52 protein-coding genes and 1 pseudogene (2 of these 53 running past the window's edge) are annotated in these 57,671 nt (G+C 43.5%); 29 read left to right on the top strand and 24 right to left on the bottom strand.

The features are described 5' to 3' along the window. The 6 genes from ACQKC9_RS10775 to ACQKC9_RS10750 form a co-directional block, all read left to right on the top strand. A protein-coding gene (locus ACQKC9_RS10775; protein ID WP_427621780.1) for a hypothetical protein crosses the window boundary here: on the top strand, positions 1-623 show its 3' end. 835 nt of this gene lie to the left of the window's left edge; 623 of the gene's 1,458 nt are visible here — the last part of the coding sequence; its start codon lies off the left edge, out of view; the stop codon is at positions 621-623. Between the two features lie 186 nt (positions 624-809). Next, positions 810-1,046 carry a PA3496 family putative envelope integrity protein gene (locus ACQKC9_RS10770; protein ID WP_057761656.1) on the top strand — a complete coding sequence of 79 codons (237 nt, stop codon included), beginning with the start codon at positions 810-812 and terminating at the stop codon, positions 1,044-1,046. 298 nt (positions 1,047-1,344) lie between these two features. Further along, positions 1,345-1,902: a YecA family protein gene (locus ACQKC9_RS10765; protein ID WP_057761653.1), complete on the top strand. Its 558-nt coding sequence runs from the start codon at positions 1,345-1,347 to the stop codon at positions 1,900-1,902. Positions 1,903-2,015: 113 nt separating this feature from the next. After that, on the top strand, positions 2,016-2,456 hold the full coding sequence (locus ACQKC9_RS10760) for a YbjQ family protein (protein WP_057761652.1): 441 nt from the start codon (positions 2,016-2,018) through the stop codon (positions 2,454-2,456). A gap of 78 nt (positions 2,457-2,534) precedes the next feature. After that, positions 2,535-3,041 carry a YbjQ family protein gene (locus tag ACQKC9_RS10755; protein WP_238052779.1) on the top strand — a complete coding sequence of 169 codons (507 nt, stop codon included), beginning with the start codon at positions 2,535-2,537 and terminating at the stop codon, positions 3,039-3,041. Positions 3,042-3,347: 306 nt separating this feature from the next. Further along, positions 3,348-4,271: a bile acid:sodium symporter family protein gene (locus ACQKC9_RS10750; RefSeq protein ID WP_101206055.1), complete on the top strand. Its 924-nt coding sequence runs from the start codon at positions 3,348-3,350 to the stop codon at positions 4,269-4,271. Positions 4,272-4,460: 189 nt separating this feature from the next. Here the strand turns inward: ACQKC9_RS10750 and ACQKC9_RS10745 are convergent, their stop codons facing one another. Then, positions 4,461-5,603 carry a formate/nitrite transporter family protein gene (locus ACQKC9_RS10745; RefSeq protein ID WP_427621779.1) on the bottom strand — a complete coding sequence of 381 codons (1,143 nt, stop codon included), beginning with the start codon at positions 5,601-5,603 and terminating at the stop codon, positions 4,461-4,463. 260 nt (positions 5,604-5,863) lie between these two features. Here ACQKC9_RS10745 and ACQKC9_RS10740 point away from each other — a divergent pair, with 260 nt between their 5' ends. The 5 genes from ACQKC9_RS10740 (at position 5,864) to ACQKC9_RS10720 (ending at position 12,026) form a co-directional block, all read left to right on the top strand. Further along, entirely contained in the window at positions 5,864-8,833 is a 2,970-nt protein-coding gene (locus ACQKC9_RS10740; RefSeq protein WP_427621777.1) for a valine--tRNA ligase, read from the top strand. 151 nt (positions 8,834-8,984) lie between these two features. Continuing rightward, positions 8,985-9,647 carry a hypothetical protein gene (locus ACQKC9_RS10735; protein WP_427621775.1) on the top strand — a complete coding sequence of 221 codons (663 nt, stop codon included), beginning with the start codon at positions 8,985-8,987 and terminating at the stop codon, positions 9,645-9,647. 182 nt (positions 9,648-9,829) lie between these two features. Continuing rightward, complete coding sequence (locus ACQKC9_RS10730) at positions 9,830-9,979, top strand: TerD family protein (RefSeq protein ID WP_427621824.1); 150 nt, start codon at positions 9,830-9,832, stop codon at positions 9,977-9,979. A gap of 62 nt (positions 9,980-10,041) precedes the next feature. Continuing rightward, a complete protein-coding gene (locus tag ACQKC9_RS10725; protein ID WP_427621774.1) occupies positions 10,042-10,512 on the top strand; it encodes a hypothetical protein in 471 nt (156 codons plus the stop codon). Positions 10,513-10,727: 215 nt separating this feature from the next. After that, positions 10,728-12,026 carry a VWA domain-containing protein gene (locus ACQKC9_RS10720; protein ID WP_427621773.1) on the top strand — a complete coding sequence of 433 codons (1,299 nt, stop codon included), beginning with the start codon at positions 10,728-10,730 and terminating at the stop codon, positions 12,024-12,026. Positions 12,027-12,248: 222 nt separating this feature from the next. Here the strand turns inward: ACQKC9_RS10720 and ACQKC9_RS10715 are convergent, their stop codons facing one another. Next, positions 12,249-13,145, bottom strand: a complete 897-nt coding sequence (locus tag ACQKC9_RS10715) for an ABC transporter substrate-binding protein (RefSeq protein ID WP_427621771.1) — start codon at positions 13,143-13,145, stop codon at positions 12,249-12,251. A 251-nt stretch (positions 13,146-13,396) separates the two neighbouring features. Here ACQKC9_RS10715 and ACQKC9_RS10710 point away from each other — a divergent pair, with 251 nt between their 5' ends. From ACQKC9_RS10710 to ACQKC9_RS10700, 3 genes are all read left to right on the top strand, one after another. Next, complete coding sequence (locus ACQKC9_RS10710; RefSeq protein WP_427621769.1) at positions 13,397-13,564, top strand: hypothetical protein; 168 nt, start codon at positions 13,397-13,399, stop codon at positions 13,562-13,564. Between the two features lie 292 nt (positions 13,565-13,856). Further along, a complete protein-coding gene (locus ACQKC9_RS10705; RefSeq protein ID WP_114701612.1) occupies positions 13,857-14,279 on the top strand; it encodes a YbaN family protein in 423 nt (140 codons plus the stop codon). A gap of 243 nt (positions 14,280-14,522) precedes the next feature. Further along, complete coding sequence (locus tag ACQKC9_RS10700) at positions 14,523-14,732, top strand: cold-shock protein (RefSeq protein WP_045453470.1); 210 nt, start codon at positions 14,523-14,525, stop codon at positions 14,730-14,732. A 233-nt stretch (positions 14,733-14,965) separates the two neighbouring features. Here the strand turns inward: ACQKC9_RS10700 and ACQKC9_RS10695 are convergent, their stop codons facing one another. Beyond that, positions 14,966-16,090: a YeiH family protein gene (locus ACQKC9_RS10695; protein WP_427621767.1), complete on the bottom strand. Its 1,125-nt coding sequence runs from the start codon at positions 16,088-16,090 to the stop codon at positions 14,966-14,968. A gap of 227 nt (positions 16,091-16,317) precedes the next feature. On the opposite strand from ACQKC9_RS10695, the gene ACQKC9_RS10690 reads away from it, so the two are divergent. Beyond that, positions 16,318-17,253, top strand: coding sequence for a LysR substrate-binding domain-containing protein (locus ACQKC9_RS10690; RefSeq protein WP_427621766.1), 936 nt, complete (start codon positions 16,318-16,320; stop codon positions 17,251-17,253). Between the two features lie 117 nt (positions 17,254-17,370). Here the strand turns inward: ACQKC9_RS10690 and ACQKC9_RS10685 are convergent, their stop codons facing one another. After that, entirely contained in the window at positions 17,371-17,832 is a 462-nt protein-coding gene (locus ACQKC9_RS10685; RefSeq protein ID WP_057761630.1) for a universal stress protein, read from the bottom strand. Positions 17,833-17,931: 99 nt separating this feature from the next. After that, positions 17,932-18,393 (bottom strand): universal stress protein, encoded by a 462-nt coding sequence (locus ACQKC9_RS10680; protein ID WP_427621765.1) that lies wholly within the window; start codon positions 18,391-18,393, stop codon positions 17,932-17,934. Positions 18,394-18,690: 297 nt separating this feature from the next. On the opposite strand from ACQKC9_RS10680, the gene ACQKC9_RS10675 reads away from it, so the two are divergent. Then, complete coding sequence (locus ACQKC9_RS10675) at positions 18,691-21,771, top strand: insulinase family protein (RefSeq protein WP_427621763.1); 3,081 nt, start codon at positions 18,691-18,693, stop codon at positions 21,769-21,771. Between the two features lie 82 nt (positions 21,772-21,853). Here the strand turns inward: ACQKC9_RS10675 and ACQKC9_RS10670 are convergent, their stop codons facing one another. From ACQKC9_RS10670 to ACQKC9_RS10660, 3 genes are all read right to left on the bottom strand, one after another. Further along, entirely contained in the window at positions 21,854-22,417 is a 564-nt protein-coding gene (locus ACQKC9_RS10670) for an NUDIX hydrolase (protein WP_427621762.1), read from the bottom strand. 259 nt (positions 22,418-22,676) lie between these two features. Continuing rightward, a complete protein-coding gene (locus tag ACQKC9_RS10665) occupies positions 22,677-23,957 on the bottom strand; it encodes an AGE family epimerase/isomerase (protein WP_427621761.1) in 1,281 nt (426 codons plus the stop codon). Positions 23,958-23,961: 4 nt separating this feature from the next. After that, the gene (locus ACQKC9_RS10660) at positions 23,962-24,777 is read right to left on the bottom strand and encodes an SDR family oxidoreductase (protein WP_347162847.1); all 816 of its coding nucleotides are present in this window, start codon (positions 24,775-24,777) and stop codon (positions 23,962-23,964) included. A 619-nt stretch (positions 24,778-25,396) separates the two neighbouring features. Here ACQKC9_RS10660 and ACQKC9_RS10655 point away from each other — a divergent pair. Next, the gene (locus ACQKC9_RS10655) at positions 25,397-26,131 is read left to right on the top strand and encodes an NUDIX hydrolase (RefSeq protein WP_057761619.1); all 735 of its coding nucleotides are present in this window, start codon (positions 25,397-25,399) and stop codon (positions 26,129-26,131) included. 10 nt (positions 26,132-26,141) lie between these two features. Here ACQKC9_RS10655 and ACQKC9_RS10650 read toward each other — a convergent pair whose 3' ends face one another. The 3 genes from ACQKC9_RS10650 to nhaA all read right to left on the bottom strand — a co-directional run bounded on the left by ACQKC9_RS10650 (position 26,142) and on the right by nhaA (position 29,613). Beyond that, entirely contained in the window at positions 26,142-27,530 is a 1,389-nt protein-coding gene (locus tag ACQKC9_RS10650; RefSeq protein WP_427621759.1) for an oxygenase MpaB family protein, read from the bottom strand. 77 nt (positions 27,531-27,607) lie between these two features. Beyond that, a complete protein-coding gene (locus ACQKC9_RS10645) occupies positions 27,608-28,210 on the bottom strand; it encodes a DUF2799 domain-containing protein (protein ID WP_427621757.1) in 603 nt (200 codons plus the stop codon). Positions 28,211-28,410: 200 nt separating this feature from the next. Further along, positions 28,411-29,613 carry a Na+/H+ antiporter NhaA gene (gene nhaA, locus ACQKC9_RS10640; protein WP_179799353.1) on the bottom strand — a complete coding sequence of 401 codons (1,203 nt, stop codon included), beginning with the start codon at positions 29,611-29,613 and terminating at the stop codon, positions 28,411-28,413. Positions 29,614-30,077: 464 nt separating this feature from the next. Between nhaA and ACQKC9_RS10635 the strand changes: the two genes are divergently transcribed. Next, entirely contained in the window at positions 30,078-30,833 is a 756-nt protein-coding gene (locus ACQKC9_RS10635) for a TSUP family transporter (protein ID WP_057761611.1), read from the top strand. A 118-nt stretch (positions 30,834-30,951) separates the two neighbouring features. Here the strand turns inward: ACQKC9_RS10635 and ACQKC9_RS10630 are convergent, their stop codons facing one another. The 3 genes from ACQKC9_RS10630 to radC form a co-directional block, all read right to left on the bottom strand. Beyond that, entirely contained in the window at positions 30,952-32,328 is a 1,377-nt protein-coding gene (locus ACQKC9_RS10630) for a dicarboxylate/amino acid:cation symporter (RefSeq protein ID WP_057761609.1), read from the bottom strand. A gap of 524 nt (positions 32,329-32,852) precedes the next feature. Then, positions 32,853-35,783 (bottom strand): acyl-CoA dehydrogenase, encoded by a 2,931-nt coding sequence (locus ACQKC9_RS10625; RefSeq protein ID WP_427621756.1) that lies wholly within the window; start codon positions 35,781-35,783, stop codon positions 32,853-32,855. A 349-nt stretch (positions 35,784-36,132) separates the two neighbouring features. Further along, positions 36,133-36,816, bottom strand: a complete 684-nt coding sequence (radC, locus tag ACQKC9_RS10620) for a RadC family protein (RefSeq protein WP_427621755.1) — start codon at positions 36,814-36,816, stop codon at positions 36,133-36,135. A 128-nt stretch (positions 36,817-36,944) separates the two neighbouring features. Here radC and coaBC point away from each other — a divergent pair, with 128 nt between their 5' ends. Further along, positions 36,945-38,354 (top strand): bifunctional phosphopantothenoylcysteine decarboxylase/phosphopantothenate--cysteine ligase CoaBC, encoded by a 1,410-nt coding sequence (gene coaBC / locus ACQKC9_RS10615; protein WP_427621753.1) that lies wholly within the window; start codon positions 36,945-36,947, stop codon positions 38,352-38,354. A gap of 80 nt (positions 38,355-38,434) precedes the next feature. After that, positions 38,435-39,217 carry a TSUP family transporter gene (locus tag ACQKC9_RS10610; protein WP_427621752.1) on the top strand — a complete coding sequence of 261 codons (783 nt, stop codon included), beginning with the start codon at positions 38,435-38,437 and terminating at the stop codon, positions 39,215-39,217. Between the two features lie 32 nt (positions 39,218-39,249). Here ACQKC9_RS10610 and ACQKC9_RS10605 read toward each other — a convergent pair whose 3' ends face one another. The 3 genes from ACQKC9_RS10605 to ACQKC9_RS10595 all read right to left on the bottom strand — a co-directional run bounded on the left by ACQKC9_RS10605 (position 39,250) and on the right by ACQKC9_RS10595 (position 42,261). Beyond that, positions 39,250-40,164, bottom strand: a complete 915-nt coding sequence (locus ACQKC9_RS10605; protein WP_427621751.1) for a histone deacetylase family protein — start codon at positions 40,162-40,164, stop codon at positions 39,250-39,252. Between the two features lie 144 nt (positions 40,165-40,308). Further along, the gene (locus ACQKC9_RS10600; protein WP_427621749.1) at positions 40,309-41,121 is read right to left on the bottom strand and encodes a hypothetical protein; all 813 of its coding nucleotides are present in this window, start codon (positions 41,119-41,121) and stop codon (positions 40,309-40,311) included. 30 nt (positions 41,122-41,151) lie between these two features. After that, complete coding sequence (locus ACQKC9_RS10595) at positions 41,152-42,261, bottom strand: hypothetical protein (protein WP_427621747.1); 1,110 nt, start codon at positions 42,259-42,261, stop codon at positions 41,152-41,154. Positions 42,262-42,423: 162 nt separating this feature from the next. Between ACQKC9_RS10595 and ccmA the strand changes: the two genes are divergently transcribed. From ccmA to ccmE, 5 genes are all read left to right on the top strand, one after another. Further along, entirely contained in the window at positions 42,424-43,053 is a 630-nt protein-coding gene (gene ccmA / locus ACQKC9_RS10590) for a heme ABC exporter ATP-binding protein CcmA (protein ID WP_347162858.1), read from the top strand. An 84-nt stretch (positions 43,054-43,137) separates the two neighbouring features. Further along, positions 43,138-43,845, top strand: coding sequence for a heme exporter protein CcmB (locus tag ACQKC9_RS10585; RefSeq protein WP_427621823.1), 708 nt, complete (start codon positions 43,138-43,140; stop codon positions 43,843-43,845). A gap of 272 nt (positions 43,846-44,117) precedes the next feature. Continuing rightward, the gene (gene ccmC / locus ACQKC9_RS10580; protein ID WP_290175925.1) at positions 44,118-44,906 is read left to right on the top strand and encodes a heme ABC transporter permease CcmC; all 789 of its coding nucleotides are present in this window, start codon (positions 44,118-44,120) and stop codon (positions 44,904-44,906) included. A 16-nt stretch (positions 44,907-44,922) separates the two neighbouring features. Further along, positions 44,923-45,144 carry a heme exporter protein CcmD gene (gene ccmD, locus ACQKC9_RS10575; protein WP_427621746.1) on the top strand — a complete coding sequence of 74 codons (222 nt, stop codon included), beginning with the start codon at positions 44,923-44,925 and terminating at the stop codon, positions 45,142-45,144. A gap of 243 nt (positions 45,145-45,387) precedes the next feature. After that, a complete protein-coding gene (ccmE, locus tag ACQKC9_RS10570) occupies positions 45,388-45,888 on the top strand; it encodes a cytochrome c maturation protein CcmE (protein ID WP_427621744.1) in 501 nt (166 codons plus the stop codon). A gap of 100 nt (positions 45,889-45,988) precedes the next feature. Here the strand turns inward: ccmE and ACQKC9_RS10565 are convergent, their stop codons facing one another. The 7 genes from ACQKC9_RS10565 to ACQKC9_RS10535 form a co-directional block, all read right to left on the bottom strand. Continuing rightward, on the bottom strand, positions 45,989-46,837 hold the full coding sequence (locus ACQKC9_RS10565) for an aldo/keto reductase (protein ID WP_427621743.1): 849 nt from the start codon (positions 46,835-46,837) through the stop codon (positions 45,989-45,991). A gap of 328 nt (positions 46,838-47,165) precedes the next feature. After that, on the bottom strand, positions 47,166-48,134 hold the full coding sequence (locus ACQKC9_RS10560) for a MetQ/NlpA family ABC transporter substrate-binding protein (protein ID WP_427621742.1): 969 nt from the start codon (positions 48,132-48,134) through the stop codon (positions 47,166-47,168). 170 nt (positions 48,135-48,304) lie between these two features. Then, entirely contained in the window at positions 48,305-48,991 is a 687-nt protein-coding gene (locus ACQKC9_RS10555) for a methionine ABC transporter permease (protein ID WP_057761583.1), read from the bottom strand. Positions 48,992-49,010: 19 nt separating this feature from the next. After that, a complete protein-coding gene (locus tag ACQKC9_RS10550) occupies positions 49,011-49,781 on the bottom strand; it encodes a methionine ABC transporter ATP-binding protein (protein WP_427621740.1) in 771 nt (256 codons plus the stop codon). A 256-nt stretch (positions 49,782-50,037) separates the two neighbouring features. Beyond that, on the bottom strand, positions 50,038-52,167 hold the full coding sequence (locus ACQKC9_RS10545) for an ATP-binding protein (protein ID WP_427621738.1): 2,130 nt from the start codon (positions 52,165-52,167) through the stop codon (positions 50,038-50,040). 85 nt (positions 52,168-52,252) lie between these two features. Then, positions 52,253-52,975, bottom strand: a complete 723-nt coding sequence (locus tag ACQKC9_RS10540) for a response regulator transcription factor (RefSeq protein WP_057761578.1) — start codon at positions 52,973-52,975, stop codon at positions 52,253-52,255. A gap of 260 nt (positions 52,976-53,235) precedes the next feature. Then, positions 53,236-54,462, bottom strand: coding sequence for an efflux RND transporter periplasmic adaptor subunit (locus ACQKC9_RS10535; protein WP_427621737.1), 1,227 nt, complete (start codon positions 54,460-54,462; stop codon positions 53,236-53,238). A gap of 688 nt (positions 54,463-55,150) precedes the next feature. Between ACQKC9_RS10535 and pilG the strand changes: the two genes are divergently transcribed. From pilG to ACQKC9_RS10515, 4 genes and pseudogenes are all read left to right on the top strand, one after another. Next, positions 55,151-55,528: a twitching motility response regulator PilG gene (gene pilG, locus ACQKC9_RS10530; protein WP_057761576.1), complete on the top strand. Its 378-nt coding sequence runs from the start codon at positions 55,151-55,153 to the stop codon at positions 55,526-55,528. A gap of 179 nt (positions 55,529-55,707) precedes the next feature. After that, entirely contained in the window at positions 55,708-56,070 is a 363-nt protein-coding gene (locus ACQKC9_RS10525) for a response regulator (RefSeq protein ID WP_057761573.1), read from the top strand. Between the two features lie 3 nt (positions 56,071-56,073). Continuing rightward, on the top strand, positions 56,074-56,604 hold the full coding sequence (locus ACQKC9_RS10520) for a chemotaxis protein CheW (RefSeq protein ID WP_160022438.1): 531 nt from the start codon (positions 56,074-56,076) through the stop codon (positions 56,602-56,604). A 303-nt stretch (positions 56,605-56,907) separates the two neighbouring features. Continuing rightward, positions 56,908-57,671 (top strand): annotated as a pseudogene (locus ACQKC9_RS10515) (methyl-accepting chemotaxis protein); its annotated part runs 523 nt beyond the window's last position; the annotation flags it as partial.

Below are 57,671 nucleotides of genomic sequence, written 5' to 3'. Positions count from 1 at the left end.
AACTGTCTGCCACCCGATCCGTTGATAGCGTCAAAGTCCAAGTCGTATTCCATGATGAGTTCAATATGCTTGAACGCCTTGCACCTGCGCAGCGTCTTCCGTATTTAGCACTCTGCACTCAGCTGCTCAATCAAGCCGTGACTGAGCTACTAAGACAGCCATTGCTGTTGGGTGTGAGTGCGATGAATGAAGCGCACTTTGAAGATAATGGCGCAAGTGTGGTACTAAAGGCTGATAATAGCCACGCAAAAGTAGCGCTCGCAGGCGTGATGCTTGCCAAGCTATATTTAATGCTCAACAAAATTATCCACGATAAGCATATTGAGCTATCACGTTTTGCCTTACCAGCAAAAGCGGGCGTGAGTGATGACGCGCAATCAGAGCCAATGACCCATTTGCTCCAGAGTATCGGCAAAAAAGAGCAGCTATTGATACTATTGCCAAATGCCGGTCTCAAGCAAATCAGCAATCATGTACAAGTACATAACATCATGCGTCCAACTACCGTCTATGAGCGTGAGTGTGCAATATTTGATGGGGCTAACGACTCATTGATTCAGCGTTTGGCCGATGTGCGCAATGCGGTTCTAATGATTGAAGATGAGGACGATCTGCACATTTAATGCCGACTGTATTTGGTCATTTATATTACAATTGTCTGTTATATAGCCTACTGAACTATCTTAATCGTAGAGTTGAAATGTACCATATTGCGAAAAAGGATTGACAACATTCAATAGAGACTTTATAAGGCATATATATATTGATGTATTCTTAATACCCTTGCCTAAAAATGATAGGAGTTTGTCATGAGTGACGCTGATATTGACGACGATTTTGATGATGATTTTGTCGACGATGATGATGCAAAGATGGTTGAAGAAGCTGAGACGAGCGTACGTACACGTTTAAGTAGTCTTGAAAAACGTCGGCTAATCGATAATTTGCTAGAAGAAAAGCGTTTGGCTAAAGAGTTAAAAGACGATCTAGACGACATAGACAACTTCGATGAAGACGGCGATGATTGGGATGATGACGATTTTTAATTTGTCGGCATCAGTCGTTTCAGTGGACTAAAGTGCTTTAGTGGCTACTTTAATGACAGTGACTATTTTAGTGACTAAAATTACTCATTCCATCAAATTGGTTGCCTGCTATTTGCTACTTTTCTAATTTTCTAGGGTTGCTCGCAATCCGTTCATCTCGATAATACTTACCTGATAGAGGTTGCTTGAGTTTGATTAATTAAGCAGCCTTTAGTCTCTACTTAAGTACTCGTCCTCTTTTATTTAACCGATCGCCCACTGCGATTGATGACATCTATCTGCTAAGGAAAACCAAATTATGAGTAACCAACTAAGTTTTGATGAATTACTAGACTATTTGGACAATCAAGAAAGCCAGTTCGTGCTAGATAGTGTCGCAGCGCATGGTTTTTTGACAGCGACGGTCATCGGTCGTCCATTGCCTAACTGGATGGATGCCCTGTTCGAAGGTCACGTGAGTGAGATTCCAGAAAATGTCATCGACGGTATCAAACGCTGGCGCGATTCGATCATGGCTGAGCTAAAAAACGAGACGCCTATTGAATTACCATTTGGTGAAGATGCTGGTAACGAAGAAGTGGCGGTTGATTTCTCTGACGAGTCAGACATCGTTGCTTGGTCAATTGGTTTTGTCGACGCCATGTATGGTGATGAAGCAAGCGATTGGTTTGAAGATCAAGAAACGGCAGAAGACGTCGCAGTATTGACCTTGCCAATGATCGTACTAAGCGGTATCGATGATGAAGATCCAGAGCTGTCTGAGATGCGTAAAGACGAAGATAAAATGGTACAGATGGCCAATAGCATCGAAGGTAATTTGACTGAGCTGTTCTTATTGTTCCATACCAACGATTAATAAGGCTAAGAAACAGCGCTACTAGCAGTGCTGTTTCTGTCTTGCATTATCTATGCTGTATTACAGTGCTTTGGTTTACCATGTATTTTATAAGTCACCGATAAGGTCATCCTATGACTGTGCAACTCTCTAATCTTGAACACTTACCTAACTATCAAATCACTGAACGCCTAGACGTTGTGTACGGTAGTACCGTGCGTTCAAAGCACGTGGGCAAGGATCTGTTCGCTGGGTTAAAAAACATCGTTGGCGGCGAGCTGACGGCTTATACCGAGCTATTAGAAGAGTCACGCCAAGAAGCAATCGATCGCATGATTGTCAAAGCAGAGGCGCTAGGTGCTGATGCGGTGGTCGGCCTACGTTTTTCGACGTCTAGCATCGCCCAAGGTGCGTCAGAGCTGTTTGTTTATGGTACGGCGGTCAAGGTCGCGCCGATATCACAGCAGCAATATCAAAACCCACCAAGCGATGGTTACAACCATTCTAGTCAAAATACGAATACTCAGACCCAAGTCGCACCCGATGATTTACCGCGTTTCAATCCTTTTGGTTAATCCTATAATACTAAAAGCTACAATGCTAAAAACTATAATGTTAAAAGCACCGATGCTTTTTATGATGAGAAACGTGCTATGAATGATTCACTCACGCAAGTGCTCATCAACTATGGGCCGTTTGTCTTCTTATTCGCGGCTGGCTGGTTCTTTGGATCGCGCCATGAGCGTCAGCATTTGGCACAGCTAACAGTAGCAGAGCAAGCATTGGGCGATATTACTGTCTCAAGCGAACGTCTATACCGTCCCAAGTTAGCAGCGGGTAGTGAAGGTGAGCTGGTACTTGGTAGTGTCGTCATCGCTCAAGATTACTTCAAAATGATCATCGCTCGCGTACTAAGCGTCTTTGGCAAAAATTTAACCACCTATGAGACTTTGCTAGATCGTGCCCGCCGCGAGGCCATCGTTCGTATGCGGACTGAGGCAAAAGCCAAAGGCTACACGCATATCTACGGGTTACGTCTTGAGGTAACCAATGTCAACCAATTAGGCAGTATGGTCGAAGCCATCGCCTACGGTACAGCTGTTATCAGTATCGACCATATTCACTCTACATCTGCTGTAAATCACAAAATCCCCGCTTAAATCATTTCTACTTTTTTATCAAGTGTAAAAACCTATAATTGACTGACGAGTAGTCAGAAAAATCAAAACCATACACTTTTACAACGATATACTGAATTTTACCGTTCCGTTATTATTTCGGTTCGTAGTAACCAGTTTTATCAAAAATTGTCGGTTTAAAGAACACGACTGTATGGAAAAGTGTCATATAAAGAGCTGACAACGTCGGTAGCTTTTACCCAAGATATCAGCAGGATTGGCTGATTGAGCATGACGAGGTTGTCATAAACCTGCCCGTGTAAGGGCTCTATCTACAAGGATGTAGTTATGGAAGGTGTTGAGTTAGTCACGTTTATAAATGCAAAAGTCATTCCCATTAGTATCTTTTTGATTATGATGGGAATGGGATTGTCCTTAGTTACCAATGATTTTAAGAGAGTCGTCAAATACCCTAAAGCAGTCGCCATAGGCTTGACCAATCAGCTAATATTTTTACCGCTCGTAGGTTTTGCTTTGGCAACCTCCATGTCTCTCGAGCCAGAGTATGCCGTTGGGGTTATGTTGCTAGTACTGTGTCCTGGTGGCACGACATCGAATCTATTTACCTATTTAGCCAAAGGTGACGTCGCACTTTCGGTCACCATGACCGCTATTGCCAGTGTCATTACCGTATTTACCATTCCTATCGTCCTCAGCTTTTCGCTCGTATACTTTATGGGTGCGGGTAGTGAGTTTCAGTTGCCAGTGGTCAAGACCATGATCAGCCTAATTGCTCTGACTATCTTACCCGTCAGTATTGGTATGTTGATCAAACGCTATGCGCCTAACGCGGCAGACAAGGGACAGGTGATGGTATCTCGTTTCGGCGTGATATTTTTGAGCTTCTTGGTGCTTTTCTTGAGCTATGTGCAACGAGACATTATCGTTGAAGCATTAATCGCTACTGGCCCTGTGGCATTGATACTGAACGTATCGACGATGGCGCTTGGTTATTACACCAGTAAATGGTTCGGTCTAAATCCTGCGCAAAGACGCTCGATTACTATGGAAGTCGGCCTACAAAACAGTACGCTTTCAATGTTTATGGCACTGACGCTGTTGGCCAACTATAAGATGTCGATGACGCCAGCCATTTATACGCTAATCATGTTCTTGACCGCTGGTATCATGGTCAGAGTATTTACTGCCCAGCACAATAAAGCCAAAAGAACCGAGATAGAAAACAGTGTATTGGCTGCACGTAGAATGTAAGAGTTTTAAGATAACCGTAGTAACGCATTGTTGCGCCAGTTGAGACAGTACTTGGTAAAAAATCAACAGTGTATGGTGCAATAAAAAAAGCCCATAATCCGCTTTGTATAATGAAGCAGGTTATGGGCTTTTGCGTTTAGTGCTCGTTTTAACCCAAATCAGTCTAGCTCAAACCAGTTTAGCTCAAACTTAGAATCTTCGTCTGTCCATTTTCGCTCTTGCCTCGGCGGCTTGCTCTTTTACTTTTTCAATTTCAAATAAGAATGTGCGGTTTTTAAGCACCGCGACGAATACCACACCGCCCACTGTATTGCCCACCAATACCACGACTAAAAATACCAAATAGCGCCAGAGACTGACGGTATTGCCATACAGCAACGCTGAAAATACCTCGATATTACCCACGATACTATGATGCAAACCTAAAAACCCAATACTACCTGTAATCAGCGTAACCAGTACGATACGGCTAAGCGTATCTCGTGCAGAGGTTACTAGCCATGCGGCCACGCCCATCATCCAGCCTGCCAGCACTGCGCTGCCAAAGATAACCCACCATTCAAAACCTAAGATATGCTCGGCATAGACATCGATAGCATGGTCTGTAAACAGATGCATATGCAGCCCCAGACCAATCATTAATGCTGCAAAGATACAGCCGCCAACGATATTACCAGCGATGACGATGCCCCATAGCCGTAACAGCTTATGTAGCGGTTCAATTTTGTTTAAGACAGGCAAGCTCAAGAGGGAAGTCTGCTCTGTAAATAATAACGACTGACCAATCACCACGATAATAAAGCCGATCGGATACAGCAGTGACGACAGCACCATAGCATAGCGACTTGGTATCACGTCATTGAGTAGAGCAAACGCTGATAAAATCATAAAAAAGCTAATACCAATCTCTAGCCCAGCCGTAAAAGCACTGGTAAATAGCGAGCCAAGTGAACGCTCAAAGGTTTCTTTTGCGTGGATAACTTGCTCGACTAAGATGCTGGCGTAGCTTTTCGCTTGGCTTAGATTGTCGTCACTAGCGACCTTTTTGATGGTTTCTTTGTCTTCGTCGCTGATTTCTTCTGGCAGGTCGTCATTTTCTAAGTCTTCGGTGGCTTTAATAGGTTCGTCTGCGTCACTATCTGAAATTTCGTTTGCATGACTGTCTGTAGTGTCGTCTGCGTCCTTATTTACCTCATCGTCTTTAGAATAGTTGCTACTTTCTTCTAGCGTATGATTATCTTTAGGCACAGGAGGGGTAGTGCTCGCGTTTACACGCTCATCGTCTGGTAGATTAGCCTGAGAATCATGGTCATGTTCGGTATCTTGGGGCACGGTTGGCTCGCTAGTTATAGGCTAATGATTTTGCTGCATAAGTAATCTCTATTATATTTCCCATTCTTCTGATTGCTGTTGTTAATTGATTAACAATTTGAGTAATAAATCACCTTCAGGCTTTATAAATTGCCTTACCATCTAACAAAATCTGCCTATCTGCGTTAAAATCACTCTATCAACTATTTTTCCTGTTTTTATAGCGTTTTACGCTATCTCATTTTGACCACATTCATTATCAACAATAAGATCACCCTATTATGAGCAATCCTAATACCGATACCAGCATTGATAGCAATGCGAAAACCAATCTGACCCAGTCGATCCAAGCGGCGCTAAGCCAATTAGAGAGCGCCTATAACCCTGCGGAAGTCGAAGCAGGTATGTATCAAGGCTGGGAAGAAAGCGGCTATTTTCAGCCGACTTTTGACAAAGACGAATCGTTTTCTATTGCGCTACCACCGCCAAACGTCACGGGCTCGCTACACATGGGTCACGGTTTTAACAACGCTATTATGGATGCGCTCACCCGTTATCACCGTATGGATGGCGACAATACGTTGTGGCAACCAGGTACGGATCATGCGGGTATCGCCACTCAGATGGTCGTTGAGCGTCGTCTGGAAGCGCAAGGTATCAAGCGCCGTGATATGACGCGTGCAGATTTCATCGATAAAGTATGGGAATGGAAAGAAGAGTCAGGTGGCAATATCACCAGCCAGATTCGCCGTTTGGGCAGCTCGGTTGACTGGTCGCGTGAGCGCTTTACCATGGATGATGGTCTGTCCAATGCAGTAAAAGAAGTGTTCGTACGCCTGTTTGACGATGGTTTGATCTATCGTGGTAAGCGCTTGGTCAACTGGGATCCAAAGTTCCAAACCGCATTATCTGATTTAGAAGTAGAAAACCACGACGAAAAAGGTAGCCTGTGGCATTTCCGCTATCATTTCACAGATACAGAGCTACTAACTCAAGATGGTAAAAACTATCTGGTCGTCGCCACCACGCGTCCTGAGACATTGCTGGGTGATACCGCCGTCGCAGTCAATCCTAGCGATGAGCGTTATGCGCATTTAGTCGGCAAAACCATTACCTTACCGATTACGGGTCGTGTCGTGCCTATCGTCGCTGATGATTATGTCGAAAAAGACTTCGGTACGGGTTGTGTCAAAATCACCCCAGCGCATGATTTTAATGATTATGAATTGGGTCGTCGCCATAGCTTGCCGCTGATCAACATCCTCGATGAGCGCGCCAATATCCTACCAGCGATGGAAGTCTATCCTGACTTGCAAACGCGTGAGCCAGAGTTAGAGACCACGCCTAGCGAGTATGCAGGACTTGAGCGTTTTGCCGCGCGTAAATTCCTCGTAGAGCAAGCAGGCGAGCAGGGCTGGCTAGAAGATATCGAAGACTACGCACTTAAAGCTCCGCGTGCTGAGCGTGGCGGTACAATCGTTGAGCCGTGGTTGACCGATCAGTGGTATGTCGCGGTCAAAGAGCTTGCCAAGCCTGCGATTGACGCAGTAGAAGACGGCAGCATTGAGTTCGTCCCTGCGCAGTATAAAAACATGTATATGGCGTGGATGACCGATCTACAAGATTGGTGCATCAGCCGTCAGTTGTGGTGGGGACATCGTATCCCTGCATGGTATGACGATGCGACAGGTGAGATCTATGTCGCCCGTGACGAAGCTGAAGTACGCACTAAGTACAACTTAAGCGACGACGTAAAACTGCGCCAAGATGATGATGTGCTCGATACGTGGTTCAGCTCTGGTCTATGGACATTCAGTACGCTTGACTGGGCAGACGTTAACGCCGATCCACGCGTGATGGACACTTTTCACCCAACCAGCGTGCTCGTGACAGGTTTTGATATTATTTTCTTTTGGGTGGCGCGCATGATCATGATGACCATGCACTTCGTGAAAAATGAAGATGGCACGCCACAAGTACCGTTTAAGACCGTCTATGTGCATGGTCTGGTACGTGATGGCAATGGTCAAAAAATGTCAAAATCAAAAGGTAATGTCTTAGATCCGATCGATCTAATCGACGGTATTGAGCTAGAAGCGTTGGTCGAAAAACGCACCAGCAATATGATGAACCCAAAAGACGCGGCCAAAATTGAAAAGCAAACGCGTAAAGAGTTCCCAGAAGGCATCCCAGCTTATGGCACCGATGCACTACGCTTTACCTTTACGTCATTGGCCAGTACTGGTCGCGATATCAACTTTGATCTAAAGCGTGTCGAGGGCTATCGTAACTTCTGTAATAAAATCTGGAACGCCAGCCGTTTTGTACTCATGAACTGTGTTGATGGTGACAGCAATGCCAAGCCTATCGATCAAACGGCAAACCCTGACGTATGGGAATTACCAGAAAAATGGATCATGAGTCGTCTGAACTCTAGCATCAAAGACATTCATCAGCATTTCGCTCAGTATCGTCTCGATATGGTCAGCCAAGATATCTATGAGTTCATCTGGAATGAATACTGTGATTGGTACGTTGAGCTTGCCAAAGCCAGCCTAAATGATGACTCGGTATCGGATACGCGTAAAGCGCAAATCCGCTATGTACTACTGCACGTACTAGAGACGGCGCTACGCTTTACTCATCCAATCATGCCGTATCTGACTGAGCAAATCTGGCAGACCATCGCGCCGCTACTAGGTCGCCAAAACACCGACAGTATCGTGGTCGCTGACTATCCACAAACTGATGCCAGCCAGATCAGTGAGCAGACTGAAGCGGATATGGCGTGGCTACAGGAGCTAATCGCGAGCGTCCGTAACATCCGTGGTGAGATGAAACTGGGCAATGCGGTACGTCTGCCAGTGCTACTACAAAACGTCTCTGCCGATGAAGATGCGCGTCTCTCACGTATCAAAAACCAGTTCAAAGCGCTTGCCAAAGTCGAGAGCTTAGAGATCGTCAAAGAAGGCGATGAAGTACCACTGTCATCATCAAGTATGGTCGGTCAGCTACGGGTACTCGTACCGATGAAAGGGCTAATCGATCCTACGGCTGAGCTGGCACGTTTAGGTAAGTCATATGATAAGTTGAAAGGGCAAGCCGACGGTATCGCGCGTAAGCTAGGTAACGAAGGCTTTGTCAGTAAAGCACCTGCGGCAGTAGTCGATGCTGAGAAAGCAAAACTGGCTGAGCTAGAAGGTCAGTTGACCGCGATGACGGCGCAGATGGAGCAGCTGAAAGCGTTGTAATAACTGGATTCTCGAATGATAAGAAAAGAGACGCTATATAGTGTCTCTTTTTTTATGGAAATTTAGCCAACTATATTTGACTATACTTTTAAAATTGTTACTATATTAATTCTAATGTAAATGATATGTAATAAAACCTAAGTGAGAGCCCATGTATTTTTTTGATAAATCTTCTATAGTCAAGATGATAAGTCTCGTTATTTTATCAACTACAGCACATTCGGCTTTAGCTAAGCCGCCTTTAAAAGAAAAGTATGATGTATTAAAGCAAGCCAGTAGCTATGCTCGATCTAGTGCTTGTATGACTACTTTTGATGACGATGCCGAAGATAATATGACTACTATTAGAGATGTCCACTTAATAGATTCTGAAACGGGCTTCGATGAAGAAGGTGAAATAGGTACTAAATACATTGTATATTGGGGCGGTGATGTTGGTTGCTCTGGAGGAAGTGGAACATACAGTAATTACTTAACTTCCTTTTCAAGATATAGTGAGTCACGTCCCTTTCTAGTCGATAGAATGAATATTTTAGATGATATCAATGAAGAATCTTATAAGATAAATGAAAGGTTTATCGAGGATGTTGAGTTCTATAATGGTGTTTTACTTATTACTTCTTCAGATTATAGTGAAGATGGTACTGATGGCGGTAATAACTTCCCGAGATATAAATATCGTTATACAGTTGTTTATAATGAAAATAAAGACCAATGGATTTTAGCGAATAAAGAGCTAATAAAAGATAAGTACCCGAATGCTAAAAATGGTGATTTTGATGAAGTTGTCGTGTTTGAAGAGCCTTATTTATAACAAAATTTCTTTCACTCTCTAAGTCAAGTTAGTTGTATTTGGAAAACCGCTTCCGCACTGGCTTTAGCGGTTTTTTAATGTCAGTAATTAGTCTATTATCTTTAAAGGAATAACACGCTAACGTAAGGAACATCATGAACCATCTCACCGTCGGATAACGCGCGCCTCTAAGCAACCTTGCTATTGACGACAGCGCGCCAATCACGCTCAAATTCATATGTCAGAGCCCAATAGAGATGGACATCAGCTGCTTTGCGTTAGATGCAGCGGGCAAATTGACCAATGATGATTACATGGTGTTTTATAATCAGCCGACCTTACAATATAATTAGTTGACGAAAAATGAATGAGCGTTAATATTAACTAGGTAGCTGTGTAAGCAGTAGAGCTAATTATGAAAACTGATGACATCATAAAGTTTATAAAAAATAAGACATTTGATGATAAAGTACTTATTCCTAGTGAAATAAATGCTTATGAAATAATGAATATTTCAGATATGAGTATTCTAAAAGAGATAGCAAAACATATTGATAAATTTGAGGTTCTCAAAAAGACTGAAACGTGGCCAAAAGACAGTTCAAGGCAATACATCTTAGGTTCAATAGATAAGCTTAATACTTTTCTAAATGATATTGCTGAAGGTGTTTGTCGATGTTCAAAATATCGATATGTTAAACCTACACCAGAAGGGCAAGAAAGTCTGGGACTGATAGAGATATTACAGAAAGTCCAGCATGTTTCTTATCCTGAAACTAACTATGAATGTCGATGTACGCTATGCCAGACTGTTTATATCTGTCATGCTCATGAAGTTAGGTTTGGAATAGGTTATTATTGGATGAAAAAGAAACAGTCGGGCTAATTAGTTATTTAATGTGGGAATAAAGTATTGTGCAAATTCGCATAGTATCTGTAAAGTATCTTTGATTAGCTGGTAATCCATTCTTAATAGATAACATTAAGTTTTCAGCTTAGCTAAAATAAAAAACCGCTCCAGCTCGTGCTGTTAGCGGTTTTTTAATATCAGTAATTAGTCTATTATCTTTAAAGGAATAACAAGCTAACGTAAGGAACACCATGAACCATCTCACCGTCGGACAACGCGCACCTTTAAGCAATCTTGCTATTGACGACAGCGCACCTATCACGCTCAAATTCACACGCCAAAGCCCAATAGAGATGGACATCAGCTGCTTTGCCTTAGACGCAGCGGGCAAACTGATCAATGATGATTACATGGTGTTTTATAATCAGCCAACCTCCCCATGCGGGCAAATCAAGCTTACCCATTACGAGTCGCAGCCAACCTCCTCTAGCAGTATCCAAGCCGAGTTTGAAGTGAATTTATCCAAACTGGCGACTAATATAGACAGCTTGTTTTTTGTATTATCAGCCGGCACGCCGCTGAATCAAATTCAATCGTTAGAGATTGGCATTTGGCAGCAATCGCAAAAAGCGCAGGCAGAATATCAAGCAGCAGACTTTGCCCAGCAGCAAGCCAGTATGTTGATGCAGCTTTACCGTAAGGGTGGCGTTTGGCGAGTATCCAACGTCGCGCAAGGCTTTAATGGTGGACTTGCCGCCATCGTGCAGCATTTCGGTGGTGACGTAGAAGAGAGTAGCCCGCAAGTACTCGAGCCGACCGCAACGCCAATGCAAGCCAAACCGTCGTTAGAGAAGGTCATGCTAGACAAAGCGCCAAAACTGGTCAATCTGGCCAAAAAAGCCACGATATCGCTTGAGAAACGCCAATTGCAGCAACTAACGGCGAAAGTAGCGTTGGTGTTAGATGCTTCAGGCTCAATGAATAGACAGTACAAAAAAGGCCGCGTGCAAGAGGTAGTCAATCGCATATTGCCATTGGCAGTGAACTTTGATGACGACCAAGCGCTAGACTGCTGGGCGTTTGCCCGAGATCCGCAGTATTTGGGTGAAATTGGGCTGAGCAACTATGACGGTTTCATTAACAACGCTCATGGTGGCTGGCGCAAATGGGCACTTGGCCCGCGCATCAATAACGAAGCAGAGGTCATGAAAGCTGTGACGGAGTTTTATCAAAAGGACGGCTTGGATGTGCCTGTCTACGTGCTATTTATCAGTGATGGTGGGGTGAATGACAATCGAGGTATCACCAGAGTCATGACGGAAGCCGCGAAACTACCGATATTTTGGCAGTTTGTGGGCTTGGGTGGTCGTGGTTATGGCATCCTCAAAAAACTAGACGATATGACAGGGCGCGTGATTGATAATTGCGACTTTTTTGAACTAGATGATTTGGATGATATCAGCGAAGAAGCGTTGTATGAAAACATGCTAGAAGAGTTTCCAATGTGGCTTAAAGAAGCCAAGCAACTTGGTATAGTCACTCCACTATAAAAGTATTACTGCGTTAACCTTGCTTGAAGTATTTAATATACGTCTACACTCGGTTGCCTTGTACTACTTTTAAATTGAATCAACTATATCGTGCAGCAATAATTTCATTATTCTATTATCGTTGATTAATTATCACTGGCTAATTATTACTGACGAAAAAACCGCCACAGCAAATACTATGGCGGTTTTTTATTATTCAAAATATCTTAACTTCTAAAATATTTACAGCGCCCAAAGCGACTGATACTGCTCATCGGTTAAGGTCACGATATCGATCTCGGCTAGCATTTCGCGCAGTTCTTCCCATTTACTAGCATCAGGCGTGATTGGCGTGATCAATCTACCTAGCGTATTATCAATAATCGCATCCATCAGCGTATCTGCTTCGGTTTTACTATAGTCGTAATACATACGGTGAGCGGTGGCTGGCTCGTTTTTGCACAGCTCTGTCATCTGGTTGGTCACTTGGATAAAGGTATCTATCGCGTCTTTTTTCGCGCTATAGATCTCATCCGTCGTCAGAATCTCTAACGCTGAAAAGTTAGGATAAGGTGACAGATGCTGATCGATAAATTCAAAGTCCAACCCTTCATGAGTCGCTTCAACGCCTTCAAAGTTATAAAAGCATAACCATGCACCATCTAGGCTTGGGTCTTCTTGCAGATTTTTTATATGATAAAAGTCTTTTTGCACAAAGCTCACATTCTCACGGCTGATAGTAAAGCCGTTTTTCTTGGCATAGCGAGCCAATATCTCAAAGCCAATACGATTGGTTTTTTCCTCAGCAGCAGGGGTACAGATGCGGATAGGCTGATTGTTTTGTAGCTTATCCATACTAGCGCGCTGCATCAATATGCCGCCATCGGTCTCAAAAAAGCAGCCCAGCGCACGTAGATTAGGCGCGTAATGTTCAAACAGATGGATAGGCTCATTGACATGCAAATCGATACTTTGGTTCTGTAGTTCAGCAAAGCCATCATAGTGGTCGTCTGGCTCGCTAATAGTGATATCAAGCCCTGCTTGCTCATATGCGCCCGTGGTCACACCAGCGATAAAGGGCAGATGATCAGGGTTTAAAAACCATTCGAGGGTCAGAGTAAGTTTGGTGGTCGGCTGCATGGTTGTTTCCTTTTTAGGTATGGAAAACAATCAGACTGATACGATTAAGGCAAAACAAGGAAGGCCAAATAAGAAAGGTAAAGCCTCGATGCTAACTGTCAGATGCTCGGCGTTTGATATGGTTATCACTATCAGTACGTCATCTATAGACTGCTCTTATTTATAGACCTCTGAGGGTATGTCACGCTTGTTTCCTACGTCAGTGCTAACTGCTTCAGGTTCACGGGTATATCTCAGCGATGATGTGGGCTGTGTCTACAGCGTCAAATCAAAGCACCCCGACAAGATTGATTGGTATTGCATTATTTTTGGTCAGTACTGCTAATGAATCCGTACTGCTAATGGCTATTATCGATAGCTACTGCGTCATCATAGACGACTTACGAGACGTGATGCAAGCGTATCAAGCACGACAATGACAGGTAATGATTGGTGTTCGTTAACCGCTCTTTATGATAGCTGTTGTCTACCACGGCTACTGATAGTTATTTTTAGCGACGGATTAATAAAAGAGTGCAGCATTTATTATTAGTGCTTACCCAATTACTAACCAAACATACCTATCAATAGCAAAAACCTTATATAAATAGTCTTGTGCCCAGACGAGCGATATTGCATGATTAGCCTTCTATGCCGTTGCTTATCTAATAGGCGCTACTCTAAATAATTGACATTTGGCATAACTGACAACTTACACGACCGACAACTTATATGACCGATAATAAAAAAGCGTTCTATTACCGACCTAAGACTGATCAATCCAACAGCCCAATGCTGCGTTGGACCTTTGTGACGCTTGGTTGGCTGTTTTTTATCTTAGGTATTATCGGTATATTGTTGCCAGTGATGCCTACTGCGCCTTTTATCTTGCTAGCAGCAGGTTGCTGGGCACGTAGTTCTCGACGCTTTCATTTTTGGCTGATTAATCATAAATACTTTGGTAAATTCGTCCGTGATTGGGAGGAGAATCATGCCGTTCCGCTTTATGCCAAGTGTTTAGCGACGATTATGATGGCAGCATCGACAATTATGTTATTTTATCGTTTGCCTGCCGATATGATGTGGATGGCATGGGCGGTAGCCGCTGTCTGTAGTGGGGTAGCGATATATTTGTTCCGTTTACCAAATGCCTAAATCCGTTGCAATTTGCGCCAAAATCGGTCAATAAACGGCTCTGGTTACACGAAACATGAGATAAGACTTGCGATACTGGGATGTACCCCTTATAATACGCCCAAGCTTAAGAGCAGTTCTGCACCAAATCATTACCTCGTAGTATTAGTTATAATCCTTCGTTTTAATATTTATCGTTCAGTAGCTATTTGCAAGCGTTACCGGTCACTAGACCATTAATAAATTTAAAAGTAGGATTATACTATGTCAGACGTTCAAAAAGGTACAGTTAAGTGGTTCAACGAAGCTAAAGGCTTTGGTTTTATCGCTCCAGAAACTGGCGCAGACGTTTTTGCTCATTACAGCGAAATCACTGGTTCAGGTTTCAAAACTTTGGCTGAAGGCCAAGAAGTTGAGTTCACTGTAACTCAAGGCCAAAAAGGCCCACAAGCACATAACATCGTTGCTATCTAATTTGTCTTTATAGACAGATAGATGAATAGATGTAGAAAAGCGAACCTTCGGGTTCGTTTTTTTTCGTCTGGTATTTAAGATATGAGTACTTAAGCGAGTAGAAGTCTTATTTGAAAGGTTTTAACTAATCATATTAGACCGCGACCAATGCAAAAAGGCCTCCGACTATAGATAGTTGGAGGCCTTTTATATTGTGCAATGACATAAGCAGTTAAGAATGGACATTTAGCTTATTATATAAAGCTAATGCCGATATTAATCAGACCACCGCCCAGTATTAACCAACCAAACATAATAGCACCCAAGATAAGCGGTCTAACGCCAGCTTGCTTAATGGCACTTAGATGAGTGGTCAGACCTAGCGCAAACATGGCCATCGTCAGTAACACATCATCTAGCATAACCATACTGCGTACGATACTCTCAGACATCGGCACCCAAGTATGTATCAATACAATGCCGATAAATATAAACGCGAACCATGGTACTTTGACTTGTTTGACGCGGGTCATAAATGACGCTGTCTCGTTTTCACTGCTCTTATCTTCTATAGCGGTATTATCTACAGTGCGATCTTTGGTTAACGCAAAAGATAACACAAGCAGGAAAGGCGCGAGCATCATGACGCGTATCATCTTGGTCACGACTGCGGTATCGCCAATCTCAGTATTAATTGCATTACCTGCGACTACAACTTGTGCTACTTCATGTACGGTTGAGCCAGTATACATGCCGTACTGCTGGGCGCTTAGCCAAGGTTGTAACCAACCAAGATGATATAAAAAAGGATAAAGTAGCATTGCGATAGTACCAAACACCACCACAGTCGCCACGGCAATGGTGACTTTATGAGCTTGCGCATTGACGACTGGCTCTGCGGCAATGACGGCAGCAGCCCCGCAAACACTTGCGCCTGAGCCAATCAAAATAACCGTTTCTTTATCGACTTTTAACCATCTAGTACCCAACCAATAGGTCAGTAAAAAGGTCGACGTCAGTACCAGAGCATCAGTCATAATCGCTGGCATACCGACGCTCGCAACTTGCGTCATGGTCAGCTTAAACCCATAAAACATAATCGCAAGTCGCAAAATTTGACCTTTTGCAAAGCAAACGCCACCGTTTAAACGTTCAGCGAATTTGGGATAAATGGTATTGCCCAAAATCATACCCAGCAAAATCGCTAGCGTTAAAGAGGATAAGCCGACGATACGTCCGTTTGACCATACATCCAAACTGCTGTCCAACCATAAGCAAAACAAACTACCAATCAGAACGACTACCAATCCCGCCAAGTGACGGTGATTAGGGGTATAGTTATGAACGGAGTTGCTGACTGATTGGACGAATGTGTGCATGACGCGGCATCCTATTACTTATATTAAGATAAGCATAAGCATAAGCTTATGAATAGACAGTATATGCCCGCTGCATTTATAATAAAAACAGATTAATAAGATATAAGCTATCGATTTTTTAGGTTAGCATTTATGATAGAAGGCGATGTATCGTGCATGAGCATCGAAAAAAAACACGTATAGCGAATAAGACAGGCTGAAAACTGGCATAAGGCAACATCGATAACATGAAAAAATCTGTGCAGACAGTGCCAAAGATTACGCTTAAGCAACTTGCTGTTTTTGTCAGTATTTATCAGACAGGTAGCACCAGTCGAGCCAGTGAGGAGCTGCACTTATCGCAATCAGCAGTCAGTAGCGCACTGACAGAGCTGGAGTCTAGACTACAGATGCCGCTATTTGAGCGCGTCGGTCGCAGGCTCAATCAACATCCCAATGCCCATCCTATTTATATACAGGCACAGGCTATCTTGGGGCAGTCGCTCACGCTTGAGCATTATCATCAGTATCAAGCAGGACAGATTCACATCGGTGCTAGTACCACCATCGGTAACTACGTGCTGCCATCATTGCTTGGCAAGCTATATGAGGCGTTGCCCGATGCCAATGTCGATATGTATATTGCCAATACGCAAGAGGTAGTGAGCGAGGTTGAGCAACTAAATATCGATATCGCACTGGTAGAAGGAATGCCGCGTCCGGTAGATATGAAAGTTATTGAGCAGCGTGAATGGCGTACCGATACGCTAGTGATATTTGCCAAGCGTGATAGCAAGTGGCTAAAGAATGTGGCTATTTATAGCGAAGATAAGGACTGCTATCAGCTGAGTATTAATCAGTTAGCGCAGTTGCCGCTATTGGTGCGTGAAGCAGGGTCGGGCACACGGCAGATTATCGACGAGCAATTGCTTAAGTATCTACCCAATGCAGAAGTGGTCAAAGCGATACATCAATCCGAGGCCATCAAGCATATGGTGAGTGCAGATATTGGTCTTGGTTGTCTATCGCAGCATGTGATTGAGACGGAACTCGCGAAAGGTGAGCTAGTACAAGTGAACGTGGCGGGAATTGATCTATCAAGGACATGGTGGCTGGTCTGGCATAAAGCCCGTCACCAAAGCCCCATTTGGCAAACCTTTATAGATATTATTCAACAGGGTTAAGCGATGAGTCTGGATGAACCTAAAATCTATTAGCCATAAAAAAGCGCAGCGTCAAAAGTTACGCTGCGCTTTTTTTTTAGAGGTTCTTTAATAATATAAGACAATCAAAGCATATTGTTATGCTGAAACAGGCTTGTCCAGTCTCACTACAAAGCTATCGCAAGGTACATTGGGCAAGATATTATCCGCAGTTGCACCACTGATCCATGCAGCGATACCAGTACGCTTATGACGACCGATGACCAATAGATCGACATCGTGTTTATGACAGTAGCTGACGATACCTTCACTGCTAGAAATAGCAGTTGTAACTTCCGACGTTGCTGCATTTAGCTGATTGCGTTCAAGGAACTGCGCCAGCTTTGCACGTGCTTCTTGGCAGCGTTCATCATCAATTTCATCGTATAGGCTAGAGGCAGGCACCAGCTCATAGCCGAAGCCAACCATGGTGTCTTTGACAATATGCAAAACAGATAGCTTAGAGCCTGGACGGTTTTCGACGATGCGCTTGGCCTTTTGTGCGACTATATCTGCATCAGAGAGTAAGTCGGTAACCAGTAAAATATGTTCGTAACTCATAACGTCTTCCTCATGTCAGATAGTATTTACTATAGCACTACTCTAGGGCGCTGTTAAGTAAAGCTTGTCGTCTTTAGCAGCGGATTGGAGCCATGCCAACTATTCCAAGACAGGCTGATCAAGCTTCACCACTAAGCTATCGCAAGGGACATTTGGCAAGATACTATCGGCAGTGGCTCCTACCAACCAAGCGGCAATACCATGGCGTTCATGGCGTCCAATGATAAGTAAATCGACGTCTTTTTCACGGCAGTAATTAATGATACCTTTACTATTAGAGATGGCAGCGGTGACCTCAGAGTTGATTGCTTCTAGCTCATTACGTGCCAAAAATTGCGCTAATTTCGCCCGTGCTTCTTGCCACTTTTCATTATCGACGTCACCCGAGAGGCTAGAGGACGGCACAAGCTCATAACCGAAGCGCACCATGTCATCCTTGACTATATGCAATACGGACAGTCTGGCTTCAGGAGAGCCTGCGAGAATACGCTTGGCTTTTAGCGCCACTTTGTCCGCATCGGATAGCAAGTCAGTGACCAGTAAAACATGTCGGTAGCTCATAAAGTACTCCACTCCTAGTTAGTCGTTAACTTTATAGTAGCAGCGCAGGCTGTCTTTGTTAAGCGATAAATCCATAATAATATTGTGGATATTGATGAATTTGTAACTGTAAGGCTTTAATAGCTAAAGTTGATAGGAACGTAGATTATGTGGTGGATTATTGCATGACTGCTGCCTTGACTTATCCATGTTGCAGCCCCACTAATAGCGCTAAGCCAACTCTTTTTTAGCCAATTTATTACTCTATTTTCCCTGACAGTCAGGGCACTATACGCATAATAAGCGATAAGGATAACTATGACGGACACGCCATTTACTGCTGATTTAACCTTGCATCCAGCATTTGAGCTGATTGAGCATCGCCATATTGAGGCGCTATCGATGGATGTGCTGATCAGTCAGCATGTAAAAACAGGAGCGATGCATTATCATCTGGCACATCCAAGTGATGAGAATGCGTTTTTGGTCGGTTTTCGCACCCAGCCAATGGATTCAAAAGGCGAGGCGCATATCTTAGAGCACGTGGCATTATGTGGTTCGAACAAGTTCCCAGTACGTGATCCGTTCTTTTCAATGATTAAACGTTCGTTAAATACGTTTATGAATGCGATGACCGCCGCTGATTGGACGGCCTATCCGTATGCGACGCAAAACAAAAATGACTACTTTAACTTGCTTGCTGTCTATCTAGACGCGTCGTTTTTCCCAAATATCCATCCGCTCGATTTTGCCCAAGAAGGCATCCGTGTGGAGCTTGATGAAAATGATAAGCCGCAGTTTAAGGGTATCGTTTTTAATGAAATGAAAGGCGCGATGAGTGGCGAGATTGATCAGCTATATCATACGGTTGCTCATCATCTGTTCCCAACGACGACCTATCATTATAATTCAGGCGGCGATCCTGCCGATATTCCTGACTTGACCCACACTGAGCTGACCGAGTTCCATCAAAGCCATTATCATCCGTCAAACAGTGTCATCATGAGTTTCGGTAATATTCCTGTTGCTGATACGCAAGCGAAAATACACGAAGATGCCTTGATTCAGTTTGAAGCAGGCAAAAAGCATGTATCGCGTCCAGAACAGCGTTTGTCTGCGCCAATCAGTGCGATGGATACTTATACTGCTGACGAAGCCGGCCCAGATCAGACGCATCATGTGGTTGCTTGGTTGCTACCATCGATCACCGATCCTAAGCAGCGCTTAGCATTGCGTCTATTAGAGGGCGTATTGATTGAGCATGCAGGCTCGCCATTGCGTGCTTATCTTGACAGTCATCCACTAGGCAAAGCGCCAAGTCCGCTATTGGGTCTTGATGACAGCCATTATGAGATGGTCTTTTATACGGGTCTGCGCGGCTCTAACCCTGAACATGCCGAAGCGGTCGAGCAGGGCATTATTGACTTACTGACCGAAGTAGCCAATTCACCAGTTGATGATGAGACAATCGAAACCATTCTGCATCAGATTGAAATTGATCAGCGTCACATCGGCGGCGATAGCATTCCTTATGGTCTAAACCTTATGCTAGAGGGCTTTAGTACCGCCATTCATGATGGTAATCCTATCGACGTTTGGGAAGTAGACGAGCATCTACAGTGGCTACGTGAGCAAGTCGTTGATCCGCAATGGCTACCGAACTTGATTAAAACGCATTTATTGGACAATCAGCATCGCGTACGCGTAACGATGACCCCTGATAGTGAAAAAACAGCCTGTTTGGCAGCAGCTGAGCAGACACGTTTAGATACTATCGCGATGGATTTGACTGCTGATGACAAGGCTATCTTGAAGCAACAAGCCTTAGATTTGGCTGCACGTCAAGCTGCGCCAGATGATTTAAGCTTATTACCAAAAGTGGGTCTAGAAGACGTACCAACGGATATCAGCTTTAAAGAAGGCACGCAAAAGCAGGTGCGTTTGAGCGGGCAAGACAGCACGCTATTTGAGTATGAAGCTGGCACCAATGGCATTTATTATTATCAAGTGATTGTCCCGCTCACTGAAGCAATCGGCAATGCGAGCGCAGATGAGCTACCAGTCAATGATGTGATTAATCATCCATTGTTGCCTATTTATTTAAGTCTATTGTCTGAGCTAGGTACTGACTCGCTTAGTGCTCACGAGATGCAAGCTAAGCAAGCAGCGCATTCTTCTGGTGTGACCGCTCGTATTAGTCAACGTACCAACGTCGATGATAGCCAAGCGATTAGCAGCTACTTTGTCGTGGCAACGCGTGCGCTAAATCGTAAGCCTGAAGCGATTGATTTGCTCAAGGAAGTGATGGAGCACAGTATCTTCTCTGAGCATGACCGTATCAAAGAAATCTTGCAGCAGCGTCAAGCAGGTTGGCAGTCAAACTTAGCGGGCTCAGGGCACTCTTATGCGATGCAAACGGCCAGTCGTGGCATGAGTCGCCAAGCGCAGTTGGAATATGTGCGCAGCGGCTTACCAGCATTGAACGCGCTTAAAGATTTCTTAGCACATGCTAGTACAGATGATGCCCAGTGGGATCACCTGGCTACGAGCTTGATGAATTTACATCAACGTCTGATCAACTTGCCTAAGCATGCCGTTATTATCTGTGAAGCAGAGCAAACCGAACGCTTGAGTAACTTAATCGTTGATAGCTGGAAAGACAGCCAAGCGACGACCGCTTCTAATGATTTAACGAACGCAGTAGCAAATATTCCAAGCGAGTTTGCAAACTTGCAATTAGATACAGCGCTGAATGGTGTGACTGATACGGTTAAGGCGTTAGAGAGTGGCGACGATGTTAAAAACGACGTGCTCGAGGTTGCAGATCTAGCATGGCTAGTACCAACCAATGTCTATCATAACGCCAGTGCTTATACCGTACCTGCTGCTGACCATCCTGATACCGCTGCATTAATGGTACTAGCGCCTTACTTACGTAACGGCTATTTGCACAGTGCGATTCGTGAGCGCGGCGGTGCCTACGGTGGCGGTGCTGGTTATGACGCTAATGCTTGTGCGTTTAAGTTCTTTAGCTATCGCGATCCGCAATGCGCTGAGACTTTTGCTCACTTTGATGCCAGTATCGAATGGCTATTAAACGAGCCACAAACCGATGAACAGCTGGAAGAAGCTATCTTAGGTATTATCTCAGGCATGGATAAGCCGGGCTCTCCTGCAGGCGAAGCAATCAAAGCGTGTTTTGCTAACTTGCATCATCGCGGTGTTGACTGGCAGCGTAAAATGCGTGCGTCGATATTGGCCGTCACGGTTGCTGATTTGCAGCGCGTTGCCAAGCAATATCTGCAAGGTAAAAAGCATGTACGTGCCGTGCTAGCGCCTTATGACAAAGAAGAGGCAGTAAAAGGCCTAGGCTTTGAGGTTTGTAGAATTAAGAGCTAAGACAATTAGGTTTGTTTTTGATTAAAAGTTAAGCACAAAAAAGCCAAGCATCATGCTTGGCTTTTTGCGATTAGGTAATTGACTAATATCGCTTGATACTCAAATCTTTGCCAATTTTGTCTTGATGAATCGGAAATTCTGACAATTCGTTATACTGCTTACGATCAGCAAAGTAGCTTTTTAGAGTACGGCGAATGGCTTCAAACGCCAGTGTATCCCATGGGATATCTTCTTCGCTAAACAGTGCACAGTCGAGACTTTCTGAGCCAATACCATACGCGCCATCTTTTAGATCGGCCAGATAGATAGAGTAGATCTGCCCAATATCTGGCAAGTCATAAATGCAGTATAGATGCGGATTCAGTACGATGGCATCAGCTTCTTCGTAGCTCTCGCGTGCTGCGCCTTCAGCCATGGTCTCGCCGTTTTCCATAAAACCTGCAGGTATCGTCCATAGCCCATATTGTGGCTCAATCGCTCGGCGGCAGAGTAGCACTCTTTCTTCATGTACCACCAGCGAGCCACAGATAACTTTTGGGTTTTCGTAGTGGATATAGTGGCAATTAGGGCATACCAAACGCGGCATATTGTCCGTAGGTGGGATTTTTCGTTCTGCTTCATGACCGCATTGGAGACAATAGCTCATACCAACTACCTTTATTAATAAATATTGTGTGTCCACTTATCTTAAATTTTTTTTTGCCGTTCTGATGTTTGCTTTTGTATACAGCAATGATAGTGGAAAATGCTTTTAAGCATATCCTTTAATTTTTCACGAGAAAAGCTATTTTATTTAATTTTTATGATTACAGTGAAAACGCTCTGACAGCGTATTTCAATCGCCATCAAAGCGTTCTTATCTTATCGAGTATATCCTACATAGGAATTAGGTCATAAAAATTAAGTTATAGGAATTGGGTTTTTGTTTCGAGCATCTGTGTGCGTAATCCACCAGCTACCGACGCAGAAATAGGAATCAATGGCGTTACAGTGGCTTGAAAGTCATGATAAAGATCCTCGCGCGTCGGATACACGACCGTACTTAAGTTGCCATCTGCATCTACCTCATGACGCCAACCGCCATGCTCAAGATCAATCAAAGTACTGGCAATATAATCCCAAGCTAAACGGTAGTAATGTTCAAAGCGTGGATCATCCGTACGGCGCGATAGCATCAGCGCGGTATTAGCCATCTCAGCCTGTACCCAGTAAGGACGGTTTGGTATTGAAATCTCATCATCCCAGCCGATGGTATAGACCATGCCAGATTGACCGTCAGGTGCCCAGCCGCGCTCGATAGCGCTATCAAATAATGCGGTAGCATCAGGTAGCAGCCAATCAGGTACGTCATAACCATGCGCAATACAGGCAGACTCAACTTTCAGCAGCAGTCCTGCCCATTCTGCAAAATGACCAGGTGTGAGCCCCCAAGGTCTCAAATCATCAGAAGGTTCATTCGCATCGTAGTCAGGTAACAGATTCCACTTGCTATCAAAATGTTCAGGTAGGCGACCATCGTAATTACTAGGAATATCATGGCCGAAACGCTTGGCTAAGTGTAGCGCACGGTCTAGCCAACGCGTCTCACCCGAGGCATCTGCCAGTGCTAAGCAGGCTTCGGTCGTATGCATGTTGCAATTGGCGCCGCGATAATCTTCAGGATCAGACCAGTCAGCCGCAAAAGAGGGCAGCATCGATTGTTCATTTTCTAACCAGAAGTGCTCATCGATAACGTTTATTGCAGCTTGCATGAGCTCTGAACCACGTGGGCGACCAGCAATGCTAGCAGAAGCGCCAGCAAGCGCGACAAATGCATGTAGATAGGCATTTTTGCGTGATGGGTTTTCCTGAGTTGAAGAAGCATCACTGAACCAACCGCCATGTACTGAGTCGCGTAATGGGCCATCGAGCAACGCATCTAGGCCATGGTCAGCAAGTGTTGCCGATCCCGGTATACCCATTAGTGCCGCTAACGCATAGCAGTGCACCATCCTCGCAGTGATGATGCTCTTTGCTGTGTCATCTACCATGCTCCCATCATGACCCAAAGTAGCAAACCCTGATGGCACGCGTGCTTTGGCATAATGTTCGAGCAGTCGTTGCCCTTCAGCAAGCAACCAGCGGCGATGAGTACTGCTATCTGCCCAACAGACAGATAGCAGGTCAGAGGAGTCAGGAGAATCCATGATATCAGCCATTGGTAATCATGCCTCCGTTTATGTGCAAGGTCTGACCAGTCACGAAGCTACTGTCTTGGCAAGCAAGAAATACATAGGCAGCACCCATTTCACGTGGCTGACCCATACGCCCCATTGGTGAAGACATAGATTCTAAAATATCTTTGTCAAAGTCTTTAAATACCAGTTGAATCTCGCTCACTACAGGGCCTGGTGCCACCTGATTGACGCGAATACCGCGACTAAGTAGTTGTTGCGATAGAGCGCGAGTATAGCCGACGATAGCGCCTTTGGTAGCGGTATACGGCACCAATACATCATTGCCGACATACGCATTCACTGAGGTGGTATTGATGATGCTATCACCTTCTTTCATATGCTCAAGGGCGGCGCGGGTTGCATAAAACATCCCTGCCATATTGACATCGAAATGCTGTTGCCAGTCTTCATCACTGACCTCAGACAAATCATGATACGGCTTTTGCATACCAGCATTGTTGACTAGCACATCAATGCCGCCCCATTTTGCCACGACGGCTTCTACTGCCTCTTTGCAACTACTGCTATCTGCCGTATCACCCTGCAATACCAACGCGTCTGCGCCTTCTGCTTCAATACCTTCACGTGTCTCATTCGCGCTTTCTTCATCAGAGTGATAAAGGATGGCAACTTTGGCACCTTCGCGTGCCATATGAAAAGCCACTGCGCGGCCGATACCGCTGTCTCCGCCAGTGATTAAAACGCGCTTATCAGCCAGTTTTCCTGAGCCTTTATAATTATCATTAATGTATTCAGCAGGTGGCATCATGTTGTCGATTTGGTCTGTCATAATCTGTATCCTTTGTTCTTTTGAGGTGTCATCTATTTTTATTACAGCAAACCTATGACGCTGGCATCGATATTTTTATAATGCTATTTTAGAATGTCTGCCTCATAGCCTTGCTAACGACTATCATAATACTCAGATGCATTTTTTGAAATATTACTCGGTTAATGTTTGGTAATTTAAAAATGCGGTTATGAGACTTATTACCATGAACGAATATCAAGCAAAAAGGATATTGAGAAAGTCTCATTCAATAAATCTATTACCGTCTAAAGTAGACGGGATAAGGTATTGATTAATTTAAAAAGGTGTGAATACACAGCAAAAAACAGTCATTTAGTTGAAAAACTCACCTTAATAGAGGCTCAGTCTACATAACAAAGCCTATACATAAGCGGCAAGCAATTTTATATTTATCATAGTAACCCGATATATGTATAGCAATAAGCCGATACGTTAATGAATCGCATTTTGCCTGAAACAACATCAATATGAGATGCATCTACTAAAGCAAGAATCGGACTAATAAGAAAGGCTGCCATACTAGCAACAGGTTATACTGGTATGCTGGCACAGGTATTTTCATGAATAATATGAAGATGACCACTCATAGGATTTGATAATGACCATACCCGAAAATATTGATTTCTTTAACAAGTTTAGCGTCGCTGTCCCAAGTTTTATTCGTCATCCCACACTCAGAAAACTGGCCGAGCGAGTGCAGCACGAGACATTGAACGCGCTGACGAGTCCAGCGATGTACGAGAGTGGCAACACCTCACAAAGTACGCGTATTTTAGACAGCTTATATCAGACACCCATTGCTGATGCATCAATATTGGTTGCGATTACTCATGAGCGCAGGCCTAAATTATTACTAACACGCCGCGCCGCCCATATGAACAGTCATGCGGGTGAAGTGTCTTGTGTGGGTGGTAAACATGATCGAGGCGATGGCAATAATGTCGTTACCGCATTGCGTGAAGCCTGTGAAGAAACAGCGCTACCGCCCAATAAAGTCCAGTTGCTTGGTCAGCTACCTATCCAAACTTCAAAAAGTGGTATGAGCGTACGTCCAATCGTCGCGCTTATCGCCCCAGGTCTGGTACTCGTACCTGAAGCGGGAGAGATATCACGTATCTTTTGGGCAGATTTAGAGTCGTTAGTCACTCAACCAACAGTAGAGTATGAAATTGAGTATAAGATGCAAGAGCAAATGGCTACCATACTGACGCCGAGCTGGCAGGTCGATGGCGAGACAGTGTGGGGACTAACAGGACGCGTAATTGCTAACCTATTAGAAACAGGGTTTGATCGACAGCTCGAATGGTATTACCGCGTAGAAAACAAACGCTGATAAATGTCATCTACTTATAATAATCATCGTTCTTTTTAAGCCACCAGTTCATATTGTCTTGGCGCTTGGCACGGAATGCTTCTAGCTTATGGGCTACGGACGCATTATGCTGCCGTGCAGTATCGAGCGCAAAAAGAATCGGTACAGAAGATAGCACGCCAAAGCGTATCTTTGATTTTGGTAAGTCCAGACCATCGCCTATATCATCACCAACTAAGGTGCGGGTGACACTCGCGTTGACCATTTCAACAAAACGTCCACGACGATTGTCTTCACCCATCAGCTGACGCGGTAAATCATGCAATGCTTTTGCCAATGGCTGACCCATCTTAAAGTCTAGCTGCTGTATCGATAGATAGGTATAGAGCCATTCCCAACACGCCGCCTCATCTTTTGGTAAACGATCTAAATCAACCCCCATCCAATAACTGGCAAGATTCCATAGATGCAAGATACCTTCGGCTTCTTCTGTACTAATACGTGCGCCCAGTAGTCGTAGACCGCGCATAATCAGTAAGGAGAACTGTAAATGGGTGGCAATCATATCGGTTTGATTGATAGGGATGCCCCAATAGTCAGTATTCCAACTACCGTCAGGGTTATGATGTTGCTCGGCATTTGGTATCACGCCTGTAGCCGCATTGCCTTTCCCTTTGAGTAAGTTTTGCCGTACCAAAGTATGTATCTGACGTACTTGGATCGATTGTCGCCAGCCCTCAGAGCCAATGGCTAACACTTGCTCGACAGGTTTATTTTGATTAACTGCACTCATATTAGATGAAGGGTGTTCAGACACAGCTAGGATATAAGCATAAGTACGCATCAGTCGCGGTAGCGCATCGTGCATCAGTGCACCTGTCTGAATGAGCGGTAGCGAGAGGGCAGGGATGCTATAGCCAGCCATCAGAGCAACATTACGCAGTAGCCAAATGAGCATCAATGGATAGCGCCGATAGGCAACTGCACCTATCTGAGCAAGCTTTGGGTCGAACCAGTTAGGATGGCTGCTAAATTGCTCAGTGAGCGCGCTAAATGATGGATTGTTTACAAGGTCCTTGCTTACAAGATAATTGTTTGCAGGATTATTTTTTGGGCTATCGCCAAGAATAGTATGCTGTAAAGGCTTTGCAAATTTTATGTTCTGAGCGGCTAACGCATCTGCGAGTGGATCGCCAATATCGTAACCTGCCACGATCTCATCAAGTAGAGCAGGCGAGATCGTAAAGTCTTTTGGTAATAGATAACGCTTAATGCGTTTTAAAACCTGCAAATCGCTATGGTCATCGATAGCAGTGGTACGTCCATGACGCTGATAAGCGTTCGATGATTGAGCATTCGATGATGGAAAGTCAGGTTTGTCAGTTGGAGTACTTGCCGTATTGATGATTTTCTTATCCATAGTTATCAAGTACCATTTTCAGAGTGAGGACATGCCTTAGAGCGTAAAACTTGCATTGCGATAGCTTTGCACCCTAGTTATTCGTAAAAACTACTGGATTGGTTCAGTGAATCTAATTGCTGCTGCGTCTTTTGGATACGGCGTTTGGTATCACGAATCTCATCAGATAGAGATAGCAGCCGTGCACGGGCTTCTTTTTCATTAGCAAAATCTAGCATTTCACCATTTTCTAGCTGGTCGAATTCTGATTGGTAAGTATCTAAGAGACGATTGTCTTTGTCTAATTGACTGTCTAAGGTGTAATAATCTAGTCCTTTTTGATTAGCTGCTTGCAATGTGTTGGCCATAGCAATTGGACAAACATTGTTCAACTGACGACCACGTCTGCCAATGTTATAGGCATTATTGATGGTGCAGTATTGTTGCAGACCAAGTTTACGACCGCGCTCCCATGCTTGGTAGTCAGGGGCGACGCTAGCTTTGGCACAGGCTTTTGTATGAGAGGCTAATCGATCTGAATGGTAACCTGCCACGCCATCGTTATAGCCGATAGCTTGCCAGTCACCGACGAGACATTCTTGCTTGGAGAGTGTTGCACAGCCTGCTAGCAGATAGATACTACCGAACACAGATAACCCTAATGCCAGTTGACGTACAACGTGGTGTATAGGTCGGTACATGGTTAGCTCCGATAGCTGTGATAACGATAATAACTATGAACACAAATAAATGATGCTAGCAATCAATCACGTTATATAGTCTTGTCATTGATTGCTAAATTATTTCTAAACATCACGATAACGCATATATAAATAAAATAGAGCAGCTTATAAATGGCATCAATATTAATCAGTACCACTATAAGCTACTCTACGTTTCATTAATGCGGGCGAGTCAAATCGACCGATGTACCGCTAGCATTGTCTTTTAAGCTCATTTTTAGCATGATGTAACCAGCAATACCAGAGACGATTGAACCCATAATAATACCCAAGCGCTCATCAAACATAGTGGTGTCGCCAGCGAACGCCAAGCCACCAATGAACAAACTCATGGTAAAACCAACACCGCATAATAGAGCTGCGCCGTAGATTTGCTTATAGTCCATACCTTTTGGCATGGTTGAGATACCAAGTTTAAAGATTAACCAGCACATAATCATGACGCCTAATTGCTTACCGATAAACAAACCAGCAGCAATACCTAGCGGTACTGAGTGGAATAACTCAGCAAAACCTGCGCCTTCGAGAGAGATACCCGAGTTGGCAAAAGCAAAGATTGGCAAAATACCAAAGGCAACAGTATTGTGCAGATCATGCTCTAGCTCTTCAAGCGGAGAGTGCTCAGGATCAGTACGATCGAACATCGGGATAAATAGTGCTAATACCACCCCTGCCAATGTTGCATGGATACCAGACTTGAGTACAGCAATCCACATGATCAGACCGATGAGTAGATACGGCGTGATGTTGGTGACGTTACGGCGATTAAGAACATATAAGAACGGCAAACATAAACCAGCTACTGCCAATGACTCTAATGACAACTCACTGGTGTAAAACAAAGCGATAATCAGAATCGCACCAATGTCATCAAAGATAGCAATAGAGACCAAAAATACCTTTAAAGAGTTGGGTACACGGTTACCTAAAAGACTCAAAATACCGAGTGCAAACGCAATATCTGTAGCCGCAGGAATGGCCCAACCTTTCCAAAACTCAGGCTCATTGTAGTTAAAGAGCAGATAGACAATCGCTGGCATAATCATACCGCCCAATGCGGCACCTGCTGGTAGTATTATCTGTTTGACATTGGACAGCTCACCGATGAGTACTTCACGCTTAAGCTCTAATCCAACCAAGAAAAAGAAAACCGCCATCAGACCATCGTTAATCCAGTGATGAGCGTCTTTGGCAATCGCAAACTCACCAATCTGAATGGCGACTGGTGCATGAATAAAACCTTCATACCAAACATTAAGAGGGGAGTTGGCAATGATCATTGCAGCAATGGCAGCCAATGCTAAGACGATACCGCCTGCTGCCTCAAATTCAAAAAATGCCTTAATCCTTCGTATTGCCATATCATCCTCATTCGCTAAATACAATTTACTAAATAACCTCAAATATCCATCAATGTCTGCGCTACCTATAATTTTGAGGTAGCAAATAGACAGAAACAGTTTCTCATACTCTTATCAATATAGACAACAAAATACGTTGAGCCAGTGCCAACGGTCTACTTTTTTATATTCACAATAGCAATATTATAAAGAGGATTTGACGAGCACAATAGTTGTAAGTCGTTACATCTTTTTAATAAGTCGCTATTCGGTTGAGTATATTCGGAATGTTATTAGACAAATTTAGCAGACTTTGTTACGTTTTTGGCTTTTTTTACGGTTTTATCTTTATAATGAGCAGCGCTGTGCGACGTGTCATTATTTATTTTGCTAGCACTGGTAAGCTGTCAGCTTATCGATAACGATATTTTAGCCTTATCTCAGAACGCCTTTTCTCTTCTTATCATATTTTGCAGGTCAGTGTCATGGACTTAACTTTCTCGTTAGAGATTATTTTAATGCTTACTGCGGTGGCCGCATTGGCAGGATTTATTGATGCTATCGCTGGCGGTGGCGGGTTGTTGACCATCCCTGCCATGCTACTGGCTAATATCCCACCAGTATTGACGCTTGGTACCAATAAACTGCAAGCGGCATCAGGCGCACTAGCGGCGTCTATTACTATGATTAGAAAAGGGGTCGTCAAACCGCAACGTATCAAAGTAGCTATCATCGCCGCTTTTATTGGTTCCGTTATTGGCACCATCGCTGTACAGATGTCACCACCTGACTTGCTTGAAAAGGTCATTCCGTTTTTAATCGCTGCTATCGGTATTTATACGTTATTTGCCCCTAGATTGGGTGAAGTAGAGGCTGCACCGCGCATCTCAGAGGGCAAATGGCAAAAAGTCGTGGCACCGTTGATCGGTTTTTATGATGGTTATATCGGCCCAGGTACAGGTATGTTTTTTGCGCTTGGCAATGTGGCATTGCGTGGTCGTCAAATTATCGAAGCAACAGGCGCGGCTAAAGTATTGAATTTATCGACCAATATTGGCTCGTTAATCTTCTTTATTTTGGGTGGTAACGTACTGTGGAAAGTGGGGCTAGCGATGATGGTTGGACAAACCATCGGCGCTTATTTTGGCTCGCATATGGTGGTTAAAGGCGGTAGCAAACTGATTCGTCCAGTAATTGTACTGGTCTGTCTGGCAATGTTGACCAAGTACGTGTTTGGCTAATTAGTTGTTGATAGAACCGTATCAATCATTATTATTTACTGATTATTAATCATAAAAAAACCTCAGCCAATTTGACTGAGGTTTTTTATTTTATACACTTCTATCTAGCAGGAGTGGGTTAGCGGCGACGATCAACATCATCGTATTCACTACCCATGATGCCATCACTAAAGACTTCAGAGAACTCACGCTCATTGTCTTCATCAATATGACCATCAAATACGTCTTTTGCACCAGCGTTAGGATCGTTGTAAATAGCCAGATCCATTTTGCCTTCTGATTTTGCCACGATAGTAGTAACAGCAGCGTCACCACCTACGTTTACAGCAGTACGTAACATATCAAGGATACGATCCACACCCAAGATTAGACCAATACCTTCGATTGGTAGACCCACTTGAGCAAATACCATAGACAGCATGATTAGACCAACACCAGGTACGCCAGCCGTACCAACAGACGCCAGTACTGACATCAAGATAACGGTTAAGTATTCGGTCACGCCCAAATCAATGCCGTAAATGTTAGCAATAAAGATGGTCGCAGTACCCTGCATGATAGCTGTACCATCCATATTGATGGTAGCACCAAAAGGAACAGTGAACGACGCAACTGAGTTGTTCACACCCATACGCTTGGTAACCGTACGCAAGGTAATAGGAATCGTCGCGTTCGAGCTTGAGGTACTAAAAGCAAAGATCTGTACTTCACGCATTTTTGCCAAGAACGTCTTGATAGACAGGCCTGAAGACACTTTAAGTACAATCATCATAGTGACAAAGAAGTGGAAGGCCAATGAACCGACCAATACCGCCACATAACCAAGTAGTGACCAAATCAAGTCTAAACCTAGCTCTGCCATTGCTTTGGTCAATAGCGCAAATACACCATATGGTGCAAGGTTCATGATGATCGTGACCATTTTTAAGATAACTTCGTTGATCAGCTCTAGGCTCTGCACTAAGCCTTTGGCAGGTTTACCTACCATCAAGATACTGACACCGATCAAAATAGCAAAGAAGATGATCGATAACATATCGCCATTTGCCATCGCGCTGATGGGGTTCGATGGGATAATGTTAGAGAATACATCAAGTAGAGGCGGCGCTGACGCAGCTTCAAACTCGGCTTCCGTTCCGATATTCATGCCTTTACCGATACCGAATAGCGAGCCAAGACCAATCGCAGTCGCAATAGCGAGTGCAGTGGTTATCATATAAATAATGAACGTTTTGGTACCAATACGTCCAAGTAGGCGAATATCACCAATACCGCATACACCGCAAATCAGTGAGATAAGCACCAAAGGTACGACCAACATTTTTAGCGAGTTGACAAATAGTTTACCAACAATGGCAAGGAAGCCATTGGTGATATAAGTGTTAACAAAGCCACCTTCGCCGTTCAATCCTGAGTAGTTTAGAAATAGGCCCAGTCCAATACCGAGCACCATGGCAACAATGATCTTGCCCGTCAGTCCCAAATTCTTCCACATAATTCATATCCTTTGTGTGCATAACAGCTTTATAGTAAGTGTTCATTAGCCAACATGATTGTACTTATCAGCCTTACTACAAAGCTTGTTATGACTATTAAGTTCCCGTGATTGTCGCTCGATGTCACATTTTCGTGGACAATATAAAAGAATAGCTAAGGGCACTGCAAGATTTTTTTCTGATTTTATTCTAAATGTACATGCCTCGTTACAACTATGTGCCCATAATATAGTCAATATTTATTCTAAACGGTTTGTTTCCCATATGAAACAAAATATTCATGAAAGAGTTTTTAGGGTAAGCAAATATGTCAAACTATTGATATCAGACCATTGATTTCAAATCATCAAAATGGAAAGAAAGGAATAAGCTTCGTATGATTAATTAAGTTTAAAATTTCCACTAGATATAAAAAAGCCAGACTATCGTTTATAGATAGTCTGACTAATAAAAAGTGAAAGTTTTACTATAAAATCTAATAATACTCAGTTTCTAATACCAATATTAAAAACAGAATAGACCATTAAGCCTTATCATCTTCTTCGCGTGACAAAGGTGATTGACGTTCTAAAGGTTTAATATCATTATCACTTACTTCAGTATTGATCTCGTCAGGTGGTGCAATATGACGATTGTGATTATTACCCATACGCTCGTTAAGATGTGACTCAGCATCACGATGGCGATGATCGAGTGCCTCTATCTCAGGCTCTGACTCTTCAAAATCTGTCTGCGAATGTACTTCTTTAATAGTATCTTGCTCACTGACTAACTCTACATCGCCATTACTTTCGTAACCATGATTAGGATTGGCATCGCCAGTATGGTTGTCTGTATTTGCAGGACTGTCTAGATCATTAACAGCTGGTTCGTTAGTGGCTAGCTCATCGACGACAGATGCATCGGTATCCACAGCGATACCGTTTTTACTCTGAGCTTGTCTTTTTAGCTGTGCGTAATCAGTCAGTTGATGAACTGCATTTTCGAGGGCATGCGGATTGTCACGTTCTAGCGCTTCCGATAGATGCTCGTCAAACGTATCGGTCAATAATGAATCAAAACGCATGGCGTTATATTGAATCAGAACTTCTGCTTCTTCTTCGGTAATGCCGCCATTTTGACTGGCATGTACCACATGATCTTCAAAGGTTAGACCTTCAAAGCTGTCTTGATGCTCTGCCTTTTTGAACTTCTGCCACAATGGTTCGATTTCGACCAACGTCTGATAAGCATGTTCCATACGACCAGTTACATCGTCTGCATCTGTGTTGTAATAAACCATTGTTTTCAGATAGTCGCGGAACGGGTTGGCTGCAAAATCATCCATGAAAGTATCACCCAATTGACGTTTTAGCTCATCGCTTGCTGGGGTAAAGATACGTCCACTAGGGAAAGTCACAAAGCTAACCACATTGGCTGCCATACGATTCGGGAAGTTAGCGAAGAATGACACAAAAGCTTCTTGAATCGTATACAAGCTGTTTTGTAGCGCAACTTCGGCATGCAGTCGCTCAGATTCTGATTTACTACCATGCTCATAGAATTGCAAAATAGCAGTCGCAATAAATAGATGACTATGAATATCTGCTAAACGACCAGAGAGCATCTCTTTACGCTTTAAGTCTCCTGCCAGTAATCCTAATGCCATATCAGCAGTTAAGGCAAAGCTCGCACTTAAGCGGTTAATATGTTTGTAATAGGGACGGGTAAAGCTATCGGCAAAACTCGGGGCCTTATCGCTACCACCGATGTAACCTGCGACAAAGGCTTTTGCGCCACGGTTAAACGTGTAACCCAAATGCTTGAAGAAAAGGGTATCAAATTTTTCAGTGGCAGCCGCTTTGTCTTCGCTTTGTAGTAACTGAAGCTCGTCGAATAAATAAGGATGACAACGCATCGCACCTTGACCAAAGATCATGAGTGAGCGGGTCAAAATGTTGGCGCCTTCGACCGTGATAGAGACAGGAATCGCTTGATAAGGTGTCGCTAAGAAATTGCGTGGACCCATTTGCACAGCACGACCACCGACCACATCCATACCGTCGTTGACGACGCTACGCATGGTTTCAGTCGCATAGTATTTGGCCATGGCAGTCATGACAGAGGGCGTGCCACCTTGGTTTAATCCGCAAGTGACCAAATGACGGAATGCTTCTAACATATAAGTGTTACTCGCCATACGGCTAGTGGCGTCTTGTACACCTTCAAACTTACCTACTGATATCTTGAACTGTTCGCGAACTTTTGCGAACGCACCGACAGATAGATAGGTCATTTCACTGGCTGATGTCGATAGAGCGGGCAGAGAAATACCTCGACCAACGCCCAAGCATTCCATCAGCATACGCCAGCCGCGACCAGCGTTCTCGACACCACCGATGATATAGTCCAATGGGATAAAGACATCTTTGCCATCAACCGTACCATTCATAAATGGTGAACCGATTGGATTATGACGTGGTCCTGTTACCACACCTTCGTGATTAGCTGGAACGAGGGCACAGGTAATGCCGTAATCGGTTTTTTCAGGATTACCAAGCAGACCTTCAGGATCGTGCATTTTGAATGCTAAGCCAACTACAGTAGCGACAGGTGCTAGGGTAATCCAGCGTTTAGAGAAGTTCATGCGTAGGCCAAGCATTTGCTCGCCTTCGTGCATACCGTAACAGACCACACCTGTATCAGGAATCGCGCCTGCATCAGAGCCGGCTTCAGGGCCAGTCAAACCAAAACAAGGCACTTCGTCACCTTTGGCAAGACTTGGTAACCAGCGCTGCTTTTGCTCGTCCGTACCATAATGCATCAGTAGCTCACCAGGGCCGAGCGAGTTGGGAACCATACAGGTCACAGCGGCAGTCGGCGAGCGCGAAGCAATCTTGCTCATTACACGACTTTGCGCATAAGAGCTAAATTCTAAGCCGCCAAATTCTTTTGGAATGATTAAACCTAAGAAACCATTACTTTTGATAAATTGCCATGCTTCAGGTGATAGGTCTTTATCTTTATGCTGGATTTGCCATTCATCAAGCATGGCACATAAGGTTTCTACTTCATTATCGATGAAACTTTGTTCTTCTTCTGAGAGCTGCGGATAAGGATAATTGGCAAAGGTATCCCAGTTCGGCGCACCCATAAACAGCTCTTTTTCCCACCAGCTAGTACCCGCATCAAGCGCTTCACGCTCTGTATCACTCATACTTGGCATCGCACCGCCCAGCGCCTTATAAACAGGCTTAGTGATTAACGATTGGCGAAGCGGTGCAATGAGTAATACCAAGCACAGTAGTGCCATTGGTATACCCAAAATGAGCGACCATGGGCTGATAATTGCGGTGACGATAACTGTAATCAGGGCGACGATGCTACCGGTGACCCGTGATAAGGACAACAAAAAGATGGCCAAGACCACGGCTAACTGAATGATGACTGCCAAAATAAACAAGCCAATTGCCATGACTATCTCCTTTAAAGCGCTGAATAAGAAATGCGAAAAGTACGTGAGTGAAAGAGCTAACTATAATTATTTTTCGTCTTGCCATTCACTGTCTTATAAATATGTCGAATGATTTGTCAATCCATAAATGCTCGGTTCTACGTCTCTTAAGTACTAGTATTAACGGTCTAGTAAGTAATTGACAAATAAATGACAAGAATGGCTACTAATATGAAACAGTTGTCGATAACTATCAAGAGCCAAAATGCTACGCTCTGTCGATGATATGTATCAAACATAATTGTTTGCAGGTTAATCATATGTCTAGTTGGAACACGTAGCCAGCTATTATCGAAAACTAGCCAAAGAGCTAACCAAAAGGGGCAAGGCAGCTTTCTGCATAAGACAAAGTATCGTTACGTCCGACGATGATGTGATCGACAAGCGAGATATCTAATAGGTCACAGGCTTTTTTTAGCTCATAGGTCAGTAAGTTATCTGCCGTTGATGGCTTGGCATCGGTATGAGGATGATTGTGAGCGATGATAAGTTGGCTAGCAGCATGGCTTAGTGCATGTCGAAGTACGTGCTTGATGCATACCGAGCATGATGAGATGCCACCTGTAAATAGTATCTCAAAGTTTAAAAGGTTGAGGGCATTATCCAGACAGAGCACTGCAAATACTTCACGGTGCTCACCGCGCAACTGGGTACTAATATAGTCTTTGACCGCTTGTGAACGGCCGAGTGCTTGCCCAGTTTTGAGTTGACTGTCCAGATAGCGCGTACCCATCTCAAGTGAGGCTAATATTTGGGCGTACTTTGCAGGACCCATACCATGACAGGCAAGAACCGTCTGTTGAGGGGCGGCCAATAGCTCGGCTAAGCTACCAAACTGATCAATCAAATGCCGCGCTAATTCAATCGCTGATTGAGACTGAGTACCGGTGCGCAAAAATATGGCCAGTATCTCGGCATCAGACAAATGAGCTGCACCAAATTTTAAAAGTTTTTCGCGTGGCCTGTCATCCTCATGCCAGTCTTTGATCGCCATTGTCACTCCTTGAAAATGGGTTGATACTCGTTATCTGAGATAGATACGGAAAATCTTACCCAATTTATCTCATAATTGTTACTATAAGCGCAATTTTATCTTTTCACTTTTTTGTTGATGCCACGCTTATGTCCAATATTGTGCTTGCTATTACTGGCGGTATCGCCGCTTATAAATCTGCTATATTTGCCCGCTTGTTAGTTAAGGCAGGCTTTGATGTGCGCGTTATCATGACGACAGGCGCACAAGCATTTATCACACCGCTGACTCTACAAGCATTAACGGGTAACGAAGTGCATGTCTCATTGCTCGATGAGCAAGCCGAGGCAGGCATGGGGCATATTGAGCTGGCTAAATGGGCCGACTTAATCGTGATTGCACCTGCTTCAGCCAATACGCTTGCGCGTCTGGCTATGGGTATGGCTGATGATTTATTGACCACAGTGTGTCTTGCCACTACTGCGCCTGTCATTATTGCTCCTGCCATGAATCAGCAGATGTGGGCACATCCGGCAGTCAACCTAAACGTGCAAACATTGCGCGATATGAATTATCAGATTATCCAGCCAGCTAGCGGTGAGCAAGCGTGCGGTGATGTCGGAGCAGGACGATTGCCTGAGCCTGAGCAATTATTGAATGAGGTGTTACTGTTCATAGCGATGAATACAACGCCGCAATTGCTGGCAGGCAAAAGAGTGGTCATTACTGCAGGTCCAACAGTAGAGGCGATCGACCCTGTGCGTTATTTATCTAATCACTCTTCAGGAAAAATGGGCTTTGCATTGGCACGCGCCTGTGTGGCTGCTGGTGCCGACGTTGTCTTAATCGCTGGTGGTAAAGTGGCATTGCCCACGCCGCTCAATGTCACACGGATCGATGTGCTGTCTGCTGAAGATATGCTGATAGTGGCGCAGCAATGTGTGGAAGGTACGCATAGCGAGCTTCAACTAGTCTTTGAAGATGAGCATGACCATTCTCATGAGCACGATCACTCTCATAACCATACCCATTCTCACGAACATCACCATGGTGACTGTGGTTGCGGTGATGATGATGTAAGCGACCATAACGACAATCATGACTTGCTACAGTCTTATGATGACAACCAATTTGTAAAAGCAGATATCTTTATCGCGACGGCAGCCGTGGCGGATTATCGTACGGAAGAAGCTGCACCGCAAAAAATTAAAAAGACACAAGATGCCATGACGCTCAGTCTGGTTAAAAATCCTGATATTCTAGCAACGATTTCTCTTGCACATTCAGAGCTATTTGTCGTTGGTTTTGCAGCAGAGACGCAAGATGTCGAGCGTTATGCCCGTGGTAAGTTGGTCGCAAAAGATTTAGATATGATTGCCTGTAATGATGTCTCACGTGCAGATATTGGTTTTGCTAGTGATGACAATGCGATGCAGGTGTTTTTCTCTGAGCGCTATGAGCGTAACGCGGTAACACTTGAAAAGACCAGTAAAGATAAAATTGCTGAGCAACTGGCTAGCATTATTGGTCAAGCAATTGGTCAACGTAAAGATAGTTAGAGCTACAGGTGCTAAATCTGATAGCTAGCATGTAGATAGTGTGTAGATACAGACGCTGAGCCTCAAATGGTGTGACCGATATGATGAATATAGCTGGTAACGATAGCAATCAGATGCTAGTGCTGACGATCATTTTTGCGCTTGCCTCACTGCTACATGGTATTAGCGGACTTGGTGCAACGCTAGTGACGACCACTGCGCTTGCTAGTATGTACCCATTGCAACACGCCATTGTGCTAGTGATTTTCCCCTCGCTAGTTGTCAATGTGATGACCTGGCTAGTAGGCGGTGAGCGAACCATTTGGCAAAACTTTATCTACTACGGCAGACGCTATTGGTTGCTTGCGCTTACCAGCCTGCTAGGTAGTATTTTAGGTGCGAAACTATTGCTATGGGTCGATAGCGCTTATATTCTCTTATTGTTGGCCGCGGTCATTGCCTTCTACGTTGTGAGTAGTTTACTCGGCAAACAAATCCGTCTACCAAACACTAAGCCTATGTTAATTGCCGTTGGCTTTGGTGCAGGCGTCATCGGCGGCTCGACCAATGCGATGTCGACCATACTGATGATGTATTTATTGTCTGCTAGTGACGATAAAAACACCATCGCCAAAGTCGGTAACATGTGCTATTTCTTAGGAAAGATTGCCCAAATTATCGTGTTGCGTGAGCCTATCATGGCACTGAGCAGTGGTGAATGGCAGCTGATTACTTTTTTGAGTGTGCTGTCTATAGTCACACTGCTAGTTGGAATCCGTTTGCGTCGCTATTTGCCGCAAGCGCGTTTTCGTCAGCTTATTTTATTAATCTTAATCGTGCTTGGAATACGTGTCGGTTGGCAAGGTATTACCGCTTTGTTATAGCTAAAGATATAAGCCTTTTCAGCGATATCTTATTAGACCAATTCTTCAAAAAATATCTGCTGTGCCAAACGAAAGGTATTACAATGCGCTTCGACCACGTCTTCGATATCTTCTGAGTAGCCGCCACCCATCACGATAGCGACAGGGATATTGGCGGTTTTTGCTTGCTGCAGAACGTATTCATCACGCGCCTTACATCCTGCTTGTGTCAAACCAAGTTTGCCGAGCTTATCGGTAGCGAGCACGTCGACTGCAGACTGATAAAAAATCATATCTGGCGCAACCTCAGCGATTAAGCGTGGCAGCGTATCTTCTAATATCTGGAAATACTCAGCATCGCCAGTATCATTGTCTAGCTCAATATCTAAGTCTGATACTTGCTTACGAAACGGGTAGTTCTTTGCACCATGCATGCTAAAGACAAAAACGCGAGGCTCATCGCGCATGATACTGGCATTGCCATTGCCTTGATGAACGTCCAAATCGATAACTAAAATTTTCTTTGCCTGTCCACGATTTAGCAATAAATTGCTAGCGATACAAACATCATTGAAGACACAAAAGCCTTCTCCATGACCAGCAAAAGAGTGATGGGTGCCGCCTGCGACATTCATAGCCACGCCATATTGCTGAGCATATAGCGCGCACTCATACGTTGCATGGGCAATATAACGACCGCGCTCCACCAACTGCGGCGTCATCTCAAATCCGATAGCACGAGCAGCCTTGCGCGGCAGTGTTTGAGTTTTAAGCTGATACCAGTACTCTGCGGTATGGGTGGTCAAAATCTCATCTTCGCTTAAGCGAGCAGGGGCAAAGAAGTTATCTTGGCTGATCGTTCCTTCTGCTAATAGACGCTCAGGAATCATAATGTACTTTTGCATGGGGAAGCGGTGCTTTTCGGGCACGGAATAGCGAAAGACGTCAGAGTAGGCAATTTTTAGCATAAGAATTCTAGCTTAGTATTGATGGTTTTTGGATAGAAAAATAAAGGGACAAGTATCCGCTATCGTCGACTATAACTTGACTGAAAAACCAGTTTATCGAATGAACTGAGCTGTTGAACAAACTGAGTTATCGAACGGACTGAACTATTGAACAAACTGAGTCGGCAAAAAGAACGTGCGCGCGTCTGTCTGTTGACGTAGCTCTACAAGTAGCGTTTGCATGTCTTCGGCAGGGTCTTGGTTATTAACTAAGTTGCCAAATAGCTCGTTAGCGACCGTGGTCATCGCAACCACGCTTTGTAGTAAATGCTCAATGATCTCATTATCTAGACCAACCGCTTCGACATCGATAGCATTTTTGTAGCGTATCTCACCATCGTTGACATCCATCTCTAGATTACCGACTAGCATGTCATAGTTGATTTGGGTGATGAGTAGCATCGCGGCACTTTGATGACTTTCTGGTATCAAAAATGGCAAGATGCCGTAGATGGCCAATAGTTTGTTTTTTTCTTGCACCCGAAACAGATAGCCACAGTTTATTTGCTTATGACGCATTCTCAAGGATAAGTGATGCGATTTTTGGCTGTCGTTGGTTTTGGGTCGATAATGCGTGTAGTGCCATTGTTTGTCATTGAAGTATTGCTTTAAACAGTCGACGATAGGCGTATCACTTTGGTTTTTAGATTCTGCATTTGTGCTATCGGTTTTGAGTTGAGATGTATCTGCTTGTGCTTGAGCGTTATCCTGTTTGCTGCCCTGATTCGCCTCTAACTCATGAGAGATATCAGAGATATCAGAAATATCAGCTGATATATTTTTTGTATTATTAATCTCGCTATCAGCAAGTGATGCATGCCCTTGCTCGTTTGCACCATCAATGACTGACTGCGGTGCGGCAGAAGTCAGTAACCGTTTGATTTTTTGCCACAAGCTGAGTTTATTGCGTTGACTCATAATAGTATGCTGACAAGTAAGGGTTGTAAATTAATCGTGAGTGAATGCCAAGCCTTCTTTAATAGCAGGCTGTGCATAAAACGCTGCTAGCATTTCACGAATATGAGCTGTCAACCAAGGCGTCTCAAGAGCATCGTACACGATAGGCAGTAGTGTAGTGCTACATTGCTTCATAGCCGCTTCGTCAATGTGCAAACTCGCCGCAATGGTCGCCATCGTGTCAGACTGATGATTGGCATACCAAGTGTCAATGCTTGCCGAGACTAAGCTGTGCAGATATGGTGACAGTCGCAGGCGATTATAGCTTTGTTGGATACTGGCTTCGATATGGTCAATGCTACTATTACCGGGCTCATCGCTTAAATAGGTTTGTAGCTCACTGATCGGTTGGTCTTTGATACGCTCCCAGCCCATAACCATCAGGCGCGCCACTTCTTCATTTGACAAGTGTTCTTGGGCATTGGCTTCGGCTTTGCGCGTCAAATCTTTGATATTGCGATGCAAGTAGGTTTGCAGTTTTTCATCGAGGTTTCTGTTGGTCGCCTTTTCGAAAGAGCTGCGTCCAAGTTTCATCAATTTACCAACGCCACCTGCTTTATCGAGGGTGCTTTCCATAAAGTCATTGATAGCGTGATAGAGTGTTTGGGTCAATAAATCTGCAAAGGTCTCATTACCGACCAGCGTATGAATCAATATATTGCGCTGCTGCTCGTGGCTACCGATATAGTTGGCCAGCGTTTCGACTTGGGCATCATCGACCAGCTCAGACAAAGGCACGTTGTCATTGACTGGGTGATAAATAATGGTGTGCAAAATATCACGGATATCGGTACGCATCACCTCAGTCATCGGCTGATTTAACAGCCAGTCTTTCATCAGCTGCTGTAAATGATCACAGGTAATATATTTGCTTAAAGGCTGCGCACCAAACCATTGCCAAGCTTCCATCGCTAGCGGCTCAGCTTGATTGTGCAACCACTGCTGCATAAAGTTGACTTGAGCATCGATCAAGCTATCTACTGTCAAACGGCTAGCTGATGGCTGTTTTGACAAGCTAGTGTCTGCATTGTCATTTTTAGTTTCTGCAGCAGTATTAGGTTTTTGGCTATCTTGTGAAGTCGGCATAGGTTTTGAAGTCATATTTTAAAGTCGTATTTTTTTGAGGTCGTACTTTTTGAAGTCAGAGTAATCGACAATTTGTTATACTGTGTGTTTGTAGCGAGCATAGGGTATTATGCCACGAACATTACCTTTGTTTGTGATGAATATTGACTGCTGCTTGATAAATAACCAGAGGTTTTGATGACGGTTTTGGATACGCCTTTACTTGCACTTGATGAGCTGACAGTTCAGCGCGGTGAGATACCGCTGTGCGAAGGCGTTGCGTTGCAGCTATCTGCGGGTAGTATTTGCCATCTAATCGGGGCAAATGGAACCGGAAAGACCACGTTACTCATGCAGTTGGCTGGATTGTTACCTGTTTTGTCAGGTGAAGTTACTTATCAAGGACAATCGTGCCTGCCCATCCAGCCTTTATATGTCTCGCACCAGTTAGGCATCCATCCGAATTTGACAGTAGCACAAAACCTGACGTTTCTACTGAACTTATATGGCATCACGCCTCGCGCTGTTGACATTGACGATGCACTTACATGGGTTGGGCTACAAGGGTTTGAAACGATCAGCTCAAGTCATTTGTCCGCTGGGCAAACGCGGCGCATCACGCTGGCACGATTGTACTTGTTAACTCCTGACGTGACACCGCTTTGGTTACTTGATGAACCTTTCACGGCATTAGATGTCGATATGGTGGCACGTATGGAAGAGCGATTACGCGAATTTGCACAGGCTGGCGGGTCTATACTAATGACCAGTCATCAGGCAGTCGGTGTCGCCAATCAGGTGCTCGATTTGTCAAATCATATGGTATAAGTTTGATTGCTATCAGTACCATCAGTATATGTGCAAGGACAAATAATGACAGACAGTCCAATACAAGTAGGATCAGTAGCAGCCATGAATAAAAGTCCAAATGCTATTGTCGCAGTGCCTCGCAGTATTGGCTTCCTGCAGCTATGGCGACGTGAATGGCAAGTCAAGCAGCAAGGAGCGGTACAATGGTTGTATCCGTTGGTACTGTTCTTAGTGATTATCACTTTGTTTCCGCTGGCAGTCGGTAGTGAACCTGCGTTATTACAGCGTCTGAGCGTATCAGCAGTGTGGATTGCTGCGTTGTTGTCACTGGTAATGGGCGTTGATGGATTATTCAAGCCTGCGCTTGATAATGGTACGCTTGCGCAATTGGTCGTGGCCAAAGCGTCACTACCGCTATGGGTGCTGATTAGACTGGTCATTCATTGGATTTTTAGTAGTGGTATTGTGGCGGCGCTAAGTTTGCTTGCCGTGCCGTTGTTTCAGCTTAGTTGGTTTGAAGCGTGGATATTGATGGCTTCTATCGTGACAGGTAGTCCAATGCTTTTGATGCTATCCGCGATTGCCAGTAGCTTGACGCTATCGTTAAAGAATGGCGCAGTATTGGTGCCTTTGATTGCTTTACCGATGCAGTTGCCGGTATTGATTTTTGCTACGGGTGCGGTTGATTTATTCGCTTCTGGGCTGAACGGTTTGCCAATCTTGGCTCTATTGTTGGCAGGAAGTATTGTTTCTGTCTTGGTCATGCCTTGGGTGATTGCTACAACTTTAAAAATGTCATGGCTTAATTAAACGATTTGCTTGTTGCAATCCTAAAGTCCAGTTGTCGAAATTTGATTAGCTAAACCCAGTTATCTAAACCCAGTTATCGAAAACTAGTTATCTGAACCCTATGTATTAACATCATGGTGAAAACTGACAATTTTGCTATAATAGTCAATTGAATACGTAAACAGCTCTTTGTAGATTCTATCCAGTGTTTAACGCCAGCAGGTGAGTTGATAGTGGTGCTTTTATAGACCGCATCCTTTATCGCCAGTAAGCTGTGTAATAGGTTTCTTCCCATGCCCAACCTGAATAACGTCTCATCCCCTAGCTTGTGGCAGCGCATTTGGCAGGGTTTCTTGACCACTGTGGGTACCAAGCAGTTTTTTCGTATCTTTAGCCCTTGGGTCAAGTGGTTAGCGATATTAGCCGGTCTCTGTTTGCTCATTGGTAGCGTATGGGGCCTTGCTTTTGCACCGCCTGATTATCTTCAGGGTAATAGCTATCGCATTATCTTTATCCATGTTCCAGCGGCCAGTCTTGCCATTTCTATCTATTTTTCTCTCGCAGTCTTGGGGGTGATCTATTTGGTTTGGAAGATTAAGACGGCCAGTTTGGTTGCGCAGGCACTTGCCCCAATGGGCTTTTTGCTGTGTGTCATTAGTTTGCTTACAGGCTCTATCTGGGCAAAGCCAACATGGGGTACTTACTGGGTGTGGGATGCACGCCTTACGTCAATGCTGATATTGGCGTTTCTATACGCAGGCGTGATGGCGTTGTTTGCCGCTTTTGAGCATACGGCCAATCGCGGTAAAGCGGCTGCTATTTTATCTATCGTGGGTGCAGTGAACCTGCCTATTATCAAGTACTCAGTAGAGTGGTGGAATACCTTGCATCAAGGCGCGACCTTTAGCTTGACCGCCGCACCGAAGATGTCGGCAGATATGTGGATGCCTTTGTTACTGATGATTATCGGCAGCTATTTACTGGTTGCGACATTAGCGATTTATCGTACTAACACGTTGATTCTATACCGCGATCAAGGCAAAGCGTGGGTCAAAGAATACATTCGTGGTCAACACAAATAACGGCTAGGAACATACTATGCAGCCTTACTTTTATAGCGTGTCTGAGTTTTTCGCCATGGGTAAGCATGGGGTTTTTGTGTGGTCGTGTTGGGCGATAACGATCGGCGTGATGTTGGCATTTATTATTTATAGCCGCAGACAGCGACAGTCACTTATCAAACAGCTGACCATCCAGCAAGCGCGTCAAGCACAACGGACGACCAAAACCTCAACGCCTGTAACCAAACAATCTGAATAAAAATCATCTTAATATCATGGTTTTAGCGTAAGAAACCGTATTCTCACACTGACAAAAATATGACCTTGTAGGCAGTGATGAGGCTTATTGATTCGGCCGAAAAATGCTACCATATAGCGATTAGAAGAGTACGATTAGAAAGACATTTTTAGAACGTTTTTCTAATGGTAGTTTCTTCAAAATTTTCTGTTTTGTAGATTGATTATGGTTTATAAAACAGTGACTCATTAATGGGGTAGTGGTATGAATGCAGTTCGTCGGAAAAAACTGACGTGGGTTATGTTTACACTAGTAGGTGCAGCAATAGCAGTTATGTTGGTTATCTATGCCATCGGGCAGCAAACTGACTACTACTTTGATGCAACTGCGATTGCCCAAGGTGAAGCGCCTCAAGACAAACGTATTCGTGCTGGTGGTATGGTGGTTGCAGGTAGTGTGCAGCGTGCAGCAGACAATCCATTAAATGTTGAGTTTGCGATTACTGATTTTCAATCGACCGTGCCAGTGACTTACCAAGGTATCCTGCCAGACTTATTTGCTGAAAACTCAGGCGTCGTAGCTACGGGTAAAATGCAGGGCGATACTTTCGTCGCTGGGGAAGTATTGGCTAAACATGACGAAAACTATATGCCACCAGAAGTCGCCAAATCTATGAAAGAAAACAATCGCAGTGGAGCGATACCTACTTCTGAACAGTATAATCCTGCTGAAAAAATACATGAGACTGAAACGCTACAACAGTAATGATTGTGAGTTTTTATACCACATAAAAAAGCCACCGATAATCGGTGGCTTTTTATTGAGCTTTGTTTAGCTAATCAGCTAATCGTACTTATTAACCCTATTAGTCATCCCATACTGGACTATAGTCAGGATGTTCAATTTTACGACCGTCAGAGCTGGCTAGGTTACCGATTTTTTCTAACTCATCTGCACTTAACTCAACTTTAATGGCATCTAGATTGCCTTGCAAGTGATCAGGGTTAGACGTTTTTGGAATAGCCACACGATGCTTGTCTGATAAGATCCAAGCTAGTGAAATCTGTGCTGGTGTTACGTTATGCTTATCTGCAATCTCTTTAATTACTTCGTTATCAAATACATCACCACGCGCTAATGGCGAGTAGGCCTCTAGTAGAATATGATGATTATTCAAAAATGTCTGCAATGTGTTTTGCTTAATGAACGGATGAAACTCTACTTGGTTCACGACGATAGGCACATCAGCATATTTCTTGGCTTCAATGATATTAGCGATATTGAAGTTTGAAACACCAATGTGACGCGTCAAACCTTGCTTTTGTAGTTCACATAGCGCAGGAATGGTCTCAAATAATGGCACGCGGTCATCAGGCCAGTGTAATAGCAACAGATCAACATAGTCCGTACCCAAATCTTCCAGAGAACGCTTCGCTGCTGCGACCAGTTTTTCTGGTTCAAACTTCATATCATCTGGAAAAATCTTGGTAGTTAAAAAGAACTTATCACGAGCCACGCCTGACTGTCTGATACCTTCGCCAACTTCCTTTTCATTGCCATAAGCTTGAGCGGTATCGATATGCTCATACCCCATTTCCAACGCTTTTTTGACCACGTCTATGCAATCTTGTCCAGTTGACTGCCAAGTACCTAGCCCTAGGATTGGGATATTTGCTTGTCCAGCGGTACGAATATTATAGTTTTTAGCGCTCATATTATTATCCTTGTTATGTGTATCTTATAATTTTTCATTAGTTTTAAATGTCATCAATAGTATGGTCTAACGAGTAAATTACTATTGAGCATGTCTACTATAAGAAAAACCAAGGACAAGTGGAAGCGTGAGTGACGGTTTCCTACAAAGGGCAAACAGGCTGTAACGTGATTTTTGATAGTTATTTAATGCACAGTTAGTCTTTTGATAACGGTACTGGAAGATAGCACTCCCAAAATAAAAAACAAAAAAACGCCCATCACTCTAAGTAATGGGCGTTTCTATTAATCATAACACCTAAAAAACTAGGTGCTTTTGATTTGAAGTCTTACTGAGCAGCAGCTTCTGGAGCATCAGCGCTTTCAGTTTTAGCAGCAGTGTCCGTATGTGCGCTGTGGTCAGTCCCCCAGATTTTTGGGTACTTGTAACCAGGGAACGTTTCATGAGCATACTTTTTGAAAGCCTCTGAATTATAAGCGTTGGTCACATCTTCAACCCATTTTTTACCAGTATCAGCAGATTTGATCGCTGACCAGTTTACATAAGCAAAGCTTGGCTCTTGGAACAATGCTTCGGTCAATTCGATACCAGAGTCAGTAGCATAGTTACCGTTGATAACTGCGAAGTCAACTTCATCACGCGCGCGTGGTAATTGAGCAGCTTCTAGTTCAACGATTTCGATCTCGTACTTGCTGTTATCAGCGATATCTGCTTTTGATGCTGTCAATGGATCGATGTTGTCTTTCAATTTGATCCAGCCAAGATCATTCATCATAACCAAAGCACGTGCAAAGTTACTAGGATCGTTTGGTGCAGAGACACTCATACCTTTAAATGCAGCGTCAAGGCTGGTCTTTTTACCTGAGTAAATGCCAAGCGGAGCCGTTGGTACTTGGAATGCTTCTACTAGATCAAGATTGTTTTCTTTTTTGAAATTGTCAAGATAAGGCTTGTGCTGGAAGATGTTGATATCCAAATCGCCTTCAGCCAATGCAAGGTTAGGACGGACATAGTCAGTAAAGGCAATCAACTCAACTTCATAACCTTGAGCTTCAAGCGTGCTCTTTACTTGGTTACGAACCATATCAGCAAAATCGCCTTCAGTCGTACCGATAACGATTTTGGTATGATCAGGATCGATATCGCTAGCGGCAGTTTCTGCAGTGGCACCTTCGGTTACTGGCTCTTTAGTCGCTTCTGGCGCTGATGAATTGCTGCAACCGACTAAGACTAGACCTGATACACCAACAGCGGCAAATGCGGTAGCTAACTGACGGCTGATATCTGTTAATTTCATAATATGTCCTTAATAATGAATGGGATTGAGTAGAACGTTTATCGTCTGAACATTAAAAAAGCAACATTATAAATAGTAATGCTGCTTTTGTTGTAAGAGCTGAGATAAGGGTTGAGTGTTGCCAAAAATAAACCTAGTCGCTCGTAAAGTCAAGTATTCTCTAAAGCGGCTTAACGTTTGTCTAAACGATTGGCGAGCCAGTTACCAGAGGCTTGAATCGAGACGACCATGATTGATAATACAATTACGATAAAAATCATTACCTCGGTTTGATAGCGATAATAGCCATAACGAATGGCTAGATCACCCAAACCGCCACCACCAATCATACCAGCGGCAGCTGAATAAGAGAGCAAGCTGATACAAAGAATAGTGACTGACAATACTAAACCTGAGCGCGCTTCGTTAAGTAATACTTTAATAATGGTAAAAGGTCGTGCACCCATCGATTCGGTTGCTTCGATAATACCGCGCGGCACTTCACGTAAATTTTGCTCGACCAAGCGCGCAAAATAAAACGAACCGGCGATAGCAAGTACCAGTGATGCAGCAATCGGTCCGATACCCGTACCAACGATGGCCTTGGTAAACGGACTCATCGCAATCATCAAAATCACGAAAGGGAAGGCACGCATAAAGTTGGTAATACCACCAAGCACACCGTACAACGTCTTGTTTTGCAAAAACTGTCGATCACTAGACAAAAACAAAAATACGCCAAACAGTCCACCGATGACGATTGCGACTGTGGTCGAAATACCGAGCATCACAAACGTATCAATAAACGCGCTCACGATCTCTTTGCGTAACACAAGTAGCTTGTCTATAGAGGCGGATAATTCAGTACCAGTTAACATATCTATTTCTCCTGCCTCATTAGTCCTCGACGACTAGGCCTTTGCCAATCGGGGTGGTTGCTTGAATCAGACCATCTTGCACAGCCGCAACTTCTAATAGTTGTCCTTGATGCAATAACGCTGCGCGATCACAAAGTCTACGAATAACACTCATCTCATGGGTCACGATGACGATAGTCACGCCAAGTTGCTCATTGATATCGCGCAGACAAGTCAGCAAACTACGGGTCGTTGCAGGGTCAAGCGCACTGGTTGGCTCATCGGCCAACAATACTTTTGGACTAGGGGCAATCGCGCGGGCAATACCCACACGCTGTTTTTGTCCACCTGATAGCTGCGCAGGATAGTGACCAGCTCGATCGGTCAGATCGACAATCGCAAGACAATCCATGACGCGCTTATGAATGTCGCGACTTGGATAACCAGAGATTTTTAAGTTAAATGCCACGTTGTCAAAAACCGTTTGATTAGACATCAGATTAAACTGCTGAAAAATCATACCGATATTATGACGGGCAATACGCAGCTCACTGGCAGACAGCGTGGTTAGTTCAGTACCGTCTATCACGACTTGACCCGAATCTGGACGTTCAAGCATGTTGATTAGGCGCAATAAGGTAGATTTACCTGCACCTGAATAACCCATTAGACCAAAGATTTCGCCTTGTTTGATAGTCAGAGATGTCGGCTCAACAGCGGTAAACCAATGTGGTTTGCCGTCTTTGTCTTTGATTGATCGGTCGCTTAAAAAACTTTTGGTCACATCGTTTAAGACAATCATGTCATTCATGGAGGGCTCAAAATTTAATAAATTTTTTAATGGTTAAAAACGCGTCCTCAGGCCTCTTTCAATATGTAAGAAGCTTGTCAAAACGACAACAGTCAATAACCGTATAATAAGGGGCGGTAATATAGCATATTATCAGGCACTTTGGATATGCACATACGTGTCCGGCTTATGATTAATAGCTATTAAGAATAAGCAGTTAAAATGGCAAATGTGAAGGTGACAGCGTGATAGCTATCTATATAACGATGGGGATTGATTACTCGTGATAGTTGTAATGAGGGTCATGATGAATTGGGATGGTCACCAAAAATCTAGTATGACCATTTAGCGTATCTGTAATAATGCGTCCTTGATGGGCGGTAACGATTTGTGAAACTAGGGATAACCCTAATCCAGAGCCTTTATTTTTTTGCTGTAAACGTACAAATGGGCTAAAGACTTCTTCTCGCTTGCCTTCAGGGATACCGGTGCCTTCGTCGATTACAGCCAGCACAGCATATTTCGGCAAAGGACGTTCAGGTTCAGTTTTGGCTTTTTTCATATGCTTAGCAAATAAGCCTTCTTTACGCACGACTGCACCTGAGCTCTCATTATTTGAGCTATTAGATTTAGCATCATCTTTCGTATTATTTGAGCCATTATTTTTAGTAGCGGTATCAGTAATAGATTTATCTAATTTTTGAACACTGTTCTCGATGAGAGTGCCAGTATTCTCGCCTTCTACGTTGCTTATAGAATTTCTTGATGCTACTTCAACCAAGCCAGCGTTGTTATTATTATCAGTGTCGCTAGCAGGTTCAGTAGAGTCTGGAACAGCTTTCCAAATAACTTTCTTAATTCTGTCAGTTAATTCACTGGTAAAGCTGTAATAGTCAGCAAGTAGTGATGATTCGCCAGTAGTAGGTTGAAGTTTGTTAGCATTGTCTATCGAGCTTTCATCTGAAAGGTCGTTATCAAGGCTGGCATCGTCATTGCTCTCGTTGTTCTCATTGCTGGCAGCTATATCTTCACCGTTTTTGTAGATAGTCGGCGTCGGTAGCTCTGCTACTGAGTCAGTTGTTTCTGATTTGTTTTTATCAACCGAACTAGTAGCTTCATGCTTAGCGGCTTGGTGCTCAACTACTTTGACATCAGCATTTTCTTCATAATCGTCAAAGTCTAAACTGTTGTAATCGACAAAGCTACTGCATAGCACTGTTTGTAATAGATAGTCGGGTACAGTTCCGGCTTCTTCTATGCTTTGAACACCGTATAGCAATACCGTAACAGGCGGCTTGCCATGTAGCATAGCGTTGGTAAGTAAATTACGAATTAAGTGAGTCAACATTGATGATTGACCATCTATTACGATGTGCTCACCAATCAGCGTGGCTTCAGGGTAATGCTGACGCTCTTGATTTACCAAATCGTATAAATCGAGGTTTTCAACTTGCTGTAAGGCATGTCCCGCATCCAAACGGCTAACCAGTAATATGCTTTCTACTAAGTCATTAAGACCTGATAAGTCTCTATTGATCGCTTGTGCCCGTTTATCAAACTTTGCTTTGGTATCAGTTGGTAGTGCACCAGCCAACATATCCATCATTTCAATCTGTAGACGGATACGCGTAATAGGTGTGCGTAGCTCATGAGAAGCATGTGCCAGTAGCAAGTTATTGGCATCAATTAAGTGTTCAATTTTTTGTGCCGCTTGGTTGAATCCGCGTGCTAGTGCAGCGATTTCATCATTACCACGCGCATTTACTCGCACCGTAAAATCACCATCACCCAATTGAGTCATTTGTTGGCTTAACTGGTCAATACGCCATGTCATCGTCCGTGCAATCAACCATAGTACACCTGCCATAATGAGTAGCAGTAGTAGCGTACCAGTGAACAAGTTCAAGGCTGCCGAAAGGACAGGTTTTTTAGGCGTGAGACGTGATTCATACAGTAAGGTATAACCTGTACTGCTATACACTTGGGCTTGTTTGGTAGGTGATGTATCTGCAAGTGACGGAAAAACACGTGAGAACAAAGACGGAGTAGGGGGAAGCTCTAGGGGTAGGTCGCTATTGTCAGTTTGCATAAGCAGCCGACCTTCGCTGTCATACAGACCCATTTTTGCTTGCAGTGATTCATCAAAAATATCGAAACTTTTCTTAACGACAGCCAGCATAAAACGCGACTGCAAACGATTGTCCTTGCTGATAGAAATATTTAATTCGTGCAAGAATGGATCGATTTGGCCCAGAATCTGTGTGGCTAATATCTCTGAGCGAATACCCGCATCTTTATCATGAACAAGTTGGGTCAACAGCACCATTGCCACAGCAAATAAAGTAAGTGCCAGCATAACGCTGGCAAATAGTTTGGCAAATACGGAACGAAAACCCAATTGCTGCATTAAACGATCTCTATTATTAAACGCTTGTACTGATTCATGGTATAGAGTTTACACCATGAGTCAGCTAATTAGGCATCCCTTATGATTACACCTGATCAGTGGCAAATTGATAGCCGACGCCACGTACGGTAATAATACGTTTTGGCTGGCGTGGATTGTCTTCGATCAAAGCACGTAGACGCGAAATATGTACATCAATCGCACGGTCAATGTTGTCTGAGCTGTCATCGTTTGGCATCGCTTGCCAGAGTTGCTCACGATTCAACACCTTGCCAGAGTGAGTGGCAAAGTAGTGTAACAACTGAAACTGATGCGTGGTTAGACGTACCGGTTGGTCATCGATAGTGACTTCATGACTATCAGGGAACACACTCAAACGACCAAAGGTTAAGCTGTCTGATTGGCTATCGGCTTGATTTGGTTGCTCATGACGACGAATAACCGCACGAATACGAGCTAAAAGCTCACGTGGCTCAAAAGGCTTGGCGATATAATCGTCAGCACCCATCTCTAGCCCCAACACGCGATCGGTTGTATCACCTTTTGCGGTCAGCATGATAATAGGTACTTTATTTGTCATGTTGTTCTTGTTGCCACGAATCTTTTGACATACTTGCATACCGTCCATATCAGGTAGCATAAGATCCAATACAACCAAGTCAATATCGCGCTCTTTGGTGTCTAATAAGTCGAGACCTTCTTGACCAAGTCCAGCATGATGCACGTCATAATAGTTCATGGTCAAATAATCGCTGATCAGCTCAGCCAAATCTGGATCGTCTTCAATCAATAAAATCTGCTTACTCATGGGATGTCCTCTAATTGTTATTGTGATTTATAAAAAGTATAACGTTTCTGGTAATGATGAGCTGTTGGAAATAATAAATAATTAAACTATTAAGCCTCTACGTTTTCAAATATACAGAATAGCGCATAATTAAATGTGAGTCGTATTTTAATACTCGGATAATGCTATATATAGTAGGGTCATATTGCCTAATTATGCTGTTACAAAACAAGAGAAGCTTTGTTAATGTTTCTACGCAATGTAACTGTCAGCATAAGCTATTATGACACAATGACTTTTTTACCTTTAGAATCAACAGGTAAGTCAGCCAAACAAATCAAGCTATCATTGCTCACACCTGCTATCAAATACTGCTGCGTAGTAGGATCGTATTCAACTACTTCAATAGGTTGACGCGTTAGACGCTGATCTTGACCTATAATCCAAACATTCGCCGTCAATGGTTGTAGCGGCATATAAGGAGGAGTTTGTAACTCTGTTAGGTCGACGTCATGTAGCGCGCGCTTAGGTACGATAGTGCCAACATCTATTTGACCATAATTGACACGCCCTGTAACTTTCATATTTGGCAGTAACTTATCGCGACTAACTTCGTTGTCGATGACATTAACATAGACTAAGAGCTTTTTAGGCTGACTGGTCGATACCAGTTTGCTGACCTGTCCCGTAAACTTGTTTGAGATACCTTCGGCGGTAAAATTGACCGTTTGTCCCACTGAAAGCTGGGGTTTTGCTTGTATAGGCAGGGTAGCCATAAAGTGCAGCTTGGTCTCGTCACTGATCTGTAGTAGAGACGCGCGCGCCGCTAGCTGTTGTCCTGCATCAGCAGATAAGCTTTCTACTCGCCCTGAAAAACTAGCATGAATGGTAATCGAATTATACTGGGTATCTTGTTCAGCCGTATTAATGTCTGCATTTTGATTAGTAATGTTGCTATCAGTATCTATCGCAGAATTTGCTTCTAGCGTTTTGTCACTCTCACTATCAGTTTTTCTTACAACAGCGATATCTGCGTCTGGCGCAGCTTGTGCGGAATTAGCACCAGAATTCTGCGCGTCTTCTGGATTGGTTTTATTAACATCGTTTGATTCTACATTATCTTGTTCAGGCTTTTTCAAACCTTCAGCTTTGCTAGCCGTGCCCACACGCCTAAATACGAGCAATGGCGTGCCTTTTTCTACCCATTGACCTTCACTGACCAGTGTCTCTTCTATACGAATCGGATGTACCGCAACAAATGTGGTCTGCTTGATAGGTTCGATATTACCTTGTAATCCGAGACTCGGCTGATACCTTGAAGGTTTAATACTCAAGATATGTTCTGGTGTCATTGTGACACTATCGTTTGTGATGATAAGTGGCGTGTCAGCAGTCTCTGCTTCAGTATCAGTAATGGCCGATTCATTTATAGGTGATGGCTGACAAGCAGCGATAAATAGCACGCTGAATAAATAAAGGCTTTTTCTTAAATGTTTAGAAGCGGTCATAGCAGTCACCATTGTAATCGTCATATTATTATATAGTGAATTGTAACGCGGTGGAACGACTGTAAAATATTTACTAAGCTTAAGAAAGTTGATAACTCAGTATTGAGAAGAGTTGAAGTTATACCTTTAATAAATAAGAACAGCTATTTGTGATACTAATGAGTTCGAACATAATTTTGCTAATTACTGGAAAAGCAATAATAACTATGCTAAAACAAACACTATAAAATATACTGATACATTTTTATTACAAATGAAAATTATCCAGTAATATCATTGCCAGCTATATACAATATAAAAATATAATAGTGCTGCCTACTATTATCTAAATTCCAATTTATTTATATATCAAAAATTGGATTTATAGTTAATTAGAAGTATTGTTATATTTAACTTTTTATTGGATATGCGCAGGGTAAGTTAACTTATTAAAGGCACTCAAATAACCCTAGATTTTGTAAGATTAATAATAATAAAGTGCGTATAGTACGCTATATTGATACCGAGATTAGACAGTAGGCATCAATTGTAGAAGATTCGCTGTCATCACAAATTTCAACGCAGACAATGCAAATATAGGTACTTATATCAATCTGACAATAGATGATATAAAAGTTTAAAATAGCCAAGAAAATTTTGTATTGCTAGATAGCGTTACGAACAAATAGTCGTTTACAGGACAATGAGAATGGAAAATAATTTTGAAGGTTTAAAAGTAATGGTAATTGATGATTCAAAAACCATTCGCCGTACTGCAGAAACTTTATTACAAAAAGCGGGCTGTGAAGTAGTGACCGCTATCGATGGTTTCGATGCGTTAGCAAAAATTGTAGATAACAATCCAGATATTATTTTTGTCGACATTATGATGCCACGTCTAGATGGATATCAGACTTGTGCGCTGATAAAAAATAACCCTGATTATGCCAATAAACCTGTAATCATGTTGTCATCTAAAGATGGTCTATTTGATAAAGCACGTGGTCGTATTGTAGGTTCTGATGAGTATCTGACAAAGCCATTTAGTAAAGATGAGCTTTTTGATGCCATTAATCAGTACCGTTAATCGAATAAATATAGACTTACAGGGAGTGATTGATATTATCGCTCCAGATTATTCAATACTGAATAATTATGATTAAAGAATGGCTACCAGTAGATTTATAAGTGCTATTTTTAATCATTTTATCTGAACCATATATCAATATATCTTCACAGATATTTTAGAACTTAAAGGAACCTCCTATGACTACCGTTTTAGTCATTGACGACTCGCCATCAGAAATGGCGAAATTTCGCGATATGCTTGCCAAAAACAACTTCCAAGTGTTGGAAGCGACCAATGGTGAGCAGGGTTGCCAAATGGCAGCTGAACATTTACCAGATGTGATTTTAATGGATGTGGTCATGCCTGAAATGAATGGTTTTCAGGCCACGCGCAAGATTACTCGCGGTAAAACCACTGCTCATATCCCTGTCATCATGATCAGTACCAAAAACCAAGAAACAGATAGAGTTTGGGGCAAGCGTCAAGGCGCCAAAGAATATATGAACAAACCAGTTGATGAAAGTGGATTGGTCAATATGATTCGCAAAGTGATGGAGTAACTTGTGGCTTCTAGAGGATTTATCGAGCTTCTGCGTTTAGCAGATTTGGCACGCGCGCGTAAAAGCGGTCGCCGCGGTGGCCAAGAGTTTGATTGGCAAGGTGTGGTATTTGAAATTGGTGGGCAGCGCTTAGTTGCTCCTATGGGTCAGGTATCAGAGGTATTATCTATGCCAGAATATACTAGCCTACCTCTAGTAAAGCCATGGATGCTAGGTATTGCCAACATTCGTGGGCGACTATTACCTTTAACGGATCTGTCGCATTTTTTGCAAGTACCTAGTCGCTTGACACAAATGAGCCAACGGAAAGTTATCGTCATTGATTATGACAATAACTTTTCAGGACTGCTGGTGGATCAGGTACTTGGTATTGAACAGTTCACACAAGAACAGTATCGTCCAGAAGCTATAGATCCAGAGTCGCCATTTGCGCCTTATAACCATGGCAAGTTTTTCAAAAATGACCAAGACTGGTATGTATTTATGCCAAGTTTGCTCGCACAGGATCCTCAGTATTCAGATGCTGCGATATAGCTATTAACTATAAAATACCTGTCTATTGAGTAACGACAGAATAATAGCGACTGACATAATAGGGTTCGATGTCAGCATTTATACAGGCTTTGCTAATCATTGTTTAGATAACAATACGATTGTCAAAGTCAGCCACAATTAGACTTTGATGACTGTTTGAAAGGAAGACGCAAGATGAGTGATGTGATAAAAAAACCTGTAGCTGGTATGGCCAAAACATCAGCAGATGGCAAAGACTCTGATAGTACTTGGAAGCTATTGTTAGGATTTTTTGTTCTATTAAGTTTGGCTTGTCTGATTTGGCTAGTTAACTCGCTATCATCGGTAAGTCAGTATTTCGATAGTTTCAATCAATCCGTTATCTTGCCAGCGGCTGTATTTGCAATCGGCGCATTGGGGATTCTGTTTGCTTTGTACCAGCTACTGAAAAACCGTGGTGGATCAGAGCGATCGCTTATTGAGAAAGAAACCTTACGTCGTCGCCAAGAAGCAGAGGCTGAGTCTGAGCGAGCACGTCAAATTCAAGAAGAAAACGAACGTAACCAGATCGCTATTCTACGTCTGCTTGATGAGTTGGGTGATTTGGCAGAGGGTGACTTGACCGTTAATGCGACTGTATCAGAAGATTTTACAGGGGCGATTGCTGATTCAGTCAACTTTGCAATTGACCAATTACGACAGCTGGTACTGGTTATTAACAGCACTGCTGACCGAGTATCGCAGTCTTCAGATCAAACGCAGATGAATGCTGTTGAACTGGCCGAAGCTTCTGAACACCAAGCACAAGAGATTGCTGGTGTATCAGCCGCTATTAATGAGATGACTGTTTCAATTGATCAGGTTTCAAACAATGCTGCGGAATCTGCAACGGTTGCCCAGCGTTCAGTTGCTATTTCTCATAACGGGGCAGAAGTTGTACAACGCTCTATTGAGGGTATGAACGTTATTCGTGATCAGATTCAAGAAACATCAAAGCGTATTAAGCGCCTTGGTGAGTCTTCGCAAGAGATTGGTGATATCGTTGGACTAATCAACGATATTGCTGACCAGACCAACGTTTTGGCATT

It is taken from the genome of Psychrobacter sp. NPDC078409, assembly GCF_050268505.1.
In the GTDB taxonomy this organism is placed as follows: Bacteria; Pseudomonadota; Gammaproteobacteria; order Pseudomonadales; family Moraxellaceae; genus Psychrobacter.
Note: the sequence above shows the minus strand (reverse complement) of the source record. Positions and strands in the feature narration are given on the sequence as shown.

Excerpts from the sequence above, each read along its gene's own strand:
- ACQKC9_RS10720 (WP_427621773.1), top strand. The coding sequence starts at position 10,728 with ATGAACCATCTCACCGTCGGACAACGCGCACCTTTAAGCAATCTTGCT.
- ACQKC9_RS10535 (WP_427621737.1), bottom strand. The coding sequence starts at position 54,462 with ATGACCGCTTCTAAACATTTAAGAAAAAGCCTTTATTTATTCAGCGTG.
- ACQKC9_RS10680 (WP_427621765.1), bottom strand. The coding sequence starts at position 18,393 with ATGAGCTACCGACATGTTTTACTGGTCACTGACTTGCTATCCGATGCG.
- ACQKC9_RS10695 (WP_427621767.1), bottom strand. The coding sequence starts at position 16,090 with ATGCACACATTCGTCCAATCAGTCAGCAACTCCGTTCATAACTATACC.
- ccmE (WP_427621744.1), top strand. The coding sequence starts at position 45,388 with ATGAATGCAGTTCGTCGGAAAAAACTGACGTGGGTTATGTTTACACTA.
- ACQKC9_RS10625 (WP_427621756.1), bottom strand. The coding sequence starts at position 35,783 with ATGGCAATTGGCTTGTTTATTTTGGCAGTCATCATTCAGTTAGCCGTG.
- ACQKC9_RS10675 (WP_427621763.1), top strand. The coding sequence starts at position 18,691 with ATGACGGACACGCCATTTACTGCTGATTTAACCTTGCATCCAGCATTT.
- ACQKC9_RS10610 (WP_427621752.1), top strand. The coding sequence starts at position 38,435 with ATGATGAATATAGCTGGTAACGATAGCAATCAGATGCTAGTGCTGACG.
- ACQKC9_RS10685 (WP_057761630.1), bottom strand. The coding sequence starts at position 17,832 with ATGAGTTACGAACATATTTTACTGGTTACCGACTTACTCTCTGATGCA.
- radC (WP_427621755.1), bottom strand. The coding sequence starts at position 36,816 with ATGGCGATCAAAGACTGGCATGAGGATGACAGGCCACGCGAAAAACTT.
- ACQKC9_RS10600 (WP_427621749.1), bottom strand. The coding sequence starts at position 41,121 with ATGAGTCAACGCAATAAACTCAGCTTGTGGCAAAAAATCAAACGGTTA.
- ACQKC9_RS10630 (WP_057761609.1), bottom strand. The coding sequence starts at position 32,328 with ATGTGGAAGAATTTGGGACTGACGGGCAAGATCATTGTTGCCATGGTG.
- nhaA (WP_179799353.1), bottom strand. The coding sequence starts at position 29,613 with ATGGCAATACGAAGGATTAAGGCATTTTTTGAATTTGAGGCAGCAGGC.
- ACQKC9_RS10550 (WP_427621740.1), bottom strand. The coding sequence starts at position 49,781 with ATGAATGACATGATTGTCTTAAACGATGTGACCAAAAGTTTTTTAAGC.
- ACQKC9_RS10735 (WP_427621775.1), top strand. The coding sequence starts at position 8,985 with ATGTATTTTTTTGATAAATCTTCTATAGTCAAGATGATAAGTCTCGTT.
- ACQKC9_RS10560 (WP_427621742.1), bottom strand. The coding sequence starts at position 48,134 with ATGAAATTAACAGATATCAGCCGTCAGTTAGCTACCGCATTTGCCGCT.
- ACQKC9_RS10725 (WP_427621774.1), top strand. The coding sequence starts at position 10,042 with ATGAAAACTGATGACATCATAAAGTTTATAAAAAATAAGACATTTGAT.
- ACQKC9_RS10605 (WP_427621751.1), bottom strand. The coding sequence starts at position 40,164 with ATGCTAAAAATTGCCTACTCTGACGTCTTTCGCTATTCCGTGCCCGAA.
- ACQKC9_RS10700 (WP_045453470.1), top strand. The coding sequence starts at position 14,523 with ATGTCAGACGTTCAAAAAGGTACAGTTAAGTGGTTCAACGAAGCTAAA.
- ACQKC9_RS10690 (WP_427621766.1), top strand. The coding sequence starts at position 16,318 with ATGAAAAAATCTGTGCAGACAGTGCCAAAGATTACGCTTAAGCAACTT.
- ACQKC9_RS10750 (WP_101206055.1), top strand. The coding sequence starts at position 3,348 with ATGGAAGGTGTTGAGTTAGTCACGTTTATAAATGCAAAAGTCATTCCC.
- ACQKC9_RS10770 (WP_057761656.1), top strand. The coding sequence starts at position 810 with ATGAGTGACGCTGATATTGACGACGATTTTGATGATGATTTTGTCGAC.
- ACQKC9_RS10740 (WP_427621777.1), top strand. The coding sequence starts at position 5,864 with ATGAGCAATCCTAATACCGATACCAGCATTGATAGCAATGCGAAAACC.
- ACQKC9_RS10645 (WP_427621757.1), bottom strand. The coding sequence starts at position 28,210 with ATGTACCGACCTATACACCACGTTGTACGTCAACTGGCATTAGGGTTA.
- coaBC (WP_427621753.1), top strand. The coding sequence starts at position 36,945 with ATGTCCAATATTGTGCTTGCTATTACTGGCGGTATCGCCGCTTATAAA.
- ACQKC9_RS10760 (WP_057761652.1), top strand. The coding sequence starts at position 2,016 with ATGACTGTGCAACTCTCTAATCTTGAACACTTACCTAACTATCAAATC.
- ACQKC9_RS10565 (WP_427621743.1), bottom strand. The coding sequence starts at position 46,837 with ATGAGCGCTAAAAACTATAATATTCGTACCGCTGGACAAGCAAATATC.
- ACQKC9_RS10755 (WP_238052779.1), top strand. The coding sequence starts at position 2,535 with ATGAATGATTCACTCACGCAAGTGCTCATCAACTATGGGCCGTTTGTC.
- ACQKC9_RS10650 (WP_427621759.1), bottom strand. The coding sequence starts at position 27,530 with ATGGATAAGAAAATCATCAATACGGCAAGTACTCCAACTGACAAACCT.
- ACQKC9_RS10635 (WP_057761611.1), top strand. The coding sequence starts at position 30,078 with ATGGACTTAACTTTCTCGTTAGAGATTATTTTAATGCTTACTGCGGTG.
- ACQKC9_RS10765 (WP_057761653.1), top strand. The coding sequence starts at position 1,345 with ATGAGTAACCAACTAAGTTTTGATGAATTACTAGACTATTTGGACAAT.
- ACQKC9_RS10705 (WP_114701612.1), top strand. The coding sequence starts at position 13,857 with ATGACCGATAATAAAAAAGCGTTCTATTACCGACCTAAGACTGATCAA.
- ccmD (WP_427621746.1), top strand. The coding sequence starts at position 44,923 with ATGCAGCCTTACTTTTATAGCGTGTCTGAGTTTTTCGCCATGGGTAAG.
- ccmC (WP_290175925.1), top strand. The coding sequence starts at position 44,118 with ATGCCCAACCTGAATAACGTCTCATCCCCTAGCTTGTGGCAGCGCATT.
- ACQKC9_RS10660 (WP_347162847.1), bottom strand. The coding sequence starts at position 24,777 with ATGACAGACCAAATCGACAACATGATGCCACCTGCTGAATACATTAAT.
- ACQKC9_RS10655 (WP_057761619.1), top strand. The coding sequence starts at position 25,397 with ATGACCATACCCGAAAATATTGATTTCTTTAACAAGTTTAGCGTCGCT.
- ACQKC9_RS10670 (WP_427621762.1), bottom strand. The coding sequence starts at position 22,417 with ATGAGCTATTGTCTCCAATGCGGTCATGAAGCAGAACGAAAAATCCCA.
- ACQKC9_RS10715 (WP_427621771.1), bottom strand. The coding sequence starts at position 13,145 with ATGCAGCCGACCACCAAACTTACTCTGACCCTCGAATGGTTTTTAAAC.
- ACQKC9_RS10555 (WP_057761583.1), bottom strand. The coding sequence starts at position 48,991 with ATGTTAACTGGTACTGAATTATCCGCCTCTATAGACAAGCTACTTGTG.
- ACQKC9_RS10545 (WP_427621738.1), bottom strand. The coding sequence starts at position 52,167 with ATGCAGCAATTGGGTTTTCGTTCCGTATTTGCCAAACTATTTGCCAGC.
- ACQKC9_RS10585 (WP_427621823.1), top strand. The coding sequence starts at position 43,138 with ATGAATAAAAGTCCAAATGCTATTGTCGCAGTGCCTCGCAGTATTGGC.
- ACQKC9_RS10665 (WP_427621761.1), bottom strand. The coding sequence starts at position 23,957 with ATGGATTCTCCTGACTCCTCTGACCTGCTATCTGTCTGTTGGGCAGAT.
- ACQKC9_RS10525 (WP_057761573.1), top strand. The coding sequence starts at position 55,708 with ATGACTACCGTTTTAGTCATTGACGACTCGCCATCAGAAATGGCGAAA.
- ACQKC9_RS10540 (WP_057761578.1), bottom strand. The coding sequence starts at position 52,975 with ATGAGTAAGCAGATTTTATTGATTGAAGACGATCCAGATTTGGCTGAG.
- pilG (WP_057761576.1), top strand. The coding sequence starts at position 55,151 with ATGGAAAATAATTTTGAAGGTTTAAAAGTAATGGTAATTGATGATTCA.
- ccmA (WP_347162858.1), top strand. The coding sequence starts at position 42,424 with ATGACGGTTTTGGATACGCCTTTACTTGCACTTGATGAGCTGACAGTT.
- ACQKC9_RS10595 (WP_427621747.1), bottom strand. The coding sequence starts at position 42,261 with ATGACTTCAAAACCTATGCCGACTTCACAAGATAGCCAAAAACCTAAT.